Source organism: Asanoa iriomotensis, from assembly GCF_016862515.1.
In the GTDB taxonomy this organism is placed as follows: Bacteria; Actinomycetota; Actinomycetes; order Mycobacteriales; family Micromonosporaceae; genus Asanoa; species Asanoa iriomotensis.
The window spans coordinates 1-57,162 of record NZ_BONC01000047.1; the positions used below are offsets into that span (position 1 = coordinate 1).

General features: G+C 70.5%; 56 protein-coding genes (1 of these 56 only partly in view). 9 read left to right on the top strand and 47 right to left on the bottom strand.

Features of this window, described 5'->3' with window-relative positions; translation table 11 throughout:
* Positions 1-196: 196 nt before the first annotated feature.
* From Air01nite_RS27665 to Air01nite_RS27695, 7 genes are all read right to left on the bottom strand, one after another.
* A complete protein-coding gene (locus Air01nite_RS27665; protein WP_203706250.1) occupies positions 197-901 on the bottom strand; it encodes a gamma-glutamyl-gamma-aminobutyrate hydrolase family protein in 705 nt (234 codons plus the stop codon).
* Between the two features lie 63 nt (positions 902-964).
* A complete protein-coding gene (locus tag Air01nite_RS27670) occupies positions 965-1,729 on the bottom strand; it encodes a 3-oxoacyl-ACP reductase (RefSeq protein WP_203706251.1) in 765 nt (254 codons plus the stop codon).
* Positions 1,730-1,737: 8 nt separating this feature from the next.
* On the bottom strand, positions 1,738-3,090 hold the full coding sequence (locus tag Air01nite_RS27675) for an aldehyde dehydrogenase family protein (protein WP_203706252.1): 1,353 nt from the start codon (positions 3,088-3,090) through the stop codon (positions 1,738-1,740).
* 13 nt (positions 3,091-3,103) lie between these two features.
* Positions 3,104-4,471, bottom strand: coding sequence for a glutamine synthetase family protein (locus Air01nite_RS27680; protein WP_203706253.1), 1,368 nt, complete (start codon positions 4,469-4,471; stop codon positions 3,104-3,106).
* A gap of 50 nt (positions 4,472-4,521) precedes the next feature.
* A complete protein-coding gene (locus tag Air01nite_RS27685; RefSeq protein WP_203706254.1) occupies positions 4,522-5,427 on the bottom strand; it encodes a FadR/GntR family transcriptional regulator in 906 nt (301 codons plus the stop codon).
* An 83-nt stretch (positions 5,428-5,510) separates the two neighbouring features.
* Positions 5,511-7,085: an amino acid permease gene (locus tag Air01nite_RS27690; RefSeq protein WP_203706255.1), complete on the bottom strand. Its 1,575-nt coding sequence runs from the start codon at positions 7,083-7,085 to the stop codon at positions 5,511-5,513.
* A 21-nt stretch (positions 7,086-7,106) separates the two neighbouring features.
* A complete protein-coding gene (locus Air01nite_RS27695) occupies positions 7,107-8,057 on the bottom strand; it encodes a choline/ethanolamine kinase family protein (protein ID WP_203706256.1) in 951 nt (316 codons plus the stop codon).
* A 133-nt stretch (positions 8,058-8,190) separates the two neighbouring features.
* On the opposite strand from Air01nite_RS27695, the gene Air01nite_RS27700 reads away from it, so the two are divergent.
* On the top strand, positions 8,191-10,599 hold the full coding sequence (locus tag Air01nite_RS27700; protein WP_203706257.1) for a GcvT family protein: 2,409 nt from the start codon (positions 8,191-8,193) through the stop codon (positions 10,597-10,599).
* Positions 10,600-10,715: 116 nt separating this feature from the next.
* Here the strand turns inward: Air01nite_RS27700 and Air01nite_RS27705 are convergent, their stop codons facing one another.
* From Air01nite_RS27705 to Air01nite_RS27725, 5 genes are all read right to left on the bottom strand, one after another.
* Entirely contained in the window at positions 10,716-12,116 is a 1,401-nt protein-coding gene (locus Air01nite_RS27705) for an MFS transporter (protein WP_203706258.1), read from the bottom strand.
* A gap of 198 nt (positions 12,117-12,314) precedes the next feature.
* Entirely contained in the window at positions 12,315-14,453 is a 2,139-nt protein-coding gene (locus tag Air01nite_RS27710; RefSeq protein WP_203706259.1) for a putative bifunctional diguanylate cyclase/phosphodiesterase, read from the bottom strand.
* Between the two features lie 2 nt (positions 14,454-14,455).
* The gene (locus tag Air01nite_RS27715; RefSeq protein ID WP_373310479.1) at positions 14,456-15,304 is read right to left on the bottom strand and encodes an SAM-dependent methyltransferase; all 849 of its coding nucleotides are present in this window, start codon (positions 15,302-15,304) and stop codon (positions 14,456-14,458) included.
* A 59-nt stretch (positions 15,305-15,363) separates the two neighbouring features.
* Positions 15,364-15,885 (bottom strand): hypothetical protein, encoded by a 522-nt coding sequence (locus tag Air01nite_RS27720; RefSeq protein WP_203706261.1) that lies wholly within the window; start codon positions 15,883-15,885, stop codon positions 15,364-15,366.
* A gap of 103 nt (positions 15,886-15,988) precedes the next feature.
* Positions 15,989-16,828 (bottom strand): GNAT family N-acetyltransferase, encoded by an 840-nt coding sequence (locus tag Air01nite_RS27725; RefSeq protein WP_203706262.1) that lies wholly within the window; start codon positions 16,826-16,828, stop codon positions 15,989-15,991.
* Positions 16,829-16,983: 155 nt separating this feature from the next.
* On the opposite strand from Air01nite_RS27725, the gene Air01nite_RS27730 reads away from it, so the two are divergent.
* The gene (locus Air01nite_RS27730) at positions 16,984-17,607 is read left to right on the top strand and encodes a PadR family transcriptional regulator (RefSeq protein WP_203706263.1); all 624 of its coding nucleotides are present in this window, start codon (positions 16,984-16,986) and stop codon (positions 17,605-17,607) included.
* Between the two features lie 143 nt (positions 17,608-17,750).
* Here the strand turns inward: Air01nite_RS27730 and ispG are convergent, their stop codons facing one another.
* From ispG to Air01nite_RS27760, 6 genes are all read right to left on the bottom strand, one after another.
* Positions 17,751-18,923 carry a flavodoxin-dependent (E)-4-hydroxy-3-methylbut-2-enyl-diphosphate synthase gene (gene ispG / locus Air01nite_RS27735; RefSeq protein WP_203706264.1) on the bottom strand — a complete coding sequence of 391 codons (1,173 nt, stop codon included), beginning with the start codon at positions 18,921-18,923 and terminating at the stop codon, positions 17,751-17,753.
* A gap of 34 nt (positions 18,924-18,957) precedes the next feature.
* Positions 18,958-20,199 (bottom strand): M50 family metallopeptidase, encoded by a 1,242-nt coding sequence (locus Air01nite_RS27740; protein ID WP_203706265.1) that lies wholly within the window; start codon positions 20,197-20,199, stop codon positions 18,958-18,960.
* The gene (gene dxr, locus Air01nite_RS27745; RefSeq protein ID WP_203706304.1) at positions 20,199-21,410 is read right to left on the bottom strand and encodes a 1-deoxy-D-xylulose-5-phosphate reductoisomerase; all 1,212 of its coding nucleotides are present in this window, start codon (positions 21,408-21,410) and stop codon (positions 20,199-20,201) included. Before dxr ends, Air01nite_RS27740 begins: the two co-directional genes overlap by 1 nt.
* A gap of 41 nt (positions 21,411-21,451) precedes the next feature.
* Positions 21,452-21,952: a YcxB family protein gene (locus Air01nite_RS27750; protein ID WP_203706266.1), complete on the bottom strand. Its 501-nt coding sequence runs from the start codon at positions 21,950-21,952 to the stop codon at positions 21,452-21,454.
* 82 nt (positions 21,953-22,034) lie between these two features.
* Positions 22,035-22,577, bottom strand: a complete 543-nt coding sequence (locus Air01nite_RS27755) for a GNAT family N-acetyltransferase (RefSeq protein WP_203706267.1) — start codon at positions 22,575-22,577, stop codon at positions 22,035-22,037.
* A gap of 126 nt (positions 22,578-22,703) precedes the next feature.
* Positions 22,704-24,875, bottom strand: a complete 2,172-nt coding sequence (locus Air01nite_RS27760) for an MMPL family transporter (protein WP_203706268.1) — start codon at positions 24,873-24,875, stop codon at positions 22,704-22,706.
* Positions 24,876-24,975: 100 nt separating this feature from the next.
* On the opposite strand from Air01nite_RS27760, the gene Air01nite_RS27765 reads away from it, so the two are divergent.
* Positions 24,976-25,689 (top strand): TetR/AcrR family transcriptional regulator, encoded by a 714-nt coding sequence (locus Air01nite_RS27765; RefSeq protein ID WP_203706269.1) that lies wholly within the window; start codon positions 24,976-24,978, stop codon positions 25,687-25,689.
* 86 nt (positions 25,690-25,775) lie between these two features.
* Positions 25,776-26,264 carry a GyrI-like domain-containing protein gene (locus Air01nite_RS27770; RefSeq protein ID WP_203706270.1) on the top strand — a complete coding sequence of 163 codons (489 nt, stop codon included), beginning with the start codon at positions 25,776-25,778 and terminating at the stop codon, positions 26,262-26,264.
* Positions 26,265-26,279: 15 nt separating this feature from the next.
* Here Air01nite_RS27770 and Air01nite_RS27775 read toward each other — a convergent pair whose 3' ends face one another.
* The gene (locus Air01nite_RS27775; RefSeq protein ID WP_203706271.1) at positions 26,280-27,878 is read right to left on the bottom strand and encodes a Rieske 2Fe-2S domain-containing protein; all 1,599 of its coding nucleotides are present in this window, start codon (positions 27,876-27,878) and stop codon (positions 26,280-26,282) included.
* 133 nt (positions 27,879-28,011) lie between these two features.
* On the opposite strand from Air01nite_RS27775, the gene Air01nite_RS27780 reads away from it, so the two are divergent.
* On the top strand, positions 28,012-28,236 hold the full coding sequence (locus Air01nite_RS27780) for a hypothetical protein (RefSeq protein ID WP_203706272.1): 225 nt from the start codon (positions 28,012-28,014) through the stop codon (positions 28,234-28,236).
* A 542-nt stretch (positions 28,237-28,778) separates the two neighbouring features.
* On the opposite strand, the gene Air01nite_RS27785 is transcribed toward Air01nite_RS27780, so the two are convergent.
* From Air01nite_RS27785 to Air01nite_RS27835, 11 genes are all read right to left on the bottom strand, one after another.
* A complete protein-coding gene (locus Air01nite_RS27785) occupies positions 28,779-29,903 on the bottom strand; it encodes a DivIVA domain-containing protein (protein ID WP_203706273.1) in 1,125 nt (374 codons plus the stop codon).
* A 43-nt stretch (positions 29,904-29,946) separates the two neighbouring features.
* Positions 29,947-31,068: a dual-specificity RNA methyltransferase RlmN gene (gene rlmN / locus Air01nite_RS27790; RefSeq protein WP_203706305.1), complete on the bottom strand. Its 1,122-nt coding sequence runs from the start codon at positions 31,066-31,068 to the stop codon at positions 29,947-29,949.
* A 372-nt stretch (positions 31,069-31,440) separates the two neighbouring features.
* The gene (locus tag Air01nite_RS27795; protein ID WP_444541818.1) at positions 31,441-32,652 is read right to left on the bottom strand and encodes a phosphatidate cytidylyltransferase; all 1,212 of its coding nucleotides are present in this window, start codon (positions 32,650-32,652) and stop codon (positions 31,441-31,443) included.
* Between the two features lie 36 nt (positions 32,653-32,688).
* The gene (gene frr, locus Air01nite_RS27800; protein ID WP_203706275.1) at positions 32,689-33,246 is read right to left on the bottom strand and encodes a ribosome recycling factor; all 558 of its coding nucleotides are present in this window, start codon (positions 33,244-33,246) and stop codon (positions 32,689-32,691) included.
* Positions 33,247-33,279: 33 nt separating this feature from the next.
* Entirely contained in the window at positions 33,280-34,050 is a 771-nt protein-coding gene (gene pyrH, locus Air01nite_RS27805; RefSeq protein ID WP_203706276.1) for a UMP kinase, read from the bottom strand.
* Positions 34,051-34,228: 178 nt separating this feature from the next.
* Positions 34,229-35,065, bottom strand: coding sequence for a translation elongation factor Ts (tsf, locus tag Air01nite_RS27810; RefSeq protein WP_203706277.1), 837 nt, complete (start codon positions 35,063-35,065; stop codon positions 34,229-34,231).
* Positions 35,066-35,133: 68 nt separating this feature from the next.
* Complete coding sequence (gene rpsB, locus Air01nite_RS27815; RefSeq protein WP_203706278.1) at positions 35,134-35,967, bottom strand: 30S ribosomal protein S2; 834 nt, start codon at positions 35,965-35,967, stop codon at positions 35,134-35,136.
* Between the two features lie 465 nt (positions 35,968-36,432).
* Positions 36,433-36,636: a hypothetical protein gene (locus Air01nite_RS27820; RefSeq protein ID WP_203706279.1), complete on the bottom strand. Its 204-nt coding sequence runs from the start codon at positions 36,634-36,636 to the stop codon at positions 36,433-36,435.
* Positions 36,637-37,344: 708 nt separating this feature from the next.
* Positions 37,345-38,538: a DNA-processing protein DprA gene (locus tag Air01nite_RS27825; RefSeq protein ID WP_203706280.1), complete on the bottom strand. Its 1,194-nt coding sequence runs from the start codon at positions 38,536-38,538 to the stop codon at positions 37,345-37,347.
* The gene (locus tag Air01nite_RS27830; protein ID WP_203706281.1) at positions 38,531-40,063 is read right to left on the bottom strand and encodes a YifB family Mg chelatase-like AAA ATPase; all 1,533 of its coding nucleotides are present in this window, start codon (positions 40,061-40,063) and stop codon (positions 38,531-38,533) included. Before Air01nite_RS27830 ends, Air01nite_RS27825 begins: the two co-directional genes overlap by 8 nt.
* Positions 40,064-40,157: 94 nt before the next feature.
* Positions 40,158-40,517: a YraN family protein gene (locus Air01nite_RS27835; protein WP_203706282.1), complete on the bottom strand. Its 360-nt coding sequence runs from the start codon at positions 40,515-40,517 to the stop codon at positions 40,158-40,160.
* 193 nt (positions 40,518-40,710) lie between these two features.
* Between Air01nite_RS27835 and Air01nite_RS27840 the strand changes: the two genes are divergently transcribed.
* Positions 40,711-41,502 carry a hypothetical protein gene (locus Air01nite_RS27840; RefSeq protein WP_203706283.1) on the top strand — a complete coding sequence of 264 codons (792 nt, stop codon included), beginning with the start codon at positions 40,711-40,713 and terminating at the stop codon, positions 41,500-41,502.
* Positions 41,503-41,580: 78 nt separating this feature from the next.
* Positions 41,581-42,513, top strand: a complete 933-nt coding sequence (locus Air01nite_RS27845; RefSeq protein WP_203706284.1) for a tyrosine recombinase XerC — start codon at positions 41,581-41,583, stop codon at positions 42,511-42,513.
* 9 nt (positions 42,514-42,522) lie between these two features.
* Here the strand turns inward: Air01nite_RS27845 and Air01nite_RS27850 are convergent, their stop codons facing one another.
* Positions 42,523-43,020 (bottom strand): NUDIX domain-containing protein, encoded by a 498-nt coding sequence (locus tag Air01nite_RS27850; RefSeq protein WP_203706285.1) that lies wholly within the window; start codon positions 43,018-43,020, stop codon positions 42,523-42,525.
* 81 nt (positions 43,021-43,101) lie between these two features.
* Here Air01nite_RS27850 and Air01nite_RS27855 point away from each other — a divergent pair, with 81 nt between their 5' ends.
* Positions 43,102-44,286: an aminotransferase class V-fold PLP-dependent enzyme gene (locus tag Air01nite_RS27855; RefSeq protein WP_203706286.1), complete on the top strand. Its 1,185-nt coding sequence runs from the start codon at positions 43,102-43,104 to the stop codon at positions 44,284-44,286.
* Positions 44,287-44,401: 115 nt separating this feature from the next.
* On the opposite strand, the gene Air01nite_RS41990 is transcribed toward Air01nite_RS27855, so the two are convergent.
* From Air01nite_RS41990 to proS, 14 genes are all read right to left on the bottom strand, one after another.
* Positions 44,402-44,776 carry a murein hydrolase activator EnvC family protein gene (locus Air01nite_RS41990; protein ID WP_373310480.1) on the bottom strand — a complete coding sequence of 125 codons (375 nt, stop codon included), beginning with the start codon at positions 44,774-44,776 and terminating at the stop codon, positions 44,402-44,404.
* 537 nt (positions 44,777-45,313) lie between these two features.
* On the bottom strand, positions 45,314-45,637 hold the full coding sequence (locus Air01nite_RS27865; protein ID WP_007075222.1) for a DUF2469 domain-containing protein: 324 nt from the start codon (positions 45,635-45,637) through the stop codon (positions 45,314-45,316).
* Positions 45,638-46,042: 405 nt separating this feature from the next.
* Positions 46,043-46,834, bottom strand: coding sequence for a ribonuclease HII (locus tag Air01nite_RS27870; protein ID WP_203706288.1), 792 nt, complete (start codon positions 46,832-46,834; stop codon positions 46,043-46,045).
* Positions 46,835-46,840: 6 nt separating this feature from the next.
* Positions 46,841-47,299 carry an NUDIX hydrolase gene (locus Air01nite_RS27875; protein ID WP_203706289.1) on the bottom strand — a complete coding sequence of 153 codons (459 nt, stop codon included), beginning with the start codon at positions 47,297-47,299 and terminating at the stop codon, positions 46,841-46,843.
* Positions 47,300-47,601: 302 nt separating this feature from the next.
* Positions 47,602-48,258 carry a signal peptidase I gene (gene lepB / locus Air01nite_RS27880; RefSeq protein WP_203706290.1) on the bottom strand — a complete coding sequence of 219 codons (657 nt, stop codon included), beginning with the start codon at positions 48,256-48,258 and terminating at the stop codon, positions 47,602-47,604.
* Positions 48,255-49,088 (bottom strand): signal peptidase I, encoded by an 834-nt coding sequence (gene lepB / locus Air01nite_RS27885; protein ID WP_203706291.1) that lies wholly within the window; start codon positions 49,086-49,088, stop codon positions 48,255-48,257. Before lepB (Air01nite_RS27885) ends, lepB (Air01nite_RS27880) begins: the two co-directional genes overlap by 4 nt.
* Before the next feature lie 207 nt (positions 49,089-49,295).
* Positions 49,296-49,652 carry a 50S ribosomal protein L19 gene (gene rplS / locus Air01nite_RS27890; RefSeq protein WP_203706292.1) on the bottom strand — a complete coding sequence of 119 codons (357 nt, stop codon included), beginning with the start codon at positions 49,650-49,652 and terminating at the stop codon, positions 49,296-49,298.
* 285 nt (positions 49,653-49,937) lie between these two features.
* A complete protein-coding gene (gene trmD / locus Air01nite_RS27895) occupies positions 49,938-50,675 on the bottom strand; it encodes a tRNA (guanosine(37)-N1)-methyltransferase TrmD (RefSeq protein ID WP_203706293.1) in 738 nt (245 codons plus the stop codon).
* Positions 50,675-51,205, bottom strand: coding sequence for a ribosome maturation factor RimM (gene rimM, locus Air01nite_RS27900; protein ID WP_203706294.1), 531 nt, complete (start codon positions 51,203-51,205; stop codon positions 50,675-50,677). The genes trmD and rimM overlap by 1 nt, the downstream gene beginning before the upstream one ends.
* On the bottom strand, positions 51,205-51,465 hold the full coding sequence (locus Air01nite_RS27905; protein WP_176984981.1) for an RNA-binding protein: 261 nt from the start codon (positions 51,463-51,465) through the stop codon (positions 51,205-51,207). The genes rimM and Air01nite_RS27905 overlap by 1 nt, the downstream gene beginning before the upstream one ends.
* Entirely contained in the window at positions 51,440-51,910 is a 471-nt protein-coding gene (gene rpsP, locus Air01nite_RS27910; protein WP_203706295.1) for a 30S ribosomal protein S16, read from the bottom strand. The genes Air01nite_RS27905 and rpsP overlap by 26 nt, the downstream gene beginning before the upstream one ends.
* A gap of 608 nt (positions 51,911-52,518) precedes the next feature.
* Positions 52,519-53,256 (bottom strand): ribonuclease FAU-1 family protein, encoded by a 738-nt coding sequence (locus Air01nite_RS27915; RefSeq protein ID WP_239091014.1) that lies wholly within the window; start codon positions 53,254-53,256, stop codon positions 52,519-52,521.
* A gap of 123 nt (positions 53,257-53,379) precedes the next feature.
* Positions 53,380-54,030, bottom strand: coding sequence for a ribonuclease FAU-1 family protein (locus tag Air01nite_RS27920; RefSeq protein ID WP_203706296.1), 651 nt, complete (start codon positions 54,028-54,030; stop codon positions 53,380-53,382).
* On the bottom strand, positions 54,030-55,436 hold the full coding sequence (proS, locus tag Air01nite_RS27925; RefSeq protein ID WP_203706297.1) for a proline--tRNA ligase: 1,407 nt from the start codon (positions 55,434-55,436) through the stop codon (positions 54,030-54,032). Before proS ends, Air01nite_RS27920 begins: the two co-directional genes overlap by 1 nt.
* Before the next feature lie 83 nt (positions 55,437-55,519).
* Between proS and Air01nite_RS27930 the strand changes: the two genes are divergently transcribed.
* Positions 55,520-55,906 (top strand): carboxymuconolactone decarboxylase family protein, encoded by a 387-nt coding sequence (locus Air01nite_RS27930; RefSeq protein WP_203706298.1) that lies wholly within the window; start codon positions 55,520-55,522, stop codon positions 55,904-55,906.
* On the opposite strand, the gene Air01nite_RS27935 is transcribed toward Air01nite_RS27930, so the two are convergent.
* A complete protein-coding gene (locus Air01nite_RS27935; protein ID WP_239091017.1) occupies positions 55,899-56,981 on the bottom strand; it encodes an amidohydrolase family protein in 1,083 nt (360 codons plus the stop codon). The genes Air01nite_RS27930 and Air01nite_RS27935 overlap by 8 nt on opposite strands.
* Positions 56,978-57,162: the final stretch of a VOC family protein gene (locus tag Air01nite_RS27940; protein WP_203706299.1), read on the bottom strand. It continues 244 nt past the right edge of the window; the window shows 185 of its 429 coding nt (coding positions 245-429); its start codon lies beyond the right edge, outside the window; its stop codon occupies positions 56,978-56,980. The genes Air01nite_RS27935 and Air01nite_RS27940 overlap by 4 nt, the downstream gene beginning before the upstream one ends.

The window sequence follows — 57,162 nt, forward strand, 5'->3', positions numbered from 1 at the left end:
GCCCCTCTTAGGAGCCGGGTTTGTGGGTGGGCCAGGCAGGACCGACCCACACCGTCGCCAAGGGTCGACCTTGTCGGTGAGACCAGGCCAGGAACCCGACCAGGGAGCTGGCGTCCGCCGCCGGAACCCCGTTGGGTCGGGGCCGGCTATTCGGCCGGGACTGGTGTGAATGCTGGGGTGGTCTTTGGCGGGTGGGTCAAGTGCGGGCCGCGTCGACCAGGGACTCGAAGATGCGGCGTTCGCCGGCCTCTTCGGGGTGCCACTGGACGCCCAGCACGAACCGCTTCGCCGGGTCCTCGACCGCTTCGATCACGCCGTCGTCGGCCCAGGCCGTCACAGCCAGCGTGCCTGGGTCCGCTACGCCCTGGTGGTGGTAGGTGTTGACCTCCACCCGGCCGTCGCCCTCAGGGCCGTCGCCGGCCACGTCGGCGGCCAGTGAGCCCGGCTCCAGCGTGATGCCGTGCCAGCCGTAAACGCCGGGCCCGGGGCGGTGCTTGTCCGAGCCCACCACGTCCGGCAGGTGCTGGTGCAGCCGGCCGCCGCAGGTCACCGCGAGCAGCTGCATGCCACGGCAGATGCCGAGCACCGGCAGATCGCTGCGCAGCGCCGCCTTGAGCAGCAGGGACTCGCTCCGGTCGCGGTCCGGGCGGCTTTCGGTCAGCGGGCCCGGCTCCTCGCCGTACAGGTCGGGACCAAGGTCCGCGCCCCCGGCAATGATCAATGCATCGAGGGCGCGGAGGACATCGGCATCGGTGTCGTCAGGGGGCAATATCACCGCCCGCGCGCCGGCGGCGGTCACCGCGTCGACGTAGGACTTTCTGATCAAGGCCGCGTCCTGGTCGATCCAGACGCCCCAGGAAGCGGGTTCTACATAGGACGTAATTCCGACGATGGGTCGCACGTTGGTTGGGAACCTCCTCCCCGCCTAACTTTGCTACCCGACGCCCGGATCGACAAACAATCACTACAGGGGTGTGACGTATGCCCCTGTAATTCCGCCGTCGACGACAAATTGCGCCGCCGTCATGAACGACGCGTCGTCGCTGGCCAGGAAGGCCACCGCGGCCGCGATCTCCTCAGGTTTGCCGAACCGGCCCATCGGCACGTGCACCAGGCGCCGCGCGGCCCGCTCCGGGTCCTTCGCGAACAGGTCGAGCAGCAACGGTGTCGCGATCGGGCCCGGGCACAGCGCGTTGACCCGGATGCCCTCCCGCGCGAACTGGACGCCCAGCTCACGGGTCATCGCCAGGACTCCGCCCTTGCTGGCCGTATAGGCGATTTGCGAGGTTGCCGCGCCCATCAGCGCCACAAAGGACGCCGTGTTGACGATCGCGCCCTTGCCCTGGCGCCGCATGTGCGGGATCGCGTGCTTGCAGCACAGGTAGACGCTGGTGGTATTGACCCGGATGACCCGCTCCCAGGCGTCGAGTCCGGTTTCCAGGATGGAATCGTCGTCCGGCGGCGAGATTCCGGCGTTGTTGAACGCGATATCGACGCTTCCATACCTTTGAGCGACGCCGTCGAACAGCTCGCGTACGCCGCCCTCGTCGGTCACGTCACATAGGACGAACTCGCCGCCCACCTCGTCGGCCGCCTTCTTGCCGGCGTCCTCCGCGACGTCCACACAGACCACCTTGGCGCCCTCGGCGGCGAACCGGCGGGCGGTGGCCAGGCCGATGCCGCTGCCGGCACCGGTGATCACGGCCACCCGGTCTTGGAGCCTGTTCATCGGGTCTCTCAATCTGTGGCGAGGAAGACGTTCTTGACGTCGGTGAACGAGAGCAACGCGTCGGGACCCAGCTCCCGGCCCAACCCGGACTGCTTCATGCCGCCGAACGGGGTCCAGTAGCGGACCGACGAGTTGGAGTTGACCGACAGGTTGCCGGTCTCCACGGCGCGGGCGACCCGGATCGCCCGGCCGGCGTCGCGGGTCCAGATCGAGCCGGACAGCCCGTACTCGGTGTCGTTGGCCAACCGGATCGCGTCGGCCTCGTCGTCGAACGGCAGCACCGAGACGACCGGTCCGAAGATCTCCTCGCGCCAATGCCGATCCGCGGTGGAGCGGGCGAGCAGGACCGTCGGCGCGTACCAGAATCCGGGTCCTTCCGGCGCCGTGCCCGTGAACGCCACGTCGGCACCGGACACATAGGACCCCACCGAATCCCGCTGAGCGGCGGTGATCAGCGGACCCATCTCGGCGGTCTCCAGCGCCGGGTCCTGCACCCGGAAAGCCTTCACCGCGGGTTCCAGAAGCTCCAGGAAGCGGTCGTACGCGCTGCGCTGCACCAGGATCCGCGACCGCGCGCAGCAGTCCTGGCCGGCGTTGTCGAACACCGCGGACGGCGCGCTCGCGGCCGCCTTGGGCAGGTCGGCGTCGGCGAACACGATGTTGGCGCTCTTGCCGCCCAGCTCCAGCGTCACCCGCTTGACCTGGTCGGCACAGCCGCGCATGATCCCTTGCCCGACCTCGGTCGAGCCGGTGAAACACACCTTGCGCACCGCCGGGTGGGTGACGAACCGTTCACCGACCAGGGAACCGCGCCCGGGTACGACCGTCAGCACTCCCTCCGGCAGCCCCGCCTCCAGCGCCAGCTCGGCGAGCCGCAACGCGGTCAGCGGCGTCACCTCGGCCGGCTTGAGCACCACGGTGTTGCCGGCGGCGAGCGCGGGCGCGAAGCCCCAGCCGGCGATCGGCATCGGGAAGTTCCAGGGCACGATCACGCCGACCACGCCGAGCGGCTCGTGGAACGTCACGTCGAGCCCGCCGGCGACCGGGATCTGCCGGCCCATCAAGCGTTCCGGCGCGCCCGCGTAGTAGTCGAGCACGTCGCGGACGTTGCCGGCCTCCCAGCGCGCGTTGCCGATCGTGTGCCCGGAGTTGCGCACCTCGAGCTCGGCCAGCTCCTCGATGTGCGCGTCGACCGTGGCGGCGAACCGGCGCAGCAGCCGGGCCCGGTCGCCGGGCGCGACCGCCCGCCACCGCGGGAACGCCGCGGACGCGCGCTCGATGGCCGCGTCGGTGTCGTACAGGCTGCTCGCCGGCACGGTCTCGATCGGCAGCCCGGTAGCCGGGTTGACCAGCTCGGTCACGGTTGTGCTCCCCTTACAGGCGTTCGAAGCCGCGGAACAGTTCCCAGTCGGTCACGGCCGCGTCGAAGGCGGCCAGCTCGACCCGGGCCCGGTTGGCGTAGTGGTCGACGACGTCGTCGCCGAACGCGAACCGGGCGACCTTGGAGCCTTCCCACAGGTCGGCCGCCTCACGCAGCGTGGCCGGCACCCGGGGTGAGGACTCGTCGCCGTACGCGTTGCCGGTGAACTCGGCCTCCAGCGGCAGCTCCTGCTCGATGCCGTAGATGGTGCCGGCGACCAGCGCGGCGATCGCGAGGTACGGGTTGACGTCGGCGCCCGGCACCCGGTTCTCCACCCGCATGCCCTGGCCGTGCCCGACCAGCCGCAGCGCGCAGGTGCGGTTGTCGCTGCCCCAGCGCAGCGCGGTCGGTGCGAACGAGCCCGGCTGGTAGCGCTTGTAGGAGTTGATGTTCGGGGCGAACAGCACGCTGAACTCGCGCATCGTCGCCAGCATGCCGGCGAGCGCGTGCTGGCCCGTCTTGGACAGGTGGGCCGGCCCGCCGCCCAGCATCGCCGAGCGGTCGTCCGGCCCGCGCAGCGAGAAGTGGATGTGGCACGAGTTGCCCTCACGCTGGTTGGGCTTGGCCATGAAGGTGATCGACATGCCCTCCTGGGCGGCGATCTCCTTGGCGCCGTTCTTGTAGATCACGTGGTGGTCGGCGCAGGTCAGCGCGTCGGCGTAGCGGAAGGCGATCTCGTGCTGGCCGAGGTTGCACTCCCCCTTGGCGCTCTCGGGCACGAGCCCGGCGCCGGCCATCTCGTTGCGGATGCGGCGCAGCAGCGGCTCGACCCGGGCGGTGCCGAGCAGCGAGTAGTCGACGTTGTAGAGGTTGGCCGGGTTCAGGTCGCGGTAGCCGCGCTGCCAGGCGTCCTCGTAGGAGTCGCGGTAGAGGACGAACTCGAGCTCGGTGCCCGCGTACGCGGTCAGCTCGTGGCCGGCCAGCCGGTCGAGCTGCCGGCGCAGGATCTGCCGCGGGCTGGCGGCGACGTCGCCGGAGCCGTCGAGCCAGGCCAGGTCGGCCAGCAGCAGCGCGGTGCCGGGCTGCCACGGGACCCGGCGCAGCGTGGTCAGGTCGGGCACCATCGCGAAGTCGCCGTAGCCGCGCTCCCAGCTCGACATGGCGTAGCCGTCGACCGTGTTCATGTCGACGTCGACCGCGAGCAGGTAGTTGCATCCCTCGGCGCCGCCCTCGGTGACCTCGTCGAGGAAGAACCGGCCGTGCAGCCGCTTGCCCTGGAGGCGGCCCTCCATATCGGTCAGCGCGAGCGCGACGGTGTCGATCTCACCGCCGTCGACGGCCACCGCGAGCTCCTCGATCGTGAGCGCCGGTTCTCGGGTCATCCTCGCGCCTCCATCAGAAAAGGTCTACTCGCAAACCATTAAGACGTCAATCATCCGAGCAAGCCGCGCAGCAGCTCGGCGGTCGCGTCGCAGTGCTCCTCCATCGTCGCCCGCGCGGCGGCCGCGTCACCGGCAAGAATCGCGTCGACGACGCGGGTGTGTTGCCGGTCGGAATGGTCCAGGTTCCGCTTGATCACCGGGATGCTGGCGAGCAGCCGGTCGAGGGTGAGCTGCACGTCGGCGACCGCGGCCGCCAGCGACGGGCTGCCACCGGCGGCGGCGATGGCCAGGTGCAGCCGGGAGTCGGCGACCCGCCGGGTGGCCGGGTCGCGGTCGCGGGACGCGGTCAGGCACGCCACGAGCTGCTGACGGTCGACGGCGGCGAGGGTACGGGTGGCCGCCAGCCCGGCCGCCCCCGGCTCCAGCACCCGCCGGAAGTCCAGCGCGTCGTGCAGCGTGTCGCCCATCTGCCGGGCGAGCTCGGCGGCGGTGCCCCTCGGCACTGCCTTGCGTCCCTTGTCGACCTCGGTGGCCACCGGCGAGACCACGAAGGTGCCACCGGTGCGCCCGCGCCGCGACTCGAGGATGCCGGCCTCGCGCAGCGCCCGGATCGCCTCCCGCAGCGTGACCCGGCTGACCTGCAGCCGCTCGGCCAGCTCCCGCTCGGCCGGCAGGCGGTCGCCTTCGACCACCAGGCCCAGCCGGATCGCCTGAGCGAGCCGGGAAACGGTGATCTCGAAAGCGTTGCCACCGCGCACCGGCCGCCACAGCGGGACCCCGGCGACCCCACCCTGCGGGTCGGCCGGCTTGTCGTCGCCCTCCGCCCGGCGCTGCCGCGGCTTCGCGGCCACCGCGGATCCGCCACGCGCCGCAACGGCACGCCTGGGCTCGGCGGCCGGCGGGGCGGCGGCGGCGCGCGGTCGCGGGACGCGCTTGCCGGCGGCGTCGGTGGGCATCGTGCGTACCCCCAAGAAGGGATGTGGCCGCTCCCCCGCGGCCGGCGCGGCGCCGGTCGCGGGGGAGCCAAAGGCCGCAGCCGTCAGGACGCCGTCACGTCGCTGGCGGTGGCGTCCGTTTCGTCGATCGTACGGCGCGGGCCGGTGAACCAATGGCGCGCCGAGAGCATCCACCACAGCCAGACCGCGAGGAGCACGCCACCGACGGCCAGCGGCGCGTAGTTGACCGCGCTCCAGGTGAAGTCGTCGCTGAACGGGACCGCCGCGGGGGTGAACGGCATGATGAAGTAGATCGAGATCACCGCGATCTCGATGACCGCGATCCAGCCGAGCACCTTGTACTTGCGCCCGAGCGTCCACGGGCCCGGCTTGAACCGGTCGCCCATCCGCAGGCGCAGCGCGATCGGGATCAGGAAGGCCAGGTACAGGCCGATGACCGCGACCGAGACGACCGCGTAGAACGCGACCGGGATGCCGTTGTACTGGTAGAGCGCGGGCAGCGTGAGCACGCCGCCGGCGACGGTGCCGGCGATGATCGCGTACACCGGGGTGCCGTTGCGGTCGACCTTCGACCAGAGCCGCCAGCCCGGGATCGCGCGGTCACGGCTGAACGCGTACGTCATCCGGGACATCGAGGTCACGCAGCTCATGCCGCAGAAGAACTGGCCGATCGTACTGATGATGATGACGATCTTGAAGAACACCGGGGTGAGCGCCGTCTCGAAGATGGCGCCCGAGAAGCCGCCGGCGGAGTTGATCGCATCGACGTCCGTGGCCGCGAACAGGAAGGCCAGCAGCAGGATCCAGCCGCCGATCGCGGAGTAGAAGATGGACTGCCAGAGGCCGCGGGCCGCCGCGTGCGAGGCGCCGCGGGTCTCTTCCGACACGTGCGCGCAGGCGTCGAAGCCGGTGATCGTGTACTGGGTGAGCAGGAACCCGAGCGGCAGGATGAAGAACCAGAACATCAGTCCGTTGTGGTCACCGTTGCCGAAGCCAGAATTGTTGAAGCGTTCCGTGAACACGAACTGGAAGCTCTGGTGGTTGTCCGGCACGATGATCAGGATCAGCACGACCGCGGCCGCGCCGGCGACGTGCCACCAGACCGAGACGTTCTGGAGCACGTCGATGATGGCGTGGCCCCAGATGTTGATGATGCCGTGCAGGGCCAGGATGATCACGAACAGCAGGAACGCCTGGTTGAGCGTGCCGGCCCAGCCGTCGAAGAGCGCCGACAGCGTGAGGTTGAGGAACGTCGCACACCCGTAGTCGACCGACGCGGTCACCGCGACCAGGCCGACGAGGTTGAGCCAGCCGGTGAACCAGCCGTGCACCGGCTTGCCCATCTTGGCGGCCCACCAGTAGATGCCGCCGGCGGTCGGGTACGCGGAGACGAGCTCGGACATGCAGAACCCGATGATCAGGATGAAGATCGAGATGAGCGGCCAGCCCCAGGAGATGGCGATCGGGCCGCCGTTGTTCCAGGCCTGGCCGAACGTGGTGAAGCAGCCGGCCAGGATCGAGATGATGGAGAACGAGATGGCGAAGTTGGAGAACCCGCTCCACTTGCGCCGGAGTTCCTGCTTGTAACCGAGTTCCGCGAGCCGCTGGGCATCGTCGTCCAGTGGCTGCTCACCCGTGGTGGGCGACGTGGTCGTCACTGCAACACCTCCCTGAGGTGGTCATAACGGGGTTGCGGTGCGGCCCGCGGCGGCGTCGATCAGGCGACCCAGCTCGGGTGCGTCGAGATCGCGGGTCGCGCGGGCCCATTTGTCGGCCGCTTCGCGCCAGTAGTCGAAGGTCGACCCGGGCGCGCGGAGCAGGCCGTGGTGCACGGAGAACCAGAGGGTCCAGGTGATGTTGGACAGGATCAGGTGCAGGCGCACCCGCGCGACGAGCGCGGGCCCGGTCTCGGTGCCGAAGTACGCGGTCGCGAGGGCCGCCGTGCGATCGGGGTCGAAGTCGGCCTCGGCCGCTATGTCACCCAGCTCGAAGGCCGGGTCGTTGTTGCCGGACAGCTGGTAGTCGACGATGCGTACGTCGCCGGCCAGGTCGATGAAGTTCTCCGCCAGCAGGTCGTTGTGGCACGGCCTCGTCGTTTGTGGACGATGTTGCAGCGCGGTGGCGATCGCGTCCACGGTGGACTCGCGCTCGTGGTATCCGTCCGGCACCCGCAGGCCGTGCCGGGCGCAGATGTCGAGCAGCTCGCGCCGTTTCGTCAGGATGTCGAAGTCGTTGCCGAACCTCGGGCCCGCGTGCAGCCTGCGGCACGCGGCGGCGATCCGGTCGACGGCGGCGGGGTTCCGCACGTCGTCGGCGTGCAGGGTCCGTCCCGGCAGGAACTCCAGGATCAGCGCCGGCACGTCCGGCAGCACCTCGATCACCCGGGCGCCGGCGCCGCTTTCCGCCGCCGCGATGGTGTTGGCGATCTCCTGCTCCGGCGGGATGCCGAGGCCCGCCGCCGAGACCGCCGGGTCGAGCACCCGCAGCAGGTAGCTGCGCCCGCCGGCGTCGACCCGCCAAATATGGTGGGAAAGTCCGCCGGCGATCGGGCTGGTCCGCGCCGGCCGGCCCGCGAACAACGAGACGCGTCGCAGCACCTCGTCCGCGTCCGGCCGTTCCGCCATCCGCATGCCCGCCTCCGCAAGCTCATCCCTAGGCGGGAGTGTTGACCTGCGTGATCACCGGGGTCAATACTCACGAGGGTAAAAGTTCACTGACTGGTCGGCCGATTTGGTCAGACCTTTGGAGTGGTAGAAGTCCCCTGTGCGGACCGATGCGCGCGTAGTGATCATCGGCGGCGGGGTAGCCGGCTGCAGCATCGCCTACCACCTCGCCCGCCTGGGCTGGACCGATGTGCTGCTCGTCGAGCAGCACGACTTGACCGAGGGCACGACCTGGCACTCCGCGGGTTTCGTCGGCCAACTGCGGTCGACGATCAGCCAGACCCGCATGATCATGTACTCGTCGGGTCTCTATGCCGAGCTCGCCGCCCAGACCGGCCTCGATCCCGGCTGGCGAGGCGTCGGCGGTATTCGGCTGGCGACCACGCCCGCGCGGGAGGAAGAGCTGCTGCGGCAGGCGTCGGCGGCGACGACGTACGGGCTGGAGATGGAGTTGCTCTCCCCCGCCGCGCTGATCAACCGGCTCCCGATGCTCGACGTCTCGGACGTGCGGTCGGCGGGTTGGCTGCCGGGCGACGGATATCTGCGGCCCGAGTCGTTGGCCGGTGCGCTCGCGGCGGGCGCCCGTTCGTTGGGTGTCTCGATCGCGACCGGGGTCGAGGTGACCGGCATCGAGGTCGACGGCGGCCGGGTGCGGGCGGTCGTGACGTCCCACGGCCGCGTGGCGACCGAGATCGTGGTCGACGCGGCGGGCGCGGCCGCCGGCCATGTCGCGGCGCTGGCCGGGGTCGCGGTGCCGGTCGTGCCGATCAAGCACCAGTACGTGGTGAGCTCACCGCTCGCCGTCGACGACGTGCCGTCGCTGCCGACGGTGCGGGACCCGGACCACATCGTCTACTTCCGCGGTGCGGACGATCCCGGTGGTGGCCTGCTGATCGGCGGCTACATCCGGACTCCGTCGGTGTGCTGGCCCGCCGAGGGTCCGCCGCTGGCGTCGCCGCGTGCGCTGTTCCCGCCTGAGCTGGACCTGTTCGCCGAGTCGTGGGCGGCAGGGCAGCACCGGGTGCCCGAGTTGCGCACGGCGTCGATCGCCCGGGTGGTCAACGGCACGGAGGCGTTCACCCCGGACGGCGAGTTCCTGCTCGGCGAGACCGCGGTGGCCGGCTTCTGGGTGGCAGCCGGCTTCTGCGTGCACGGCCTGGCGGCCGCCGGCGGGGTCGGCAAGGTGATGGCCGAGTGGATCGTCGACGGCCAGCCTGAGTACGACGTGTCGCACATGGACATCCGCCGCTTCGGCGCGCACGCGTCCAGTCGGTCCTGGGCGACGGCGAAGGCCTTGGACGCGTACTCCCGCTACTACGACGTGGTCTACCCACACACCGAGTGGACGGCGGGCCGGCCGCTGCGCCGCTCGGCGATCTGGCCGCGGACGGCCGACGCGGCGCTGGGCGAGAAGGCGGGCTGGGAGCGGGTCAACTGGTTCCCGCCGTGGCCCGCGGACCCGGCGGCGGTCCGGCCCGGCGGCTGGGCCGGCCGCACCTGGTCACCCGCGATCGCAGCCGAGTGCCAGGCCACCGCGAACGCGGCGGGCCTGTTCGACCAGTCGTCGTTCGCGAAGCTGGACGTCCGCGGCCCGGGCGCGGCGCAGTTCCTGCAATGGATGTGCGCGAACGACGTCGACCGGCCGGTCCTCGGCGTGGCCTACACCCAACTGCTGAACGCCCGCGCGGGCATCGAGGCCGACCTCACGGTGACCCGCCTGGCGGCCGACCATTTCCGCGTCGTCACGAGCACCGCGTCGGGTGTCCGCGACGCCGCGTGGCTGCGCCGGCACGCCCCCGACGACGTCCGGATCGACGACGTGACGGGTGCGTACGGCTGCCTGTGCCTGTGGGGCCCGGCCGCCCGCGAGATCGTGGCGCCGCTGGTCGACGGAGATCTGGACACCCGCTTCATGCGGGCGAGCCGGGTCACCCTGGGCGCGGTGCCGGTCCTGGCGCAGCGGGTGACGTTCGTGGGCGAGTTCGGCTGGGAGCTCTACGCCAGCACGGAGTACCTGCTGACCCTGTGGGACCTGCTGGTCGAGGCCGGCGGACCGCACGGGTTGCGGCCGGCCGGCTACCGCGCGATCGAGTCGATGCGGTTGGAGAAGGGCTACCGGGTGTGGGGCTCGGACATCACCCCGGAGACGACACCGCACGAGGCCGGGCTGTCGTTCGCGGTGCGCGGGGACAAGGATTTCCTGGGCAGCGAGGCACTCCGGTCGGCGACCGTGACGCGGCGCCTGCGCTGCCTGGTGCTGGACGACCCGACGCAGGTGTGCCTTGGCACGGAGCCGGTTCGCATAGCCGGCGAACCGGTGGGCCGGGTGACGTCGGGCGGCTACGGCCACCGGGTCGAGGCCTCGATCGCCTATGCCTATCTGCCTTCTACTGTGGACGACGGCGAGCGGGTGGAGGTGGGCATGTTCGGCAAGTGGCAGCCGGCCACGGTGACCCGGGAGCCCTTGTACGACCCGGAGAACCATCGCATCCGCGGTTTGTGCGCCTGAGCCCGCTTCCTCTCGGTTTGGCTGGCTCGCAGCGCCGCGACCGCATCACGTGGCACTGCCGGCGCAGCGAACGGAGCCACCGCAGCCGCACCATCCGGCGCGGCCCGTAGGGCGCGTCAACCCGGCCGGGACGGTGCCTCGCTCGGGTCGTCCCGGTCCCGCCGTTCCGACACCGCGACCGCACTGTCCGCCACCGCGGCCGCCGCCACCGCGGGCGTTTCTCCTGGACCAGCCAGGGCCGCCTCCGCGCGGGCAGCCGGGACATCCCCGCTGCCGGGCGGCGGCGTCTCCTCCGCGTCCGGGATTGGCTCGCCGGCTAGTCGGCGCAGGGGTGACAGCCAGGCCACCAGCACCCCGATGCTGGTCATCGCCGCGGAGGCGATGATGGCCGCCCGCGGCGACGTCGCGTCGGAGACCAGGCCGCCCATCAACGCCCCGGCCGGCCACCCCAGGCCGAACGACAGCATCCGGCCCGCGGTGTTGACCCGGCTCTGCAAGCGGTCGGGTGTCACCCGCTGCCGCAGCGTGATCGCGTTGAGGATGACCACCGAATAGACCACGGCCCAGAGCGCGAGCAGCGCCGCCGCCGCCACCCAACTCGTGGACAACCCGCAGGCCAACCCGAACAGCGCCGACAACGGCAGGAACCACAGCGTCACCCGGGGCTCACCGATCCGGCGCGCCAAGCGCGGGAAGGCGATCGCCGCCACGATCCCGCCCGCGCCCCACACTCCATAGAGGACGCCCAGCCGCACGTCGTTGGTCGGCCGCACACCCAGCGTCTGGTCGAGCCACGGCACGAACTGCCCCATGAAGGCGCCGCCGGTCATCGACTGCAGGCAGCCGACGATCGTCTGCGTGCGGACGATCGGCTGGCGGCTCAGGAACACCACACCCTCGCGGATGTCGCGGAGCAGGCTGACCCGCGGGCCGGCGGCGCCGACCTGCAGCGGTGTGGTGATCGCCCGGACCAGCAGCGCGGAGACCATGAACGACAGCGCGTCGACCAGCAGCAGCGGCGCCGGCGCGCTCAGCGTGAGCAGCACCCCGGCCGCGCCCGGCACGATCAGCTCCAGCACCGTGCTGCCGCCGTGCACCGCGGAGTTGGCCGCCGCGATGCGGCCACGGCCCACCAGCGCAGGCAGGGCACCGAAGTTGGCCGCGTCGAAGAAGACGAAGAAGAGGTGGGTCAGGAACGCGGCGACCAGCACGTGCGGCGCGGTCAGCCCGCCGAGGAAGTAGGCCACCGGGACCGAGCCGAGCACCAGCGCGTTGACCACGTCGGCCGTGACCATCACCAGCCGCCGGTCGAGCCGGTCGGCCAACGCGCCCGCGAACAGCCCGAAGCACAGGTAGGGCACGCCCTCGGCGACCACGACCAGCGCCGTCCAGAGGCTGGACCCGGTCACGGAGTAGATGAGCACCGGCAGCGCGACGTAGGTGACCAGCGAACCCGTGACGGACACCATGCGAGCCAGCCAGTAGCGGCGGAAGTCGGTGTCGGCGAGGAGAGTCACCGGCACATCATGCCGGGAGGCACCGACAAATACGTTGCCGCGTCGATCGCGCGTACCCCATCATTGTTTTCAGGTCAAGAGGGGCCCCGAAGACTCCGCGCACTCGGCAAGCGCGATCGCACCGGCGCGATTAACCTCTCTCATCGCTCCGGCGCGAGGCGGCGGGCGGGCGCGCGATCACACGCGCGCCTGCCCGCGTCAGCCCGTCGCCCGCAGCAACTCGGTGATCGCCGAGGGCGCTGCCGGCGTGCCGAAATGCCGACCCTGCCCGCTGTCACACCCCAGCGCCGTCAACCGTTCCACCTGCTCCGGCGTCTCCACCGACTCGGCGGTGACGGACAGGCCGAGGGCGTGCGCCAGCCGCACCAGCGCGTCGACGATCCGCTCGGCGACGACAGCGGCCGGATCGTGCGAACGCATGCCGTCGACGAACGGCCCGGCCAGTTTCAGCGTGTGGATGGGCAACTGCCGGAGGTACGCCAGGTTCGAATAGCCGGTGCCGAAATCGTCGATCGCCAGGCGTACGCCCGTGTTGGCCAACTTCCGCAGCGCCCGCACCGGCTCGCCACCGGTGGCCATCACCGCGCTCTCGGTCAGCTCGAGCTGGAGCAGGTCGGGCGGCAACCCGCTGGCCTCCAACGCGCCGGCCACCTGGTCGACGATCTCCGGATCGCTGACCTGGCGCGCCGACAGGTTGACGCTGACCGTCATCCGGGCCTGCGGGAACTCCGTGTGCCACTTGCCGGCCTCGACGCACGCGCGCTCCAGCACCCACTGGCCCAGCCGCACGATCAGCCCGGTCTCCTCGGCCAGCCCGATGAACTGGTCGGGCGCGAGCAGCCCGAGCGTCGGATGCTGCCAGCGGACCAGCGCTTCCACGGCCCGGACCTCGCCGGTGCCGAACGAGACGATCGGCTGGTATTCCACGACGAACTCGTCGCGGCCGAGCGCGGAGGGCAACGCCGTCGCCAGCGCCGTGCTGGTCGCCTCGCGGGCCGCCCGGTCCGGGTCGTAGCGGGCCCACCGGCCGCGTCCGCCCTCGGCCTTGGCCCAGTAGAGGGTGGTGTCGGCCGCCTTCATCAGGTCGGTGGCGGTGCCCTCGGAGACGAGTCTGTCCACAATGCCCACGCTGGCGGAGACGGCGAGCTGATGGGCTCCGATGTAGACAGGATCGGCGACCGCCCGCAGCGCCGACTCGGCCACCTCGACCGCGGTGCCGTCCTCGTCGACGTCGGCGACCAGGATGACGAACTCGTCGCCGCCCATGCGCGCGACCATGCTGCCGGTGTCGGCGACCGCCTCGGCGAGCCGGCGGGCGACGACGATGAGCAGCTTGTCGCCGACGTCGTGACCAAGGGTGTCGTTGATGGCCTTGAAACCATCGAGGTCGAGGAAACAGACACCGACCCGCCGGTCGGGTGCCGCGTCGCGGAGCACGGCTTCGAGGCGCTCGAAGAACAGCGTGCGGTTGGGCAGCCCGGTCAGCGGGTCGTGCAGGGCCTGGAAACGCAAGCGCTGCTGCAGCGCGTACCGCTCGGTGATGTCCTGGACCATCGCCACCGTGAAGCGGGGTCGCCCGTCGTCGTGGCGGATCAGGCTGACCGCGAGATCGGTCCAGAGCTCGCTGCCGTCCTTGCGGAAATAGCGCTTCTCCAGGCGTACGCGGTCGCGCCTGCCTTCGATCAGCTCCTTGTAGAGCTGCCACATGCCGGGGTCGTCCTCGGCGTAGAACAGGTCGGCGACGTTGATGGCGAGCATCTCGTCGCGCGTGTAGCCGAGCATCGCGGTGAACGACTGGTTGACGTCGATGATGTGGCCCGACAGGTCGGCGATGCCGATGCCGATGGCCGCGCCGCTGAAGACCGCGCGGAAGCGGGCCTCGCTGTCGCGCAGCGCCTGTTCGGCCTCGTTGCGCGCCTCCCACGCCGAGCGGCTGATCCGCTCCTGCTGTGCGAACGTGCGGTCGCGCAGGGCCGTCGCGAAGGTCTCGGCCAGCGCGGCCTGCGACTCGCTGATCCGCGCGGCCAGGTCGGGCCGGTCGAGGCCGGGCACGACGTCGTCGACGAGGTGATCGGCCAGTGCCCGCAGCGACCAGTTGAGCGTGCCGGGGTCGGTGAGGTTGGCGTCGACCAGCGCGCGGCCGACCTCGCGGGCCGGCTCGGCGCTGAACTCGTCGGCACGCAACGCCTCCGCGAGGCGCACCACGTGTCGGGTGAGCAGGGTTTCGACCTCGTCCGACGACATGGGTACGAACGCCCGCCGCGCGATGGCACGCGTCCATCGCGCGGCGTAGCGCTGCGCTCCCGAGGTGCTGATCTCCGCGGCGGAGAGTGCCATTGCTAGCCCGCGACCGGCTTTCGGCCGACTCCGCCGAAGGCGCCGAACCGTTCGGGGTGGTCGTCGACGTCGTCGGGCGAGTCGGGCCGCCACAGTGGCATGTGGACGACGCCGGGCTCGAGCAGCTCGAACTCGCCGAAGAACCCGGTGACTTGGGCCTTGGAGCGCAGCGTGATCTCGGTCGCCGTGCGGGCCGAGAGCTTCTGCGCGTCGAGCATCTCCTGCGGCTGATCCTCGTATGTGGAGTGTGAGATGACCAGGTAGCTGCCGGGTGCCACCGCGTCGCGCAGCACGGCCATCAGGCGGTCGGGGTCGTCGTCATCGGGTACGAAGTGGACGACGCCGGCGAGCAGCACCCCCACCGGTTTGGCGAAGTCGATGAGACCGGTCTCCCGCGCCTCGGCGACGATGTGCTCGGGGTCGCGGACGTCGGCCTGGATGACGGCCGTGCGCGTGTTGCCCTCCAAAATGGAGCGACTGTGCGCGACCGCGACGGGGTCGATGTCGACGTAGACGATCCGGGCCTCGGGGTTGATGCCCTGTGCCACCTCGTGGACGTTGCCGACCGTGGGGATGCCCGAACCGATGTCGAGATATTGGTCGACGCCGAGGCGGGTCAACTCCGCCACCGCGCGCCGCAGGAACGACCGGCCCGCGCGCATCGTGTCGGCGAGGTTCGGTGTCATCGCCGCGATCTGTTCGGCGAGCTGTCGGTCGATCTCGAAGTTGTGTGCACCGCCCAGGAAGTAGTCGTAGACCCGGGCGGCGCTGGGCCGGCTGAGATCGACCTCCGTCGGTAGCGCCCTCGACTGTTCCATCGTCCGCCTTCGTTCGATGTCGCTGGGGCTCATGGTCGCGCCCGAGCATACTTCTTCCACGTGGCGGTGCGGGGCGACCCGCGTCGTACCACCTATTTTGCTCCCTCGCCGCCGGCCATCGCGGGCTCCTTGGCGGGGCCGGATGTGGCGGCCGACGACGGGAGTTGCTCGAAGAGCATGCCGGCCTGGTGTGCGAGCGCGCCGACCACCGCGGGCACGACGGGCATGATCCAGTCGGCCACGATGCCGTGGTGCGGCAGGTTCATGATGAGGACGGCCGCGGCCGCACCACCGAACCCGTGCACGAGACCGCGCCAGGCGGCCCGCCCGGTCTGCGCGACGGCGGCGATGCGCGCGGCGCGCCCGGTGAGGTTGGGGAAGCTGGTGATGGCCCGCGCGTCCCGGCGGCCGAAGTTGACGCCTGTGACGCCGGCGGTGACCGACGTGCCGCCGACGACGGCGGGCAGGAGGTCCTGTGCCATCAGGTAGAGCACGAGGAACGTGGCGACGCCGATCGCGACGGCGATGCCGGCCCGCTTCCACTCGCGCTTGTCGCCGGGGTACCAGTAGTACTTGGTGATGCCCTCGGCGACCTTCTTCTCGATCCTGCCCACCGGGGCCCCCTGACGCTTAGTGTTTCTTCCGTCACTTAGCGTAGGTTATTGGCGGAATCCGGCATTCGCGCATTAGCTGACGAATCCCATACTTTGGGAGTCTTTAGAACAGCACCGTGGCGAACTCGCCGACAGGGCGGAAGCCGCAGCGGTCGTACGCGCGGCGGGCCGGCTCGTTGTAGTCGTTGACGTAGAGGCTGACCGTCGGCGCCACCCGGCGCAGCGCGTCGCGCATCACGGCGGCCAGGGCGGGGGCGGCGAGTCCCTTGCCGCGCCAGCTCGGCGCGACCCACACGCCCTGGATCTGCGCGGTGTGCTTGGTGACGACCGCCAGCTCCGCCTTGAAGATCACTTCGCCGTCGACCATCCGGGCGTACGCGCGGCGGGCCCGGACCAGATCGGCGACGCGCCGCCGGTAGCCGACGCCGCCGTCGTCGAGCAGGGGCGAGACGCCGACCTCCTCGGTGTACATCGCGACCGCGGCCGGGAAGAGATCGTCGGTCTCCTCGGTGCGGACGACCCGGACGGCCTCGTCGAAGGCCACGTCGGGCACCGCGTCGGCCATCAGCAGCGGCTGGTGCGGGCGGACCTCGCGGGCCGGACCCCAGTGAGCGGAGAGCCGGTCCCAGAGACCGAGGACGGCGTCGGCGCGACCGACGATCGACGAACAGGTGCGGTCCTCGGCGGCGAGGCGTTCGGCGAAGGCGGCGACGGCGGACGGCCCGGCGTGCACGGGTGTCAGGTGGCCGCCGAGCCAGCAGAGGGCCTCGACGTGGCGGCGCGAACCGTAGCCGAAGACCCGTCCGTCGGCGCGCCACCAGGCGAGCCCGCGGGCGGCGACGCGCTCGGCCACCTGGGCGGCGCCGTAGGGGTCGGTGTCCAGAAGGCGCTCGACGGCACCGCGCTCGGTCTCACCGAGCTGCCGGACGGGCACCATCAACACGCCCTCAAGCGTGCCAGATCAGGGTGCGGACGGCTTCCCCCGGTTTTCCGGGGTCTTTCGCGATCTCTTGCCTACGTGACGCAGGTCACTGCGTGTTGTCGCCGATGCATTGCCGATATATCGTCAACGTATCGACAACAGATCGGAGAAGAGTCATGAGGTTCCAACGAGAGAACTTTCATCGCGGCGGCCATCACCATGGCCATGAGGCACGGGCCCGGGGCCACGGCTTCCCCGGAGGCGACTTCGGCGGGTTTGGCTGGGGCGGCTTCGGCGGGGGGTTCCCCGGTGGCGGTCCCGGCGGCCCACGCGGCCGAGGCCGGGGCGGACGCCGGGCAAACGTCCGCGCGGCCCTGCTAGCGCTGCTCACCGAGCGACCGATGCACGGCTACGAGATGATCCAGGAACTCGAGCAGCGCACGGGCGGCATGTGGCGTCCGAGCCCGGGCTCGGTCTACCCCACCCTCCAACTGCTGGAGGACGAGGGCCTGATCGTCAGCACGAGCGAGGGCGGCCGGAAGAGCTTCGCCCTGACGGAGGCCGGCCAGGCCGAGGCGACCGAGGCTGCCGCGCAGGCGCCGTGGAGCGCATTCGAGGCCGCCGGCACCGTGAACAGCTGGCACGACATCCGCGAGGCGGCGATGGGGACCATGAACGCCCTGCGCCAGGTGCTTCGCAACGGCACGGACGACCAGCGCACCCGCGCGGCGGAGGTACTCGACGAGGCGCGGCGCAAGCTGTACGCGATCCTCGCCGAAGAGCCCGGCACGACCCGGTGACCCAAAGGCTGAGGGCTCCACGAACCAATTCGGTTCGTGGAGCCCTTCCGCTGTGCCGGCCCTGCTAGAACCTCACGGTTCGCGGGGCCTTTCCGCTCTGCCGGCGCGGACCTCGCCGATCTGGCTGTTGCTGGTCGCCCGTCTTAGTGGACCGTGACCGTCGGGCCGACCGCCAACTCGCGTAGCTCCTCGGGCAGGTCGGCGCCCATCTCCTCGGCCAGGCGGACCGCCTCGCCGATCAGGGTCTCGACGATCTGGGCCTCCGGCACGGTCTTGATGACCTGGCCCTTGACGAAGATCTGGCCCTTGCCGTTGCCGGACGCGACGCCGAGGTCGGCCTCGCGCGCCTCGCCCGGGCCGTTGACGACGCAGCCCATGACGGCCACCCGCAGCGGCACCGGCAGGCCCTCGAGCCCGGCGGTGACCTCCTCGGCCAGCTTGTAGACGTCGACCTGGGCGCGCCCGCAGGACGGGCAGGAGACGATCTCCAGGCCGCGCTCACGCAGGCCCAGCGACTCGAGGATCTGCTGGCCGACCTTGACCTCTTCGACGGGCGGCGCGGACAGCGACACCCGGATGGTGTCGCCGATGCCCTCGGCGAGCAGGGCACCGAACGCGACCGCCGACTTGATCGTGCCCTGGAACGCCGGGCCGGCCTCGGTGACGCCCAGGTGCAGCGGGTAGTCACACTGCTCGGCGAGCTGCCGGTAGGCGCGGATCATCACGACCGGGTCGTTGTGCTTCACCGAGATCTTGATGTCGCGGAAGCCGTGCTCCTCGAACAGCGAGCACTCCCACAGGGCCGACTCGACCAGGGCCTCCGCCGTCGCCTTGCCGTACTTCTGGAGCAACCGCTTGTCGAGCGAACCGGCGTTGACGCCGATCCGGATCGGCACGCCGGCGTCCGACGCGGCGGCGGCGATCTCCTTGACCTTGTCGTCGAACTGGCGGATGTTGCCCGGGTTGACCCGGACGGCCGCGCAACCGGCGTCGATCGCCGCGAACACATAGCGCGGCTGGAAGTGGATGTCGGCGATGACCGGGATCTGCGACTTCTTGGCGATCGCGGGCAGGGCCTCGACGTCGTCCTGCGACGGCACGGCCACCCGGACGATCTGGCACCCCGACGCCGTGAGCTCGGCGATCTGCTGCAGCGTCGCGTTGATGTCGGCGGTCAGCGTGGTGGTCATCGACTGGACCGACACCGGCGCACCACCACCGACCGGCACCGAGCCGACGTGGATCTGGCGGCTCTGCCGCCGCGGTGCCAGCGGCGGGGGAGGAACGGCCGGCATACCGAGACTGATCGCGGTCACGGGAACACTCACCTCGGAACGGGTTGTGCGGCTGTTAGAAGAGCGTGATGGGGTTGATGATGTCAGCAGTGATCGTCAGCAGCGTAAAAGCCCCACCGATCAGGATAACCGCGTACGTAACGGGCATCAGTTTGAAGTAGTCGACGTGCCCTGGATCGGGTCGCCCGAGCCGCGCGGCGAACCACGACCGGATCCGCTCGAACCAGGCGATCGCGATGTGCCCACCGTCAAGGGGTAGCAGCGGCAACAGGTTGAACACGCCAATGAAGAAGTTCAACGAGACGAACAACAGGACAACGACTTCCCACGCGCTGTGCTCGACCGCCTCGCCACCGAGCCGGCTGGCACCGACGACGCTGATCGGCGTGTCGGCGTCACGGGGCGCGCCGGTGATGGCGTCCCAGAGCGCCGGGACCTTCTGCGGGATTCGCTGGAGCGCCTGCACCGTGTTGACCGCGAGGTCGCCGGTGTAACTGGCGGTCGCGGGGAACGCCTCGATCGGGTTGTGCTTGAGCATCACCGGCACGCCGGGCGGCGGGACCGGGCCGGCGACGCCGAGGGCGCTCACCGCGGCCACCGGGCCGTCGGGCTCGCCGACCGGGGGGCGCTGCACGGTCGCGAGATTGACGTTGAGCTGCTGCGGGCTGTTGTCACGCTCGTAGTTGATCGTCGCCTGCGAGCCCGGCGGGAGCTTGCGGATCTCGTTGACGAGGTCGGTGTAGGTCGCCACCGGCACACCGTTGACCGCGGTGATCTTGTCGTCGTCGCGTAGGCCCGCCTGCTTGGCCGGGCCGGCCGGGTCACCGGGGATGCAGTCGCGGTTGTCTGCGGTCGCGCCGACGATCACGCAGTCGGTGACCTTGACGTAGGCGGGCTGCGGGCCGGCGAGCGCGGGGTTCGGCAGGCCCATGAAGATGGCCGCGAACCAGAGCGCGACGACCGCCAGCAGGAAGTGGGTGATCGAACCGGCGCTCATCACGACGGTGCGCTTCCAGAGCGGGAACCGCCACATGGCCCGCGGCTCGTCGGCCGGGTCGACGTCGTCGTCCTGCGGCGTCATGCCGACGATCTTGCAGAAGCCGCCCAGGGGGATGGCCTTGACGCCGTATTCGGTCTCGCCGCGCTTGAACGACCACAGGGTCGGGCCGAAGCCGACGAAGTATTTGGTGACCTTCATGCCGAAGCGCTTGGCCGTGAGCATGTGCCCGGCTTCGTGCAGGCTGACCGATATCAGAATCACAAGGGCGAAGCCCACTACCCCGGCCAGATACAGCATCAGGCTCCCCTCACCGCTGACCCGATCAGTTCCCGCGCCTGCCCCCGGGCCCAGGTCTCCGCGGCGAGCACGTCATCGACGTTACCTGGTTCGCCGAAATCGGGCGCCGCGGCCAGAACCTGCTCCACGGTGTCCACTATGCCGAGGAACGGCAAGCGCCCTTGGGTGAACGCCGCCACACACTCTTCGTTGGCGGCGTTGTAGATCGCCGGCCGGCACCGCCCGGCCTGGCCGGCCGCCTTGGCCAGCGCGACCGCCGGGAACGCGGCGTCGTCGAGCGGCTCGAACGTCCAGGTGTGTGCGGTGGTCCAGTCGACCGGCGACGCCGCGTCGGCCACCCGGTCGGGCCAGCCGAGGCCGAGCGAGATCGGTAGCCGCATGTCGGGCGGGCTCGCCTGGGCGATCGTCGACCCGTCGAAGAACTCCACCATGGAGTGGATCACTGACTGTGGGTGCACGACGACGTCGATCCGGTCGTACGCGATGTCGAAGAGCTCATGCGCCTCGATCACCTCGAGCCCCTTGTTGACCATGGTGGCCGAGTTGATCGTGACCACCGGGCCCATGGTCCAGGTGGGGTGGGCCAGCGCTTCGTCGGGCGTGACCGCCGCCAGCTCGTCGCGCCGCCGCCCGCGGAACGGGCCCCCGCTGGCGGTGACCACCAGTTTGCGCACCTCGCGCTCGGCGCCGGAGCGCAGGCACTGGGCAAGCGCGGAGTGCTCGGAGTCGACCGGGACGAGCTGGCCGGGGCGCGTCACGGCCGCCTTGACCAGGCTCCCGCCGGCGATCAGGGACTCTTTGTTGGCGAGGGCGAGGGTGCGGCCGGCGCGCAGGGCGGCCAGCGTCGGTGCGAGGCCGAGCGAGCCCACCACGCCGTTGAGCACCAGGTCGGCCGGCCATTCCGCCAGCTCGGCCATGGCGCTGGGGCCGGCCAGGATCTTGGGAATGCGGAAGTCGCCGGTCGCGTAGCCCTTCTTGGCCGCCTCGGCGTAGAAGGCGAGCTGTAGGTCCTGCGCCGCGGACGCTTTCGCCACGCCCACCGCCTCGACACCCAGCTCCAGCGCCTGCGCGGCGAGCAGCGCGACGTTGCCACCACCGGCGCCGAGCGCCACGACCCGGAACCGGTCGGGGTTGCGGCGCACGATGTCGACCGCCTGGGTGCCGATCGACCCGGTGCTGCCGAGCAGGACGATCTCCCGCGGCGCGGTCATGCCGGGTCTGCGGTGTGCTTGGGTCACTGGGCCATTCTCCCCTATCGGGGGTCGGGGTCCGAAGTTGTCCACAGGCGGGTCCGGTTCTCCAGGAGATCTTCCAGGTCGGCGCGCTCGGCGGGCGAGAGCCCGTCGATCGGAATCGGGAAGTACTGGTTCCTGCTCACCCAGAGCAGCAGCAGGTCGTCGGTGAGCGCCGTGCGCTCGATGGCCGGCCAGCGCAGCTTCGACTCGCCGTGCTCGGCGCGCGTGAGGATCCCGTCCTCGTCGATCTCGTACTCGATGGTCATCGCGGCGTATTTGCGCTGCTGCCGGCGCACGGACGCGACCACGCCGGTCGGGTAGGCGAGGCAGAACAGGCCGAGCGCGATGATCGCCAGGTCGAGCACCGGGTCGCCCGGCAGAATGGCCAGGCTGACCACGCCGAGAGCGACGACCACGGACCCCACGGCGTAGAAGCAGCGGAACAACCACCGCGAAACGTACCGGACTGCCGCAATCGGCCGCCGCCGATCGGGGGCGGCAACGATGACGATGCGCATCGAAGCAGGGTAGAGCCGGTGCGGGCGGCGCTGTCGCCCGGTGGCATCAGTTCACTGGCGCGGACGTACGGCGCGCCCGCTTTCAGCTCTGCGGTGCGACGAGGCGGTAGGTGTCGAGCTCGATGCCGCCGTACCAGTCGCGCCGCTTGCCGATCGGCTCCATGCCCAGCCTGGTGGCGACCGCGACCGAAGGCGTGTTGCCCTCCCGGATAACCGCGTAGATCTCCCCCAGACCGGCGGCGAACACCCGCTCGATCGCGGCGCGCGCGGCCTCGGTCGCGTAGCCGTGACCCCAGGAGTCCGGGTGCAGGTGCCACCCGACCTCGATGTTCTTGGTCGGCTGCTGGTCGACACCCGGCAGCGGCACGACGAGCACCGACCCGGCCGTCTGGCCCGTATCCCGCACGTCGACCGCCCAGATGCCGTGCAGCCCGTCCGCGGAGGCGCGACCGCGCCACCGCTGAATCGCGCCAAGCGCCTCGTCGGCGGACTCGATGACCCGCGGCTGAGCGCCCAGCCACCGTGCGACCTCCCAGCGCGACAACATGTCGTAGACCCGCGCGACGTCGGCGTCGCTCTCGGTCCACTGCCGAACAACCAGGCGATCCGTCTCGAAGACCGTCATGTCCACGGATGCTAGGGAACATCGGGTGCCCTTCCGCGCAAGGCGAGGGCACGGTCAAGGGCCAACAAGAGGGTGACCCCGTGCAGGCGCAGGCGGTCGCGCTCGTGGCGGCTCGCAGATCAGGAGTCACCCGCTGCTGCTGGCCAGAGACTCCTCCTTGGCCGGCGCCGCAGGATGAGGATCCAGCTCGCGGATGCCGAACCGGCGGTAGACCGCGCCCAGCGGACCCGGAGCCCACCAGTTCCAGCGGCCCAGTAGTCGCATCGTCGCCGGCACCAGCAGCAACCGGACCAGGGTCGCGTCGACGATGATGGCCACGATCATGCCGACGCCGATCAGCTTGATGAAGGCGATCCCGCCGCTCGCGAAGCCGGCCACCACCACGGTCAGCAGCAGCGCGGCCGCAGTGATGATCCGGCCCGTGAATTGGAGGCCCGAGGCCACCGACGCCGTGTTGTCGCCCGTGCGATCCCATTCTTCGCGGACCCGGGACAGCAGGAACACCTCGTAGTCGGTGGCGAGTCCGAACAGGACGGCCAGCATCAGGATCGGGTTGCTCGGCTCGATGAAGCCCGTCGGCGTGAAGCCCAGGAAGTCGGACAGGTGCCCGTCCTGGAAGACCCAGACGACCACGCCGAACGAGGCGCCGATCGACACCAGGTTCATCAGGACGGCCTTGATCGGCAGGACGATCGAACCGAACGCCAGGAAGAGCAGGAGCAGCGTCGCCGAGGCCATGATGAGCGCCATCCAGGGCAGATGGGCTATCAGGCTGTCGACCAGGTCGATGTCGGCCGCCGTGCGGCCGCCGACCAGGACGTCGACGCCGGGAGTCGCCGGTAGGTCGCGGATCGCGTGCACCACTCCCTGCGCCGCGTCACCGCTCGGCTCCCCCTGGTAGGTGACGGTGACCAGCGACGACGTGCCCTGGGAGGCGGTCACCTGCGCGCCGGTCACGTCGGGCAGCCTGGTGATGGTCGACGCCAGCGCTTGGGCCTCGGCCTGACCGCCGCCCGAGACCAGCACCTCGATCGGCCCGACGGTGCCGCCCGCGAAGTCGGAGCTGATCGCGTCGGAGACCACGCGCGGCTCGGCACCCGGTGGCAACACCCGCTCGTCGAACCCGCCGAAGCTGATCCGCAGCACCGGCGACGCGAGCACGGCGAGGATGACGATCACGCCGGCCGCGTACACAATGGGTCGGCGCATCACGCTCCTCGCGATCCGCGCCCAAGCGCCGTCGCCGCTCGCGCGCTCCCGGCCGCGCCGCCACGGCAACGGCACGCGTAGCGAGTTGATCCGGTGGCCGAGCACCGCGAGCAGGGCGGGCAGCGCGGTGAGGGCGGCCAGCATCGCCACCAGCACGGCCGCGAGACCACCGAAGCCCATCGAACGCAGGAACGCCTGCGGGAAGATCAGCAGGCTCGCCAGCGCGAGCGCGATCGTCAAACCCGAGACCAGCACCGTGCGGCCCGCGGTGGCCATCGTGCGCGCGATCGCCGCGGGCGTCTCATGCCCACCCGCCAGCTCCTCGCGGAACCGGCTCACGATGAACAGCGCATAGTCGACCGCCATGCCGAGCCCGATCAACGTGATGATGTTGATCGCGAAGACCGACACGTCGGTGACCATGTTGAGCAGCCGCACCACGACCAGCGACCCGAGGATGGCGATGCCGCCGATCATCAAAGGGGTCGCGGCCGCCGCCAGTCCGCCGAAGATCAGGATCAGGAGGACGAGCAGGACCGGCAGCGAGAACGTCTCGGCGCGTGCCAGGTCGGCGCTGGTCTGCTCGTTGGCCTCGTGGAGGAACGGGATCGTGCCGCCGGTCTGCGTGGTGACGCCAGGCGCGGTCAACGCCGGCTCGATCTCCTCGAACGCCGCGGTCTTGGCATCCGGTTCCGTCGCCTTGAGCTGGACCATCGCGTAGGTCGCGTGGCGGTCGGTCGAGACCAGCGCCGGCGACTGGGTGTCGTAGAAGCTGGTCACGCTCGCGACCTCGGGCAACGCGCGGATCTTGGCCAGCGTCGCCGTCACCGGATCGCGGAAGCCGGGGTCGTCGACGGCCGCCGATTCGGCCGAGTAGAGCACCAGCACATCGATATCGCGGTTGCCCAACTCGGCCATGGTGCGCTCACGGAACTGGGACGACTCGGCCTTGGGATCGTCGAACCCGCCGCCGGTCAACGCGCCGAACACCCCGGTGCCCCAGGCCGCGCCGACCACGACCAGCGCCGCCGCGGCAGCCAGCACCAGCCAGCGGAACCGGACCACGGCCCGCCCCCACCACGCGAACATGGATCCCCCCAGTGATCTGTGCAAAACTACAAACAGCGTTAGGAGAATGAACGCCGTTAACTATTGCAACGGCGTTCTCGACAGTCAAGGGGGTTCGCGATTGAGCGCGCCGACACGGCGTGAACGTCTGCGCACCTCGACGCTCAGCGAGATCAAGGACGAGGCCCGGCGGCTGCTGGTCATCGGTGGTCCGGACGCGATCTCCCTGCGCGCGATCGCCCGCGAGATGGGCATGACCGCACCCGCCATCTACCGTTATTTCGAGAGTCTCGACGCGTTGGTCGAGGCCCTCGCCGGTGACCTGTACATCGAGATGTCCGAAATCGTGGCGGCCGCCAAACACGGTGCGGGCGACGACCCGGTGGCCCAGATCAAGGCGATGGCCAGGGCATTCCGCGACTGGTCCGTGGCACACCCGGCCGAGTTCGCCCTCATCCTCGGCAGCCCGCAGCCGGGCATCGTCGCGTTCCAGGAAAGCTGCGACGAGGCGGATCATCCGGGCGTCGAGTTCGGCCGCCCGTTCATGGAGACGATCAACGCGCTCTGGCTCCGCGAGCGCTACCCCACCCCGCCGCGGTCGCTGATGGAGGAGCGCCTCGCCGCCCACCTGGAGCCCCTGCGCGCCAGCCATGGCGAAGAGGTGCCGATCGAGGTCGCGTGGGCATTCCTCAGTGGCTGGTCACGGCTCTACGGGCTGGTGTCCATGGAGGTCTTCCACCACCTGCGGTGGGCGGTGTCCGACCCGGGCGCGCTCTTCGAGATGGAGTTGCACGCCTACGTCGACCAGTTCACGGGCCACAGCGACAAATCCTGAGCCTCCACGCGTACGCACGACCGGTTTCTGTCGTAGCCCGCGCCCATAATGGTCCGGTCGATGCAGCCACGAGGGAAGGACCGGCCGTGACCAGCGAGCCCAGCGTGACCGACCGTCCGGCGCAGGACTACGTCGCCATCAAGCGCACGGTGACGATGAGTTCCATCGCCGACATCGCCGACCGCTTCCCCGACGTGTTCGCTTTCCTAGCCGAGCGCGGCGTCGCCCCGGCCGGCGCGCCGTTCCTCAAATACAACGTCATCGACATGGAGGGCGAGCTGGAGATCGAGGCGGGCGTCCCGGTCAGGATGCCGGTCGGCGGCAGCGGCGAGATCTTCCCAGCCGTCCTGCCCGCGGGCCGCTACCTCACGGTCACCCACGTCGGGCACCCCGACGGCCTGCTCGACGTGACCGGCAACTTCCTCGGCTGGGCACACGAGCGCGACCTGGAGTTCGACCACCACGACTCCCCCTCGGGCGACGTGTGGCACTGCCGCCTGGAGATCTACCACTCCAACCCGGCCGAGGTCGCCATCGACAAATGGGAGACGGAGCTAGCCTTCCTACTCCGCTGAAACCGGCGCGAGGGATCAGGCGGTAGGCGCGGCGGCTTCGGGCTTCTCGCCTTCGGTGCTCGGTGCGGGGTCGCCGGCCCGGCGCGCGCGGATCTGGTGTCCGACACCCGTCAGGCAGCGCCCGCTCGGCAGGTCGAAGCGCCACCCGTGCAGCTGGCACTGCAGGGTGTCCCCGTCGATGATGCCGAAGCGACTCAGGTCGGCCTTGAGGTGCGGGCAGCGTCGCTGCACCACCCAGTCGCCGATCGTGATGTCTTCAGCGTCGGTGGTGCGCTGGTGCTCGTCGTACCAGCCCTCCGCGTACTGCAACCGCTCCTCGGACAGGCACTTGAAGAACGCGTAGACGAACTCGTTGTACTGGCCGATCCGGGCCGCCGAGAAGCGGCAGGAGAGGAACAGCGAGTTGACCCAGTCGACCTCGTCGATGAAAAGGAGGTGTTCGACCAATGCCCGCTCGGTGCGGAACCGGTAGCGGACCTTCTCGTCCGCGTACCGCCGGACCTCCTTGCCCGGGAAGTCCACGACGATCGACTCGACCGAGTCACCGTCGTAGCCGACCAGGTCGAAGCGGACCGGACCCCCCACGCCCTTGGCCAGGTAGATCGACTCTTCGAGGAGCGGCTCGATCCGCCGCTTCATCTCCTTGAGGACGTCGATCTCGGGGTGCCGCCACGACGCCTTCTCGGCCTCGATGATCGGCCGCTTGCGCTCGCGCATCTCCTCGAGGTGGGCGGCCTTGTTGGCGAAGAACTCGTCGACGTCGGTCGGGTGGGTCGTCTCGATCGACGTCGCGGTGATCTCCGTGACGCTGCCGGGCAGGAGCACGACGCCGTTGTTCCCGCCGACCTTGGCGTACTCCTTCATGAAGACCGACTGGTCCGGGAAGATGTTGCCCTCGTCGCCGAAGATGTCGTTGAACTTCCACAACTCGTCGTCGAGGAAGCACGGCGGCCCGGCGATCGGGAAGACGTGCGACGCCTTCAGGTCGTCGATGTAGCGCCAGGTCCGGTCGAACTGCCGCTCGCGCTTCTGCTTGCCGAACGCGGTCTTGGCGGCCTGGGGCAGCTCGTAGACCATCGGGTACCAGATCGCGCCCGAGAACTGCAGCATGTGCGCGTGCACGTGGCCGAGCGCCTCGAACGTCGCGAGGTCGGTCGGCCGCGCGTCGTTCTGGTTGAGCAGTCGCACCCCGTCGTACTCGACCCACAGAGAGGAGTCACCGATCGGCCCGTCCGTCGGCGACGTCAACGCCTGGATCATGACCTTCAGACCGCCGTCGAGCTCGATGACCTCCTCCGACACGGTCTTGATGAAGTCGGTGAAGCCCAGCTCACGCAGCTCGTCCTCGAGCTCGCTGGTCGGGTACTCCGGCAACAGCACCCGCGCCTTCTTCGACACGAACCGCTTGAGGTGCTTGGCGTCGAAGTGGTCGCGGTGCAGGTGGCTCAGGTAGAGATAGTCGACCTGCCCGAGCGTCTCCCAGTCGAGCTGCGAGTTGTCGGGGAAGGGAAACCACGAGGCGAAGTACGCGGGGTTGACCCAGGGGTCACACAGGATGCTCCCCGCCGGGGTGTCGATCCGCATGCTGGCGTGTCCCGTCCCGGTCACTCGCACGGCAGCAAACCCCCAAGATCAAAAGCGCGTCAGGTACGGCGAAAACGCTACCCGACGAACCGGGGTGCCCGATCCCCGACGCCACGGGTCTGCCACACTGATCTCCGCATACGTCCGAGGGAGGAGCCACGAGGTGGCAGAGCACGAGCCGGTCATCGCCCCCGACCAGAGGAAACCTGGCCACCGCAGGTCCGGCCGGATCGGTGCCATCGTTGTCGCCATCTCGCTGGTGCTGATGCAGTTCTGCAACAACGAGGTCACCGGCGTCGAGCGCATCTGGCTCAACGGCATCGCCGGGGTCCTGATCCTCGCGGTCATCGGCGACGAGGTCCTCCGCCGCAACGGCCTCCGCTCCTGACCAACCCGGACCCGCGCCGGCTGCGGCACGACCGCAACGTCTAACAGCAGTCCAAGCTTTCCCGGGTCCGTCGGGGGCACGACCGTCGCTCCCGCCGGACGCCGCTCGCTCCGCGTCGCTGCCAGGTCCGCGCCACACAACCAGGACCCTGCTCATCACGGCGACCGCGCCGAGCACACCGACGCCGGGATGCGTTCATCGCCTCACCAGCACTGGCCGGGCCCGGCTGCTGGTCGCTCGGACCAGCGCCGGGCCGGAGCCCGCGCCTGCCGCAGCGCGCGCATTCCCCGCCCGCCGCCAACGCGACAGCGGGCGCCGACCTGCATGCGTCAGCACGCCGCACCTAACCGCGAGAACGGCGGAACGTCGTCCGCTAGCCAGGAACAGCGCGAGCAGGACGCGCCAGAAAACATCTGTGGTCGACCCGCACCTGGCGTCTGTCGCCGGCGGACGACATCGTGGACCTCCGCCAGCACGCCGAGACCGCCCAAACCAAAACGTCCCGCCCGCCAGGAACGGCGGGCGGGACGCACAAGAGAACGTCAGCGGCGGCGGACGATGTCGCGGACCTCGTGCAACGCCTGCTCCACCTCGGCCTCGAAGTAGCCACCCGGCACAAGACCGAACTGGCCGGCGTCGAAGTCGGCGTCCGTCGTCGGGATCGGGCCGCGGCCCGTCATCCCGGTCAGCACGTCCTCGAAGAACCGGTCGACCTGCATCGGGTCGTAGCCGCTCCCGAACCGTCGCACCTGGAACGACCGCCGCATCTGGTCGACGCGCGCCAGGTCACTGCCGGGCGGGCCCATCAGCGGCGGGCCGCCCATGCCGGGACCACCCCCGGGCGCACCGCCCATGGTCAAGCCAGGACCGCCGCCCATGCCGGGACCGGGACCCATCGCCGGGCCGCCGCCACCCATGCCCGGACCGCCGGGACCACCGCCCGGGTGCCCGGGAGCACCGCCGCGGCCCAGGTCGCCGCGCTCGGGCATGCGGATCTCCGCCGTCATGTCCATCCGGCCGCGCCGGCCGGGCGGAGGCTGCTCCGGCCCGTCGTAGTCGTCGTCCGGCCCGAACCCGCCACGGGACGGGCCGCCACCGCCCATCGTCGGGGGGCCGCCGGGGCCGTCGTACCCGCGCGGTGGTGGGCCTTCGAACCCACTGCCGTAAGGCGGCGGCGGGCCGGGACGCGCGTAGGGGTCGTTGGGCACGGGTCGGGTCGGCAGCGGTCCGCCGCCACCCATCGCCGCGGGGCGTCGCTCCGGCGGGCCGAAGGCACCCGGCGGCGGCGCCGCGATCGGCGGGCCCATGCGGTCCGGGGGACCCATCCGGTCCGGCGGGCCGCCCATGCCAGGACCACCGAGCGGGCCGGGCGGGCCCATCCGCTCCGGCAGGCCCATCCGGTCGGGCCCGCTGAAGCGCCCGTTGCGCTCCTCGAGCTCGCCGACCTGGCGCTCGACGCGGTCCAGGTGCAGGTCGACCTGCCACTCGTCGTACCCGCCGAACCGGACCCGGAAGACGACGTCGTGGACCTCCTGCGAGCCGACCGGCGCGCCGATCGGCTCGCCGGACAGGGTCGCCTCGACGCGGTCGAGGAAGGCGTCGACCTCGTCGACCTTGTAGCCGCGACGCAACGCCCGGCGGCGGAATCGTTGACCCTGGCTCGCCACTATGTCTCCTGGTTAGTTCGCTCGGCCGCGGCCCCGAACGCGGTCATGTCGTCACCTCGGCCGCGGCGAGCTGCCCGCACGCGCCGTCAATCTCGCGACCTCTGGTGTCACGCACCGTAGTCGACACGCCCGCCGCGCGCAGCCTCCGGACGAACTCGCGCTCGACGGGCTTGGCGCTGGCGTCCCACCGGCTGCCCGGAGTCGGGTTCAGCGGGATCAGGTTGACGTGCGCCAGCCGCCCGGCCAGCAGGCGTCCGAGCAGATCCGCTCGCCAGGGCTGGTCGTTCACGTCCTTGATCATGGCGTATTCGACGGAAACACGGCGCCCCGTGCGATCCGCGTAGTGCCACGCGGCATCGAGCACCTCGGCCACCTTCCACCGTTGGTTGACCGGCACCAGTTCATCGCGCAGATCATCATCGGGCGCGTGCAGCGACAGCGCAAGAGTCACCTGGAGGTCTTCGTCGGCCAGCTTGCGCATCGCCGGCACCAGCCCCACGGTCGAGACCGTGATGTGCCGCTGCGACAGCCCGAGACCCTCGGGAGCCGGCGACGTCAACCGCCGCACGGCGGCCAGCACCCGGTTGTAGTTGGCCAGCGGCTCGCCCATCCCCATGAACACGACGTGCGACAGCCGCGGCGGCGAGCCGGCGACCGCACCCGACGCGGCGACGCCGGCGAGATAGACAGCCTGGTCGACGATCTCGGCGGTCGACAGGTTGCGGGTCAACCCGGCCTGACCCGTCGCACAGAACGGACACGCCATGCCGCAGCCGGCTTGACTGGAGATGCAGACGGTGACCCGATCGGGATATCCCATCAGCACGCTCTCGACGAGCGAACCGTCGTGCAGCCGCCACAACGCCTTGCGGGTGGCGCCGTCGTCGCAGGCCATCTCGCGTACCGGCGTCAACAGCCGCGGCAACAGGTCATCCGCGATCTTCGCGCGACTGGCCGCCGGCAGGTCGGTCATCGCGTCGGGGTCACGCACCAGCCGGCCGAAGTAATGCGTCGACAGTTGCCGCGCACGAAACTTGGGCTCACCGAGAGCGACCAAAGCCTCCTCGCGGCCCGCAACGTCAAGATCGGCAAGGTGTCGCGGCGGCATGGCCGGCCGCCGCCCGGCGGATGCGGCGTCCAACTGAACAATGGGCAAGCTCGTCATGGCGGCTCCAGTCTCCCACGACTGTTCGATCACCTTCACCTGCCCAGGTGTCGGAACAAAAACAGGGAGATCAAATGTCAATTCATTGACGCACGTCCGTCGTGGGCACGACCGCTCGCTCCCGCGCGCACCGCTCGCTCCGCTTCGCTGCCGGGTCCGCGCACCAAACGCTTTCTTTATCCGAATTCGCGCTGAATCTGGATAGGCGCGGGCCGCCGCTACACGGAGAGCGACCATCTCATCGACCACATTCGACATGGGGCACTGCGGTCGCGCGTACCCGAAACGTCGCTTTACCCACTCAGTCGCCGCGGCCGACGAGCAATGACCTAACTCACGCGCCGAAGCAAGGCGAGACGGGTCCGCCGTCGATCAGCGGACGGGCGCGAAGATCGACAGCAACAGGTAGGCCGTCGGCACCGCGAACAGGATCGAGTCGAGCCGGTCCATCAGGCCGCCGTGGCCTGGAAGCAGGTGGCTCATGTCCTTGACGCCCAGGTCGCGCTTGAGCATCGACTCGAAGAGGTCGCCGAGGACCGCGGCCACGCTGAGGGCCGCGCCGATCAGGGCGCCCCACCAGAAGTCGACGTTGAGCAGGAAGTAGCAGCTGATCGCCGAGCCGACCGCGGCCGCGACCAGTGAGCCGCCGAAACCTTCCCACGACTTCTTCGGGCTGATGGTGGGCGCCATGGGATGGCGCCCGAGGAAGACCCCGGCCGCGTAACCGCCCGTGTCGGAGAGCACGACCCCGATCAGCACGACCAGGACGCGGTCGGCGCCGTCCGGTGGGACGGCCAGTAGCGCGGCGAACCCGGCCAGGAACGGCACGTAGACCGCGATCAGGGTCGACGCGGTCAGGTCCCGTTTGAAGTCCTTCGGGCCGTCGGCCAGCCGCCAGACGGTCGCGGCGAGCAGGGTCGCCGCCAGGCCGAGGAGCAGGGCGTCCGCGCCGGCGTACCAGGCCAGGCAGATCATCAGCACCCCGCCGGCGATCAGCGGGATCGTCGGCGGTTGGGCCCGGACCGCACGCATGGCCCGGCTGACCTCCCAGATGCCGACCGCCACCGCCAGTGCGAGGACGCCGAGGAAGGCGAGCTTGTAGGTGTAGAGCGAGACGAGCAGGACCGCGCCGAGCGTGACGCCGACGCCGATCGCGGCCGGGAGGTTGCGGCCGGCGCGGCTGGTCTTCTGCGTGGTCGGGGGTCGGCCCGGGCCCGCCCGGCGCTTGCCGGGGCCGGGGCGGCGCGGCGGTGCCGGGTCCGGGTCGTCGTCGCGCGGCCGCCGGTCGGCGCGCGGCGAGACGACGGGAAGTTGGGTGGTGTCGGCGAAGCCGTTGGTGTCACCGCCGTAGGGCGGTTCGGTCTCCGGCACGGGCTGAGTGGGGCCGGCCCAGCCCGGAACGTCGAGGTTCGTATGGAAACCGGGCTCGTAATCATCGGGCGCGGCACCGGAGTGCCGCGCCCGATGCGGATCAACGCTCGAATAAGGGTCAGAGTAGGACATCAGCCCACAACCGGGCCCGCCGTTGAACGCCACATGTCGTCGAGCCCCCCTTCGCCTATCGATCTCCTGACCAGGAGGAATCGTGCCGAGCCTACTGCACCTCCGGCGACCTCCCGCTCAGACCTCGAGCAGCTCGATCTCCTTGTGCTTCAAGAGTTCGTCGATCTGTGTGACGTACCGGTGGGTCAGGTCGTCGAGGTCCTTCTCGGCCCGTCGACCCTCGTCTTCCCCGGTCTCGCCGTCTTTCACCAGCCGGTCGAGCTCTTCCTTGGCCTTGCGCCGCCTGTTGCGTATCGCGACCCTGGCCTCCTCAGCCTTGTGCCGGGCCACCTTGATCATGTCGCGACGCCGCTCCTCGGTCATCTGGGGCAGCACGATGCGCAGCTGGTTGCCCTCGTTGTTGGGGTTGACCCCGAGGTCCGAGTCGCGGATCGCCTTCTCCATGGCGCCGAGCTGCGAGTTGTCGTACGGCTTGATGATCGCCATCCGCGGCTCCGGCGTGCCGACGGACGCCATCTGGGTCAGCGGCGTCGGGGTGCCGTAGTAATCGATGATGATCTTGGAGAACATCGCCGCGTTGGCCCGACCGGTGCGGATAGCGGCGAACTCCTCCTTGGCGTGGTTCACCGCGCCATCCATCTTCTCCTCGGCCTCGAGGAGTGTGTCGTCGATCACCGGGTCCGTCGCCTCCTTCTGGGGATGTGGCTCTCAGTTGGCTGTGATCAGTGTGCCGATGCGCTCGCCGGCGACGGCCCTCATGATCGTGTCGTCGCCCTCGGCGCCGAACACCAGCATCGGCAAGCCGTTCTCCTCGCAGAGGCTGAACGCGGCCGCGTCTGCGACCCGCAGCCCGCGCCGGAGCACCTCGGCGAACGTGACCGAGTCGAACTTGCTGGCCGTCGGGTCGGTGCGCGGATCGGCGGTGTAGACCCCGTCGACCCCGTTCTTGCTCATCAACACGACGTCGGCACGGATCTCCAGCGCACGCTGGGCGGCGACGGTGTCGGTCGAGAAGTAGGGCATCCCGGCACCCGCGCCGAAGATCACCACACGCCCCTTCTCCAGGTGGCGGATGGCGCGCAGCGGGATGTAGGGCTCGGCGACCTGGGCCATGGTGATCGCGCTCTGTACGCGGGTCTCGATGCCCTCCTTCTCCAGGAAGTCCTGGAGGGCCAGGCAGTTCATGACCGTGCCGAGCATGCCCATGTAGTCGGCGCGGGCGCGGTCCATGCCGCGCTTCTGAAGTTCCGCGCCGCGGAAGAAATTGCCACCGCCGACGACGACGGCGACCTGGACGCCGCGACGGACCACGGACGCGATCTGGCGGGCGACGGCCTGCACCACATCGGGGTCGACGCCGACCATGCCGCCGCCGAAGACCTCACCCGACAACTTGAGTACGACCCGGCGGGGCCTGCCCGGAGGTGGTGCGGTGGGGTCCTCGACCGCCCACGCCGACTCGCCTGCCACGTCCGTCATCCGACCGCCTCTCGTCGCCTGCCGCACCGGATTGCGTCCGGTGCTCCCCGCACCCCGTTTCGGGGTGCGTCGCTTCGGCACCCGGTCGGTGCCGACTGGAGCGTATTGCCCGCGCAGCCCACCGGCATTCGGGCCGGTGGTGCGCCCCCGCCCGGTCGGACGGGGGCGCGCAGCCGGCTCAGGCCTGGCCGACCTCGAAGCGGACGAACCGCGTCAGGTCGATGCCGGCCTCGTTGACGACCTGCTTGACGGTCTTCTTGTTGTCGGCGACCGACGCCTGCTCCAGGAGCACGAAGTCCTTGAAGAACGCGTTGGTGCGCCCGTCGACGATCTTCGACAGGGCAGCCTCGGGCTTGCCCTCCTCGCGAGCGGTCTGCTCGGCGATCCGACGCTCGGACTCCACGACGTCGGCCGGCACCTCGTCGCGGGTGAGGTACTTGGGCCGCATCGCGGCGATCTGCATCGCCACACCGCGCGCGTCGGCGTCGGCGGCCTCGTCGCTCTTGCCGCCGTACTGGACCAGAACGCCAACGGCCGGCGGCAGGTCCTGGCTCTTGCGGTGCAGGTAGACGGCCACCTCGCCGGCGGTGTCGAGCACCGCGAAGCGGTTGAGCACGAGCTTCTCGCCGATCTTGGCCGAGGCTTCCTGGATGGTGTCCGCGACGGTACGGCCGTCGGCCAGCTTGCTGGCCAGCAGCGCCTCGACGTCGGTGACACCCGACTGCTCGGCGTGCTCGACAAGCTGCTGCGCGAGGGCGATGAAGTCGGCGTTCTTCGCGACGAAGTCGGTCTCGCAGTTGAGCTCGAGCAGCGCCCGACCGGAGTGCGCGACCAGACCGTTGGCGGCGGTGCGCCCGGCACGCTTGCCGACGTCCTTGGCACCCTTGATCCGGAGGACCTCGACGGCCTTGTCGAAATCGCCGTCGGCCTCGGTCAGCGCCTTCTTGCTGTCCATCATGCCGGCGCCGGTGAGATCGCGGAGCTTCTTGACGTCCGCGGCGGTGAAGTCAGCCATGACTCTCTCTTTTGATGGTTAGTGGGGTCGTGGCCGGGCCCGCCCGGTAGGGCGGGCCCGGAACCAGCTCATTCCGCGGAAACGGTCGCCGACTCGTCGGACTTCTTGTCGGCACCCTCGAGGAGCTCGCGCTCCCACTCGGCCAGCGGCTCGTCGGCGGCCACCACGCCCGGCTCCGGCTTCTCGTCGGCGCCACCACGCTGGCCACGGCCCGACCGCGCGATCAGCCCGTCGGCAACGGCGGCCGCGACGACCTTGGTCAGCAGCTCGGCGGACCGGATCGCGTCGTCGTTGCCCGGGATCGGGAAGTCGACCTCGTCGGGGTCGCAGTTGGTGTCAAGCACCGCGATGACCGGAATGCCCAGCTTGCGGGCCTCGTCAACCGCGATGTGCTCCTTCTTGGTGTCGACGACCCAGATGGCCGCCGGGACCTTCTGCATGTCGCGCAGGCCGCCCAGGGTGCGGGTCAGCTTGATCTTCTCGCGCGAGAGCTGCAGGGTCTCCTTCTTGGTGTAGCCGGCCGCGGTGCCGCTGAGGTCGCCGAGGGCCTCGAGCTCCTTCATGCGCTGCAGCCGCTTGTAGACCGTCTGGAAGTTGGTGAGCATGCCACCCAGCCAACGGTGGTTGACGTAGGGCATGCCGACCCGCGACGCCTGCTCGGCGATCGCTTCCTGCGCCTGCTTCTTCGTGCCGACGAACAGCACGCTGCCACCTTCGGCAACGGTGTTGCGGATGAAGTCGTACGCCTTCTCGATGTAGTCCAGCGTCTGACGCAGGTCGATGATGTAAATACCGTTACGCTCGGTGAAGATGAAGCGCTTCATCTTCGGGTTCCAGCGCCGGGTCTGGTGCCCGAAATGGACACCGCTCTCCAGCAGCTGGCGCATGGTCACAACGGCCATGGTGGGGCGCTCCTCGTGTTGTCCCTGGTTGTCACGCCGGCCGGGCGGCCGAGCGTCCTGGCGCCCGGTCGCCGGCCATGGTGGGCCCAATCAAGATCAGGACCAGGGGACCGTCGCTCACCTCGAGCCACAAGGACGCGAACGCGAGAAGGGCGCGCGAGGTCGACCGCCCTGCGGCGGTCGCCAAAAGCCAAGTGTACGCCGTCTGCCCCCACACCCTTTCCCCGCCTCTGCGGGTGCTCCGAGGGGCCAACCAGCGCCGTCGCGGAGAGTACGCGACCGGTTGTCGGACACCGCCGCCCCGACCGACCAAGATCTAGACCGCGACCCTCCCGGACCGCTTCTTCAAGCTCGGCATACCCACAGACCCCAGAAGCGCGATGGGCATCACCGCGACAGCCCATCCCACCGCTCGGTCAGGTCCGTCGATACATGGCACGCCCGCCGCGCTGCCGGGATTCGCACTTATGGCGGTGGAATCGGGTCATGGACGTCCGCGAGCTCGCGGTCCATGCGAGCGAGCTTCGTGGCCACCCTGAGCTGGAGGCCGACACGCCGCGTCGCGGCGAAGGCCTCGCGGAGGCGCTGGCGTTCAGACCTCCGCCGGGCCGCCGCGTCGCGGGCGGCCCGCAGCCGCTCATTCATCTCGTCCTCGGTCAGGAAGGACATCCCGACCCTCCCCTTTGATCCGTTTGTCCGAGGTAGTCACGCTCATCCGGTCCGCAGGGCCTAGCCACGCACACCAGCTCGATCACATCGACGATCACCGCACGCGCCACCAGGAGTCGCGTGACGATTGCGCGTGGCTCGTCCCGGCGACGACCGATCGGGCTCGCAACGCATCGGGCCGCCGCAGTCCGCTCGCGACCTCCGGGCAACCCCTCCAGACCAGCACCATGGCAGGGAGCGCGCTCATCAGACCCACCCGCACAGACCTGGCCCGCCGCGTCGCCAAAGGCGCTGGCCGGTCGCCCGGCGGCGTCGAGCGCCGGCCGGTCCAGGCCAGCGGCAATTGGCACGTCCGCGCCGGCGGCGATCATGGCCGACCGTCCAGGTCCAATACAGGCACCGAGAGCAGACCCGTCCGCCCTGGTCGCCAGATGGTCCAGACCGGTGGTGGCGCCGACGTCGACCCACGTAGACCACCCGCACCACCGAAAGCCGGTACACCCTCACCGCCGACATCGCTCACCGCCCGGTCCAAACCAGCAGCACCACCGACACCCAGCACGCCAACACCCACGACGGCGCCGACAGCCCGGTCCAGACGAGCGGCGCAGCCGAAGGCTGGCGAGGCCGCTTCGGCGGCGGGCATGGATGGACCGTCCCGGCCGGTGGCGACGGTCAGGGCTGACCTGTCGACGCCGTTGGTGGTGGTCATGGCGGGTCGTTTTCCGGTAGGCGCCGTGGTTGTGGCGCGAGCGCGTAGCCGCCCTCACGGCGGACGACGAATCCCAGTGTTTCGAGCAGCGTGAGCTTGCGCAGGGCGGTGCGGATGTCGACCCCCGCCCGGCTCGCCGCCGCGTCCGGGGAGATCGTGCCCCGGCGCGGTAGGGATTCCAGCAAGAACGTGGCCTGGTCGTCGAGCTGGTCCCGCGGGTGTTGCGGACCCATCAAGGGCGGTGCCAGGTCGGCGCCGATCCGGCCGACCTCCTCCAGCACGTGCGAGACGTTGGCCACCAACCGCGCCGGCTCGTGCAGGCGCAGGATCTCGTGGCAACCCACCGACATCGCCGAGGTGACCGGGCCCGGGACGACCATCGCCGGCCGGCGCATGGCGATCGCTCGGCGGATCGTCTGGGTTGCGCCGCTGCGGGCCGCCGCCTCGACCAGGATCGTGCCGCGGGTGGCAGCCGCGATCACCCGGTTGCGGATCAGGAAACGTGGCCGCAGTGGGTCGGCTCCCGGTGGCCACTCCGTGATCAGCAGGCCGGTCTCGGCGATGCGGTCGAAGAGCGCCGTGTTGGCGACCGGATAAGCGCGTTCGATGCCGCACGCCAGCACCGCGATCGTCAGCCCGCCCGCGGCCAGCGCTCCCCGGTGGGCCGCCGCGTCGATGCCGAAGGCGCCACCCGACACCACCGTCCACTCCCGCTCCGCCAGGCCGTAGGCCAGGTCGGTGGCGACGTGCTCCCCGTATTGAGTCGACGCCCGCGACCCCACGATCGCCACCGATCGGTCGAACGCGTCGGACAGCGGCCACTCGCCGCGCACCCACATGCACAGCGGCGGCGCCAGCTCACGGTCGACCCGGCGGTCGCTGACCGAGAGCTGGACCACTTCGAGCGCGGCCAGCCCGGGCGGCCACTCGGCGTCCTCGGGAACCACCAACCGCGCTCCGAGCCGGGCGGCCGTGGCCAGTGCCGCCTCGGCCGCCGGGCGCGGATCGCCCGCAGCAAGCCGGGCCGCGACCGCGTCGCGGGCCGTCTCGTCCGGGATCTCGCCCGACAGGGCCAGCGCCAGTGCCGCCCGCGGCCCATGCCGTGCGACCAGGCGGTGCACCGCGCGCGTGCCGGGCTCCGCCAGCAGCGTCAACGCCACCCGAGCCAGCTGGATCTCGGTGTCAGCCATCGCGCCGCCGCCCACCGCCTGTGCGCAGGGCCAGGGCTTCCTGGACGTCCTCGCTGTCTGGCCGGTCGCGGCCGTCGAGATCAGCGATGGACCAGGACAGGCGTAAAACCCTGTCGAAACCCCGTGCCGACAGCGACCCGCTGTCGAGCCGCCGCCGAAGCTGCAGAGTGTCGTTCGCAGGCAGCCGCCAGGGCGGTTGGCGCAGAGCCGGGCCGGGCACCTCGGCGTTGACCCGCCACCGCGCGGCCGACCACCGCGCCGAAGCCGCCGCCCGGGCCTGGGCCACCCGCTGCGCCACCGCGGCCGACGATTCGCCGACGCTCGTCGAGACGAACAGGTCGGCCGCCGTGACCGGCATCAGCTCGATCTGCACGTCGATGCGGTCGAGCAGCGGGCCGGACAGCCGGCCCATATAGCGGCGCCGAGCCAGCGGTGTGCACTCGCACCCCGCGTCGCCCTGTGGCTTCGCGCAAGGGCACGGGTTAGCGGCCACCACGAACTGGACCCGCGCGGGGTATTCGGTGGTGCCGCCCGTGCGGCTCAACAGCACCCGCCCGGACTCCAGCGGCTGGCGCAACGCTTCGAGGGCTCTGGTCGCGAACTCGGGAGCTTCGTCGAGAAACAACACGCCGCGATGGGCCAGCGACACCGCGCCGGGACGGGCGAGGCCCGAGCCGCCGCCGACCAGCGCGGCCAACGTCGCCGAGTGGTGTGGGGCCTGGAACGGTGGGCGGCGGACCAGCCGGCCGCCGACCGGCAACAGACCGGCCACCGAGTGCAGGGCCGTCACCTCGAGTGCCGCTTCGTCGTCGAGCGGCGGCAGCACCGACGGCAGCCGTTCGGCCAGCATCGTCTTGCCCGCGCCGGGCGGGCCGAACATCGCCACGTGGTGCCCGCCGGCCGCGGCCACCTCGATCGCTCGCCGGCCCAGCGCCTGACCGGCGACGTCGGCTAGATCCGGCATCGCCGGCTCCGGAGGCGGTCGGTCGGCCGGTGGGTCGAGCAGTGGGCCACCGGCACGGATGAACGCGACCAGCCGGTGCAGCGTCTCGACCGCCTTGACCGTGACGCCCGGCACGACGGCGGCCTCGGCGGCGTTGGCCAGCGGCACGACCGCGCGGTGCACGCCCGCACGCAAAGCGGCCGCGACCATCGGCAGGACACCGCGGACCGGTCGCACGCTGCCGTCGAGACCCAGCTCACCGAGCAGCACGACACCGTCGAGGGCGGCCAGCGGTAGCTCACCGGCCGCCCCCAACAGCGCCGCCGCTATGCCCATGTCGAAGGCAGAGCCGTATTTGGGCAGGGTCGCGGGCAGCAGGTTGACGGTGATGCGCCGGTTGGGCCAGCTTTCACCGGAGTTGACGACCGCCGCCCGCACCCGGTCGCGGGCTTCGTTGAGAGCCGTGTCCGGCAAGCCGGACATCACCACGGCGGGCAGCCCGGCGGACAGGTCGGCTTCGACCTCGACAAGATGTCCGCTGACACCGACCAGACCGACTGACAGCACCTTCGCGTAGCTCACGGTGAAGACGTTGACGCAAACGGTAGGGCCGCGCACGGGCGCCTGTGGACAACCCGAAGGCTGTGGACAACGGAGCGCGCACGGCGATCATGTGCTAGAACGCGCCACGGATATGGTCGATGTCGACGGTGCCCGGCCGCCGGATCAGGACCGCGATCACGTCGAACCGGATCTCGCGCGGATGCACGCTGTTGAGCGCCAGCCACCGCGCACCGAGCCGGCGCAGCCGCCGCGCCTTGGCCGCCACCACCGCCTCGGCCGGCAGCCCGAAGCCCAACCCCCGGCGCGTCTTGACCTCGCAGAAGACGAGCGTGTCGCCGTCCCACGCGATGATGTCGATCTCACCTAGCGGGCACCGCCAGTTGCGGGCCACCACCCGGAAGTTCGCGTCCGACAGATGCTGGGCCGCCCGCCGCTCACCCCAGGCGCCGACCGCTTGTCGTACCACCGTCATGTGCCGACGATGCCGGCCGCCGAGGGCGCGCCGGAAGCCGGGCGCTCTTCCCCTGTGGACAACGACGACCTGTGGAAAGTTCAGGCTCAACCGCCCGAAAGCATGGTATCGGGATCGGAATCACAGCGACTTAAACCCGCAATTCGGAAGCTCGGCTGGCCGCCTCGCAGGCCGGTCGAATACCGTGCGGCTCGTGGACGGACGACGCGGATACCCCGACGACGAGCAGCAGCGGTGGAACGACGACGATCGCGGCTTCGGCGAGGGAAGCTGGCGGGACGGCGGCTACCGCGCACCCGAGCCTCGCGATTCCGGTCCCGACCGCGGCGCCGAGCCGTCCTTCAACGGGTTCACGACCGGCGGCGACCGGGAGCAGCGTTGGAGCGACGAACAGGCCGAGCAGCCGTCGTGGAACAGCTCCGCCCGCCCGTTGCCGGCCGACGCGAGGAGGCGCCAGAACGACGAGCCACCGCAGCGGGCGTACGCGGGCCCGGCCACCGGCGAACTCCCCCGCACCGGTCCGGCGGAGGCCCGACCGCCGATCGGCGAACCGGTCCCCCCGCCGCTGCCCATGCCGGACGCGATGCCCGACGGCGCGGCCGGCCTCAACGCCCCGACCGGCCTGATGCCGCCGATCGCTCCGCGCGACGACATGCGCCGGCCGGGCGGCGCACCTGCCGGCGAAGGGGTCTACCGCACCCGCCGCCCGGCGCTCGCGCTGCTCTACGGCGTACTCACCGCTGTTTTCGAGATCGGCGCCCTGCGGATCTTCTTCGACTCGATGTTCTCCGGCGATCTGGTCATCTCGGGCATCGTCTCCGGCATGCTGCTGATCGCCGGCCTGCCGCTGCTCGCGGCCGGCCTCTACAGCGCCACGACCGGCGCCGTCCGCCCCGAAGGTCCGGGTGGCTGGCTCCGTCCGCCGGCCGTGTACCTGGTCGTCGGGCTGGGCCTCCTGCTCGCCGCCGGCTTCGCGGCGGGCTGACCCGGCGGCCGGCCCAGCGGCCAACACCCGGCGCGGCGGCTTGACGCGGGCCACCCACGGCGGTGACCGTCGCGGGTGATGGGCCGATCGACGCAGGCGCTGCACGAGGCGCTTCCGCACGCGATGCGCGAAGCGGTCGACGAGTTCGCCCGCCACCTGTCACACGTCGAAAACCGATCGACACACACGGTACGCGCGTACGTCGGCGACGTCGTCTCGCTGCTCGACCACGCCGCCCGGATGGGCTGTGCGGCGCCGGGCGACCTGGACATCGCGGTGCTGCGCAGCTGGCTGGCCCGGCTGCGTACGCTCGGCGGCGCCCGCACCTCACTGGCCCGCCGGGCCGCGGCCGCGCGGACGTTCAGCGCGTGGGCGCACCGCGGCGGCCTGCTCGACGTCGACGTGGGCGCCAAGCTCGCCACGCCGAAGGCCAACCGCGACCTGCCCGCCGTGCTGCGCGCGGAGCAGGCGACCGAGCTGGTGCTGGCACCGGGTGAAGAGGCCGCGCCGACCCTGCTGCGTGACCGAGCGGTGCTGGAGCTCCTCTACGCGACCGGGATCCGGGTGAGCGAGCTGTGCGGCCTGGACCGCGCCGATGTCGACGGCGGCCGGCGGGTCGTCCGGGTGGTCGGCAAGGGCGACAAGGAACGCTCCGTCCCTTATGGACTGCCGGCGCAGGAGGCGCTGGACGACTGGTTGCGCCTGGGTCGGTCATCGCTGGCCGGCGCGACCAGCGGCGACGCCCTGTTCCTCGGCGCGCGCGGCGGCCGGTTGCAGCCCACGGTGGTGCGGCGGCTGGTCAGTGGGTACGCGCAGGCGGCCGGCCTGCCGCACATGACGCCGCACGGGCTGCGCCATTCCGCCGCCACCCACCTGTTGGAAGGCGGCGCCGACCTGCGCGCGGTGCAGGAACTGCTCGGCCACGCGTCACTGGCGACGACGCAGATCTACACCCACGTCTCGATGGAGCGGCTGCGGGCGGCCTACCGCCAGGCACATCCGCGCGCCTGACGCGGCGGGTCAGGCCGTGACGCGCTCCGACAGGTAGCGCGTCAGCACCCGGGCATGCAGATCGAAGGCCATGTCGGTGGTGTCGCGGGCGACCGCCCAACCGGCGACCTCCGCGTTGGGCGCCGAGACCGGCAGGTCGGCCGCCGACCTGGCCCGGAGCAGGCCGAAGATGAGCACGGTGCCGTCCGGGGCGCTGTGCACGTCGAAGAGGGTGACGTCGGACTCCGCCGCCACGATCCCGGTCTCCTCGCCCAACTCGCGCACCACGGCCCGCTGCCACGACTCGCCGTGGTCGACGAACCCGCCCGGCAGCGCCAGCAGCCCGACCCGCGGCGGAACGGCCCGGCGGATGACCAGCACACCGTCGTCGACGGGCAGCACCGCGACGGCGACCGGCACCGGGTTGCGGTAGGTGGTCTCGCCGCACGCCGCGCACACCCTCGGCCAGGCCTGATCGGGCGCGTACGCGGCGCCGCAGAACGAGCAGTGCGAGTCCCGGGACGACATGGGCGCAGCCTATGCCCGCGGCGGCATCCAGCCGCCCCACGACTCGATCGACTCGTACGATCATTCCTATGAGGTCCGTCCGTGGCTGAACCCGCGCCGCCCACCCCCCTTCCTGGTGCCCGGCTGCTGTTCTCCCTGGACCCGAGCGTCGCCCACCTCAACCACGGCTCGTTCGGCGCCGTGCCGGTCAACGTGCAGCGCGTCCAACAGCGGCTGCGCGACGAGGTCGAGAACAACCCGCTGCGCTTCTTCGACCGCGGCTTCTTCGACCGGGTCGCGCACACCCGCCGGCACCTCGCCACGTTCCTCGGCGCCGACCCGGACCGCACGGCACTCGTCGGCAACGCGACCAGCGGCATCGCGATCGCCCTGCAGTCGATCGGGCTCGGCCCCGGCGACGAGGTCCTGACGACCAGCCACGGGTACGGGTCGATCTCGTACTCCGTCGAGCGCGAGTGCGCCCGCACCGGCGCGACCGCCGGCCTGATCACCCTGCCGATGCGGGCGAGCGAGACCGACGTCGTCGCGCGGATCCGCGCCGCGTTGGACAAAGGCCGGACCAAGCTGCTGATCGTCGACCAGATCACCTCGGCGACCGCCTACCAGCTTCCCGTCGCGACCATCGCCACCGTCGCGGCCCGGCTGGGCGTGGCGGTCCTCGTGGACGGCGCCCACGCGCCCGGGATGCTTCCCGTCGAGGTCGACCGGATCGGCGCCGACTTCTGGGTGGGCAACTTCCACAAATGGGCGTACGCGCCACGCGGCACCGCCCTCCTGGCCGTCGCCGAACGCTGGGTCGACCGGATCCAGCCGCTGGTCGTGTCGTGGCAGCAGCCGAAGGGCTTCCCCGACAACGTGGAGTTCCAGGCGACGCTGGACTACACGCCGTGGCTGGCCGCGCCGGCCGGGCTGTTCACGCTGCGCAGCCTGGGCATCGACCAGGTGCGGGCGCACAACGCCGCCCTCGCCGCGTACGGCCAGCGGGTGATCGGCACGGCCCTCGGCCTCTCGGCGGACGAACTGCCCGACCCGGGCGGCCCTGACGTGGCCATGCGCCTCATCCCCCTGCCGGCCGGCATCGCGACCACCCAAACCGAGGCGGTGGCCCTCCGCGAGCGGATCTCCGACGAGCTCAAGACCGAGGTCAACCTCAACGCCTGGAACGGCCGTGGCTGGCTGCGCGTCTGCGGCCAGATCTACAACCGCGCCGACGAGTACGAACGCTTCGCCGAACGCCTCCCCTCCCTCCTGCGTCGATCGGCTTAGGGCGTATCTCGTGGATCAGGATGGTGCGCCGGCAAGGTCCAGGCGGCGTCCGGCCGCCGGAGGCCGGTCGTCGTCCAGGCCCGGCGGCGCGCCACCATGATCCACGAGACACGCCCTAAAGCGGCAGTAGTCGGACCCGGAAGCCGAGCAGCAGCAGTGGGTTGAGATAGACGTCCTCCCGCCGCAGGCCCCAGTGCAGGCAGGCGGTGACGGGGCAGCCCGCGTGACCGGCCTCGACCGTGCCGATCGGATCGCCCGTGGCGACCCGGTCGCCGCGCCGAACGGCGGCGGTCACGGGCTCGTAGGTCGTGCGCAGACCGTTGGCGTGCTGGATGCTGACCACCGTCCGGCCGGCGACGGGCCCGGCGAAGACGACCTCCCCCGGGCCGGCCGCCCAGACGGTCGCGCCGGGCTCCGAGGCCAGGTCGACACCGCGATGACCCGGCAGCCAGGGTCTGGCCGGAGCATCGAACGGCCGCGTGACCCGCAACGGCGGCGCGACCGGCAGATCGAACCCCGTCCGCGGCGCAACGGGACCGACGAGAAGCGTCGGCTCCGGTGGCCGACCATCAACCGCCGATCCGGCGAAAGCGCCACCAACCGCCGCGAGCCTCGAACGCGGTCCATCCGACCGCGAGTCCGCGACACTTCCACCGAAATCGACAAGGTCGGAGCGCCGATCGCCGACGATCGCGGCCTGCCTGGCCAGATCAGCCGGGCGGCCAAGTGCCAGGACCTCGACCACCCGGGCCGGGCTCGCGCGGATTGCCGCGCCTTGGTGGAGGCCGCGGGCCGCGGCCTTGCCTAACGGCGGACCCCAGCCCGATCTCGCGGACGGGACACCCGGCACCAGGACCGCCGCCGAGACGACCACGACAACGGCCGCGACGGTCAACAATGCGTTACGGAGCGCGTACCAATGCATGCATGGCAGTCTCGTCGCGGCCGGGAGGAGCGGCAACGCGGTGGGCGGCGGCCTGTGGATTGTGGATAACGCCCGCGCGGGCGCCGGATGTGGTAGGCGGCGTCAGCCGCCGAAGCCCGAGTCGGCAGGGAGCGAGATGTCCGGCTTTTCGAGCTCTTCGACGTTGACGTCCTTGAAGGTCATGACCCGGACATTCTTCACGAAGCGCGCAGGCCTGTACATATCCCAAACCCAGGCGTCGTGCATCTCGACCTCGAAATAGACCTCGCCGTCCGAGTTGCGCACGTGCAGGTCGACCTGGTTGGCCAGGTAGAAGCGGCGTTCGGTCTCGACGACGTAGGAGAACTGGCGGACGATGTCGCGGTACTCCCGGTAGAGCTGCAGCTCCATCTCGGTCTCGTATTTCTCGAGATCCTCTGCGCTCATCGCTCTCCGCCCTTCATGGCACCATCTTCCCCCACCGGCGTCGGCGGCCGAAGCCGCTCGCCGGACGCCACGCCGACGGTACCCCCTGGGGGCTCGGCGCGCCCTACCGGATCCGCGCGGGCTGAAACGTCACCCGAAGGGCCGCCATCAGAGGGCCCAAAACGGCAAGATCGGCGTCGTCGGAAGCGCCCTAATCAAGATCAGAAGCGCCCGAATCAAGATCGGAACAGACCCCTCGATCCAGATCGGACCGAACGCCCGGACAGTCCGGATCGCGACCATCCGAACCGAGATATGCGTCGGGTTCCGGACTCCAGCACCGAACCCGATCTCGACCCCAGACCTGCCAAGATCCAATTCCGGAGTGACCGAAGCCACGATTTCAAGGCCATGATCAGGTACGCGTCAGGAAGCGCCACCCGTCGGGCCGAGACCCATGAGATCGAGATCCAGCTCTTCGCCCGGAGACAGGTCGGGCACGACCTCACCGGCCAGCGTGGACGGATCCGTCAGCACGCGTGGCCGCCGGCTCCGCGGTGGACGCGAGTCGCGACCCGACGCGTTGGCCACGTTGATGTACGAGAACCGATGCTCCACACACGGCCCGTGCTCTGTCAGCGCCGCGTTGTGCTCCGGCGTCACGTACCCCTTGTGCTCCGAAAAGCCGTAGTCCGGGAACTGCCCGTCCAGCTCGACCATGATCCGATCCCGGGTGACCTTGGCGAGCACGCTGGCCGCGGCCACGCACGCCGCTACCCGGTCGCCCTTCCAGACCGCGAGCCCGGGCACGCCCATGCCGTCGAGCGGGAATCCGTCGGTCAGCACGTACTCCGGACCCACCGGCAACGACGCCAGCGCGCGGCGCATCGCCTGCAGGTTGCAGACGTGCAGGCCACGGGCGTCGACCTCGGCCGCGGGGATGATCACCACGGAGTACGCGAGGGCACGCTTCACCACCTGCGCGTAGATCCGTTCCCGGGCCAACGGCGTCAGCAGCTTCGAATCCGCCAGGCCCTCGATCTCGCCGCGCTTGCCCTCGGGCAGCACCGCGGCCGCGGCCACCAAGGGCCCGGCGCACGCACCCCGGCCGGCCTCGTCGGCCCCGGCCACATGCCGGAACCCGCGCCGCTGCAACGCCCGCTCGAGGGCGTAGAGGCCGCCCTCGCGGCGCACCACGGTGCGCGGTGGTGTCAGCACAGCGGATCAGTCCTTCCCCAGCACCCGGCGCAGCACGGTGGTCAACTCGTCGGGGTAGTACCGCTCCTTCGTACGCTCCAACTCAGGAATCGACCACCATCGGTGCGCGATGATCGAGTCTTTCTCGATCTGGTCGAAGCCGGTCGTGTCGACGGACCACGACGGCACGCGCAGGAGGAAGAACTCCTGCTCCTGGCGGTACCAGACGCCGTCGAACGGGAACTCGGTCGTCTCCTGGTACACCGGTTCACCAAGATCCGCTGAGGGCCGGACGAGGCCGGTCTCCTCGGCCAACTCCCGCACGGCACCGCCGACCGCCGACTCACCGGCCGACAACCCACCGCCGGGAGTGAACCAGTAGCGGTGATCCGGCCGCCCAGGATCGACACCGTGAAACAGCAACACCCGATCCGCGTCGTCGACCAGCAACACCCGCGCGGCCCGGCGCGGCTGAAACTCCGTCACCGAGCCAGCTTAGGCGCCGACCCCGAGCCCGCCTCACCCAGCCAAGCCAAGGAGCCCAGCCACCAAGAGCCGGGCCTCGACCAACGAACACAGCCACCAAGGACCGGCCTCGACCGACCAGCCCAGCCCAGCCACCGAGAGCCGGCCCCTGATCGACGAGCCCAGCCACCGAAGGCCGAGCCTCGCCCAACGAAAAAGCCACGAGAACCAGGCCTCGACAAACGACCAATGCCACGAGAGCCGGGCCCGACCGACGAACATGGCCACCAAGGGCCAGAGGCCTCCGACCGAGGGGGAACCGCTCAGCCCACGGCCGCCGGCGCCGGCACTCCGTTGAACGTCTCCGGAACCGACAACCACTTCGCCCGCCCAACAGGCCAGAACACCACGAACGCCCGGCCGACAACCGAATCCTCGGTGATCGTCGAGATCAGCGGATCCCCGTTGCTCTGCTTCCAGTGCTCCAGCGAGTCCCCCGACGCCGCACGATGGTCACCCATCACCCACAACCGCCCCTTGGGCACGGTGAAGTCGAAGGGCTGATCGGCGGCGGGGTCGCTGATGCCGTTCTCGTTGAACAGGTACGGCTCGTCCAACGGATGCCCGTTGACCTCCAGCCGCTTCTGCGCGTCGCAGCACTCGACCCGGTCACCGCCGACGGCGATGACGCGCTTGATGAAGTCTTCGTCGACGAGGCCGCTGCGCCACTCGGACGGCGCCTGGAACACGATGATCTCGCCGCGCTCGGGCGACCGGAAGTCGTACACAATCTTGTTGACCAGCACCCGGTCGTTGACGTCGAGAGTGTGCTCCATCGACGGCGACGGGATGTAGAAGGTCTGCAGCAGGAACGCCCGCACCAGGACGGCCACGAGGATCGCGACGCCGAGCAGGATCGGCAGTTCTTTCCAGAACGACGAGCTCTTCTTCGGCTTCTGGGGGAGCTGTTCCTCAATCACGGACGGAGCCTACGTTGCCGGTCTGGGAGTCCGCGTCGGGAACGCGCCAGAAAAAGGACGGACGCGAAGATTGGCATCGTGACGACAATGTCTCCCTTTCCTGGCAATGGGGACCCTTGCGATGGTAGCGGCGCACCGCTACCTCCACCCGCGCCGCCACTCGTCGGTGGTGGGATGCCGTCGAACGTGTCCGGCACCGACAAATTCTTCCACCGGTCCTGCGGCCAGACGATCACGAAGGCGCGACCGACCACGTTGTCGACCGGGATCGGACCCTGGCAGCGGGCGTCCTGCGAGACACCGCGGTGGTCGCCCATCACGAACAGCTCACCGGGCGGCACGACCACCTCAGCGAACTGGCGCGACCGGCACTCGCCGGCCGCCGGCGCCACGTCGAGCGGCGAGTTGTCGTAGATGTACGGCTCGTCGAGGCCCTTGCCGTTGACCATCACGCGACCCTGGTCGTCGCAGCAGCTGACCCGGTCGCCACCGACGGCGATCACCCGCTTGATGAAGTCCTTGGCACCAGGGCGGCTGACGCCGATGAGGTCGCCGAACGTACGCCCGATCTTGTTGAAAAGGCCCGGGTCACCGCCGTCAACCGGCTGCGGCGCCCAGGCCTCCGGACCGCGGAACACGACGACTTCGCCGCGTTTCGGATCGCGTACGTCATAAACGATTTTGTTGACCAGCACCCGGTCGCCGACGAGCAGCGTGTTCTCCATGGACCCGGACGGGATGAAGAACGCCTGCAGCAGGAAGCTGCGGATCAGCACGGCGAGGCAGAACGCCACGATCAGCAGCAGTGGCAGCTCTTGCCAGAGAGGCATCTGCACGCGGCGCCGGGGAAACCGGCGCCGGCGTTCCTGGCCAATCTCGCCTCGGTCCACGACGCGCCTCTCCCCAGGTCAGCCAAGCGCCCGCACGCGGACGCCACCGTCTGTCGACGGCATTACCGCCCGAGGCGATTCCCGATCGAGAGGCCTCGTGGGGGCTAGCGTAACCGCACGAGGCCATCGCAACGTGAGTGGCGAGTGTCAGCTGGGCTGCTTCTCGCGCTTCTCCTTGATCTTGGCCTTCTTGCCGCGCAGCTCGCGGAGGTAGTAGAGCTTGGCCCGCCGCACGTCGCCGCGGGTCACGACCTCGATCCGGTCGATCGCCGGGGAGTTGACCGGGTAGGTCCGCTCCACACCGACGCCGAAGCTCATCTTGCGGACGGTGAAGGTCTCACGCAGGCCACCACCCTGCCGGCGGATGACCACGCCCTGGAAGATCTGCACACGGGACCGGTTGCCTTCGACGACTCGCGCGTGCACCTTGACGGTGTCACCGCCACGGAAGTCGGGAATGTCGGTCCGCTGCGACTGGGCGTCGAGGGCGTCCAGGGTGTTCATCGCTCATCCTTCGGCTATCACGGCACGCCGAGCGGCGTGCGACGGGTGATTCTGGTCCCCCACCACTCCAGGAGACCCTCGCAGCCGCCCACGGGCGCGGCCGACTGCGGCAAGCAACCTCACTACTTTGCCATACCACCGACGACGATCGGAAATTGCCCTTCGAACCCTGAGGAACCCCGAGGATCCTGTCCCGGGCCCGCGGTGGGCACGACCGTCGCTCCCGCCGGACACCGCTCCGCTTCGCTGCGCTGCCAGGTCCGCGGTGGGTTGCGGCAACCCCGGTCAGCTCTCCAGTTCGTCGAGCACCGCGCGGTCGGCCTTGTCCAGGTCGGGCGCGTTGGGGCCGGTGAGCATGTCAGGGCGCCGCAGTGCGGTGCGGCGCAGGGACTCGTCGCGGCGCCAGCGGGCGATGCGGCCGTGGTCGCCCGAGCGCAGGATGTCCGGGACCGCCAGGTCCCGCCACACCGGCGGCTTCGTGTAGACCGGCGCCTCCAGCAGCCCGGCCGCGTGCGACTCCTCGGCCAGCGAGTCGGCGTTGCCCAGCACGCCCGGCAGCAGCCGAACCACCGCCTCCATGATCACGAGAACCGCGACCTCGCCGCCGAAGAGCACGTAGTCGCCGAGCGAGACCTCCGTCACCGGCATCCGGGCCGCCGCGTGGTCGATCACCCGCTGGTCGATGCCCTCGTACCGCCCGCACGCGAAGATCAGATGTTCCGACGAAGCCAGCGCGTGCGCGGTCGCCTGCGTGAACGGCGCTCCGACCGGTGTCGGCACCACCAACCGCGACGACGGTGTGGCCAACGCGTCCAGCGCCTGACCCCAGGGTTCGGGCCGCATCACCATGCCGGGACCGCCGCCATAGGGCGTGTCATCCACAGTTCGGTGCACATCGGACGTCCAGGTCCGCAGATCGTGCACGTCCACGGAGAGGAGTCCGGTCCCCCGCGCCTTGCCGATCAGCGACAACGACAGCGGCGACAGGTACTCGGGAAAGATCGTGACGACGTCGACCCGCATCACAGGTCCAGCAACCCCACCGGTGCGTCGACGACGACCTTGCCACCGGCCACGTCGACCGACGGCACGAGGGCCTTCACGAAGGGCACGAGCGCCGTGCCGCCACCGGGCCGCGCCAGCACCAGCAGGTCCGAGGCCGGCGCGTGGTCGATCCGGGCGACGGTGCCGAGCACCTCGCCGCCCGGGCTCACCGCGGACAGGCCGACCAACTCGTGGTCGAGGAACTCGTCCGGATCGTCCGGAGATTCCACATCGTCGGAGTCCACGCAGAGCAGCACATTGCGCAGGTTCTCGACGAGGTCGCGGTCGTAGTAGCCGTCGAAGAGCACCAACGGACGACCCTGGTGCCAGCGCACGTCCTCGATGGTCAGCGTCGCGGGCACGACACCGGCCGCGGACGCCGCCGCCGGGTCGGTGATCAACACCGACCCGGCGGCGAACCGCTGCTCTGGCTCGTCGGTCCGGACCTCCACGGTGACCTCACCGCGAATGCCGTGTGGCCGGCCGATCCGGCCGACGACAAGGAGCATCAGTACGCGTCGACGATGTCGACCCGGACGCCCCGGCCGCCGATCGAACCGATGACCTGGCGCAGCGCCTTGGCGGTGCGCCCGCCTCGACCGATCACCGTGCCCAGGTCTTCCGGGTTGACGCGCACTTCGAGCCGCTTGCCGCGACGCGAGTCGACCAGCCGGACGCGCACGTCGTCAGGATGGTCGACGATGCCCTTGACAAGGTGCTCCAGCGCGGGCCGGAGTGCCACGTCAGGCCTGCTCGCCGGAGTCCGCAACCGCCTGCTCCTCGGACTTGGGTGCCTCGGCCGCCTCGGCCTTCGGCTCCGCGGCCTTCGCCGCCTTCTTCGCTGCCTTGGTCGGCGCCGGCGCCTCGCTCAGCCCGGCCGCGGCACGCGCCTCGGCCTCGTAGGCCTCCCGCCGATCGACGCGCGCGGCGGCGACCTTCAGCGGCTCGGGGGCCGGCAGGTTCTTGAACTTCTGCCAGTCACCGGTGCGCTCGAGGATCCGCTGCACCGCCTCGCTCGGCTGGGCACCGACGGAGAGCCAGTACTGCACCCGGTCGGACTTGACCTCGATCAGCGACGGCTCTTCCTTGGGGTGGTAGATGCCGACGTACTCGATCGCCCGTCCGTCACGCTTGGTGCGCGAGTCGGCGATGACGATGCGGTATTGCGGGTTGCGGATCTTCCCCATCCGCAGGAGCCGGATCTTTACGGCCACAGTCTGTTCGCTCCTGTTGCGATACGTGGGTGATCGGTCGGCGACGCAGTGGGGTTGCGCCGAAGATCGTTCATGGACTGGCGTCGCACCCGGGGTAGAGGGCGCCGGGCGCGCGCCGGATACCAGCAGACCATTCTGCCAGACGGTCCGCGCCCGCATACGGCGGGTCAGGACATCGGACGCGTCGCGGTCAAGAGCCGGCGTTCCCGGGCCCGCCGTGGGCACGACCGCCGCTCCCGCCGGACACCGCTCCGCTGCGCTGCGCTGCCAGGCCCGCGGTGGGTTGCGGCAACCCCAAAAGCCATCAAACCACCCAAGGCCAGCCCCAACGGGCGGCAGTTCACCCGGGACCCGCCGGGAAGCGTCGGGCCGGAGACCGAGCCAGGCGCCGCCCAACCGGAGGCCATCAACCACCCAAGGCCGGCCGCAACCAGGCGGCCGATCGTCGGGAACCCGCCAGGACGCATCAGGCCGGAGACCGAGCCAGGCGCCGCCAAACGCGAAAGCCATCAAACCGCCCAAGACCGGTCCCAAACAGGCGCCCGCCCGGAACCCGCCAGGACGCGTCAGGCCGAAGATCAAACCAGACGCCGCCTAACGCGAAGCCATCAAACCGCCCGAGGACGGTCCCAGCCCGGCGGTCGGTCGCCGGGAACCCGCCAGGACGCGTCCGGCTGAAGGTCAAACCAGGCGCCGTCGAACGGGAACTTGCCGTTCTCGACCAGTTCCACGACGGCCTCACCATTGGCGCGGATCTGAGCCGCCCCGGCCGCGTCCCAGTAGTCGGCGTTGCCGGTCTTCGCGGCGAGCTCGTCCTCGTCCTTCCAGCGCCAGCTGCGATCAGGCGCGACCAGGATGTCCAGGGCGTGGTCGGCGGTGTCGATCCCGGCCAGCCCATCGTCGTCCCAGCGGCGGTAAGGATCTTCGAGATTGACGTACCACCCGGTGAACTCACCCGTGTGCTCGTCGTGGAAGAGCCAGATCGACCAGGGAGCCCCGTCAGCCGGGTGATACATGAGCAACGGCCCACCGATCCACGGCTGCGCCGTCAACTCCATCGGCCCAAGCTCGTCGAGCGTGCCGTCATGGTGCGTGCGCCCGTCAGCGGTCATCAACCGCCAGAACGTAATGCCTGCGGGCTGCCAGAGCAGCAGCCCCTGCGCGTCGTCCGAAACCACCACCGCCGGGCTGATGAAGCTTATCCGCCCCCCACGCCAACACCGCCGCATCACCAACCGCCCGGAAGCAAACGCCATGATCCGCACCCTATTGCCGGACCTCCACCCCGTCAGCCCCGCCGCACGATCCAGGACCTGGCGGATCGTTGCGCCTGCCGCCGTCTCCACCGCCGAACCGCGGACCTGGCAGCGGAGCGAAGCGGAGCGGTGTCCGGCGGGAGCGACGGTCGCGCCCACCGCGGACCCGGGACCGCGCCTCGTGTTCCGGCACGACGCCCCGCGGAACCGGTGTCAGCGAACGACCACCGGCCGGTCCCAGCCCGCGGGCAGAGCCGTCGGTGTCTCCCACGACGGGTCCGGTTGGAAGTCGGTCCACGTGCCGTCGAACGGGAACTCGGCCGCCTCGATCTGCTTGACCACCCGCCAGCCTTCGGCGCGGACCGCGGCCTCGTCGCCCACCCAGTAGTGGTCCGGAAAGGCGAGCCGCTCCGTGAACTCGTCCTCGTCCTTCCAGCGCCACGTCCGGTCCGGGTCGACCACGATGTCGAGGTCCTGGTCGACCACGTCGAGCCCGGCCAGGGCGCCGTCGGACCAGCGGAGGGCGCGTTCTTCCAGGTTCACGTACCAGCCCGCGAAACGGCCGTCCGCCTCCCGGAACCACCAGACCGAGTGATCCTCACCGACCGGGTGGAACTTGAGCACCCCGTTGCCGCGCCAAATGTGCTGTTTGACCCCGTACGACAGGGTGATCCACTCCGTGAACGGCATCGCGCGCATGCCGCGGCCGTCCGCCGAGACCTCCGACGCCACCGCCGAGCCCGGTGCGAGCCAGACCAGCAGGCCGCGCTCGTCGTCGCTGACCACGCGGGTCGGGCGCACCCAGCCGAGGCGGTCGTGGCGGGCGTTGCGGTGGACGATCAGGCTGCCGGGCTCGAAGCCCATCAGTAGGAGCGGCCGAGGATGGCGACCAGGTCCGGCTCGTCCTGCGAGTCCGGCACCGAGCCGTCGGCGCGGACCAGGCAGCGGACCGTGACGCCCTGGCCGTTGGCCTCGGCCTCGCCGTCGACGCCGACCGCCGACCACGGCACGCGGGCCCAGCCGGTCGCGGTCGCCGCGATCGCGTCGGCCAGCGTCGACACCTCGACGGTGTGCGACTGGCGGAATGCCAGCGCCTCGTCGTAGAGCTTCTGCTGGTCCTCGTCGAGGGCGGCGAGCACGCGACCCACCACGTCGGCCACCGGCACCGCGGTCTTGCTGCCGTCGAACCGGCGCACCACGACGGCGTTGCCCGCGGCCAGGTCGCGAGGGCCGACCTCGATCCGCACCGGGTAGCCCTTGAGCTCCGCGTCCACCGCACGGCGGCCGAACGCGGTGTCGACCCGGTCGTCGAGCCCGACCCGCACGCCGGCGTCCCGCAGCGCGTCGCGCAGCTTCGTCGCCGCCGCCGCCACGCCGTCGCCGTCCTTGACGACCATCACGTACGCCTGGATCGGCGCCAGTCGCGGCGGCACCCGCAGGCCGTTGTCGTCGCCGTGGCTCATGATCAGACCACCCAGCATGCGGGTGGACGTGCCCCAGGACGTGGTCCAGGCGTGTTCGACGCCGCCGCTCGCCGCGGAGTAGGTGATGTCGAAGGCCTTCGCGAAGTTCTGGCCGAGCTCGTGCGAGGTGCCCATCTGCAGCGCCTTGCCGTCGCCCATCATGCCTTCGAGGGTGTACGTGCTGGTCGCGCCGGCGAAGCGCTCGCGGTTGGTCTTGCGCCCGACCACCACCGGGATGCCGAGGACGCCGACCATGAAGTCCTCGTACACCTCGTGCAGGATCTTGCGCGCGTAGTTGCGCGCGTCCTCCTCCGTGGCGTGCGCGGTGTGGCCCTCCTGCCAGAGGAACTCGCTGGTCCGCAGGAACACGCGCGGGCGCAGCTCCCAGCGCACGACGTTGGCCCACTGGTTGAGGAGCAGGGGCAGGTCGCGGTACGAGTCGACCCACTTGGCCATGAACTCGCCGATGACGGTCTCCGACGTGGGCCGGACCACCACCGGCTCGGCGAGCTGCTTGCCGCCACCGTGGGTGACGACGGCGAGCTCGGGCGAGAAGCCCTCGACGTGGTCGGCCTCACGCTTGAGGTAGCTCTCGGGGATGAACAGCGGGAAGTACGCGTTCTCGGCGCCCGCGATCTTGATGCGCGCGTCCATCTCGGCCTGCATGCGCTCCCAGATCGAGTACCCGGCCGGTCGGATCACCATCGTGCCCCGCACCGGGCCGTTGTCGGCGAGTTGCGCCTTGGCGATCAGATCCTGGTACCAGCGGGGAAAGTCCTCCGCACGGGGAGTAAGAACGCGAGCCATAACCGGGAATCCTAGCGAGGCTGTGTTTGATCACCGCGCCGGATCGGCTGTCCCGTTGGGATCTCCGACCTAGGCTGAGGCTGATGAGCACTCCTGAGTCACATCGCGACGCGCTGGACACCGCGGAACGCCTGCTCGGCCAGCCGCTGGTGCTGCCGCTGGGTCCGGGCGGGCCGGCGGTGGGCGCCGACTTCCGGCGGTTGGCCACCGAGCACACGTTCGGGGACTCCTGGAGCCGGCCGGGCCTCGACGACCGGTCGCGGGCGCTGATCTCGGTGACCATCGCGGCGACGCTGGGCACGCAGGAGCCGCTGCGGGGGCAGTTGCGGATCGCGCTGCGGGCGGGGGTGACCAACGCGGAGATCGTGGAGTTGTTCATCCATCTGGAGGCGTACGCGGGCGCGGCGCGCGCGTTCGAGTCGTACCAGACGGCCCTGGCGGTCTTCGCCGAACGCCAGGACGCTATCTGATGACGCGGCCCTTCAGGACGATCCGGCTCGGCGCGCGGACGACGCGCAGGTCCGCGCGGGGATCCGCCTCGTAGACCACCAGATCGGCCAGGCCGCCCTCGATCAGGCCGGGGAAGCCCAGCCACTCGCGGGCCGCCCAGGAGGCCGCGGCCAGGACGTCGACCGCCGACATGCCGGCCCGCTCGTGCAGCATCAGCATCTCGTCGGCGCAGACCCCGTGCGGGATGGCGCCACCCGCGTCGGTGCCGACGCGGATCGGCACACCCGCCTCGTAGGCCGCGCGGACCACCTCCGGGAAGGCGGCGTGCAGGGCGCGCATGTGTGTCGCGTACCCGGGAAACTTGCCCTCCGCCCGCTCGGCGATGTCGTCGAAGGTCTCGATGTTGATCATCGTGGGCACGAGGACGGTGCCGCGCCGGGCCATCTCGTCGATGTCGTCCAGGGACAGGCCGGTGCCGTGCTCGACCGAGTCGACGCCCGCCCGGATCAATGTGGACACGGCGGTCTCGCTGAACGTGTGCACCGCCACCCGGGCGCCCGCGGCGTGCGCGGCGTCGATCGCGGCGGCGAGCACGTCGGGCTCGAACGTCGGGCCGAGATCGGCGAGCGACCGGTCGAGCCAGTCGCCGACCAGCTTCACCCAGCCGTTGCCGGCCCGCGCCTGCTCGGCGGCGGCGATCGGAAGCTCCTCGGGGGAGCATTCGATCGGGATGCCGCGCAGGTGCGTCTTGGGCGCGGCCAGGTGCCGGCCCGCCCGCGACAGCCGCGGCGCGTCGGGATGGTCGTCGAGGTCCGGGTAAGGGAACGGCGATCCCGCGTCCCGGATCGCCAGGGTGCCGGCGTCGCGGTCGATCACGGCGGCGGCCAGCGCCTGCTCGACGGTCGTGACCGGCCCGCCGCCGGCCGCGATGCCGATATGGCAGTGCGCGTCGACCAGGCCGGGCAGCACGTAGCCGCCCTCGCTGATCGTCTCGGCACCGGCCACCGGCTCGAACGTCACCCGGTCGCCGACCAGCCAGATGTCGCGGGTGGTGTCGTCGGGCAACACCACACCGCGGACGTGCAGCGGAGTCAGCTCACGCACAGCTCGTTGCCTTCCGGATCGGCCAGCGTCACCCAGGTGTGCGGCCCTTGCCGCCCGTCGTGCAGGTAGGTGGCGCCGTTGCCCAGCAGCCGCTGCACGACGGCGTCGCGGTCGTCGCCGGCGCGCAGGTCGAGATGCACCCGGTTCTTCACCGTCTTGGCCTCAGGCACCT

Bases quoted from the DNA above. Each gene is read 5' to 3' on its own strand.
- Air01nite_RS27670 (WP_203706251.1), bottom strand. From the start codon at position 1,729: ATGAACAGGCTCCAAGACCGGGTGGCCGTGATCACCGGTGCCGGCAGC.
- Air01nite_RS27680 (WP_203706253.1), bottom strand. From the start codon at position 4,471: ATGACCCGAGAACCGGCGCTCACGATCGAGGAGCTCGCGGTGGCCGTC.
- Air01nite_RS27685 (WP_203706254.1), bottom strand. From the start codon at position 5,427: ATGCCCACCGACGCCGCCGGCAAGCGCGTCCCGCGACCGCGCGCCGCC.
- Air01nite_RS27695 (WP_203706256.1), bottom strand. From the start codon at position 8,057: ATGCGGATGGCGGAACGGCCGGACGCGGACGAGGTGCTGCGACGCGTC.
- Air01nite_RS27710 (WP_203706259.1), bottom strand. From the start codon at position 14,453: ATGGCACTCTCCGCCGCGGAGATCAGCACCTCGGGAGCGCAGCGCTAC.
- Air01nite_RS27715 (WP_373310479.1), bottom strand. From the start codon at position 15,304: ATGAGCCCCAGCGACATCGAACGAAGGCGGACGATGGAACAGTCGAGG.
- Air01nite_RS27730 (WP_203706263.1), top strand. From the start codon at position 16,984: ATGAGGTTCCAACGAGAGAACTTTCATCGCGGCGGCCATCACCATGGC.
- Air01nite_RS27740 (WP_203706265.1), bottom strand. From the start codon at position 20,199: ATGCTGTATCTGGCCGGGGTAGTGGGCTTCGCCCTTGTGATTCTGATA.
- dxr (WP_203706304.1), bottom strand. From the start codon at position 21,410: ATGACCGCGCCGCGGGAGATCGTCCTGCTCGGCAGCACCGGGTCGATC.
- Air01nite_RS27750 (WP_203706266.1), bottom strand. From the start codon at position 21,952: ATGCGCATCGTCATCGTTGCCGCCCCCGATCGGCGGCGGCCGATTGCG.
- Air01nite_RS27755 (WP_203706267.1), bottom strand. From the start codon at position 22,577: ATGACGGTCTTCGAGACGGATCGCCTGGTTGTTCGGCAGTGGACCGAG.
- Air01nite_RS27760 (WP_203706268.1), bottom strand. From the start codon at position 24,875: ATGTTCGCGTGGTGGGGGCGGGCCGTGGTCCGGTTCCGCTGGCTGGTG.
- rlmN (WP_203706305.1), bottom strand. From the start codon at position 31,068: ATGACGAGCTTGCCCATTGTTCAGTTGGACGCCGCATCCGCCGGGCGG.
- pyrH (WP_203706276.1), bottom strand. From the start codon at position 34,050: ATGACGGACGTGGCAGGCGAGTCGGCGTGGGCGGTCGAGGACCCCACC.
- tsf (WP_203706277.1), bottom strand. From the start codon at position 35,065: ATGGCTGACTTCACCGCCGCGGACGTCAAGAAGCTCCGCGATCTCACC.
- rpsB (WP_203706278.1), bottom strand. From the start codon at position 35,967: ATGGCCGTTGTGACCATGCGCCAGCTGCTGGAGAGCGGTGTCCATTTC.
- Air01nite_RS27820 (WP_203706279.1), bottom strand. From the start codon at position 36,636: ATGTCCTTCCTGACCGAGGACGAGATGAATGAGCGGCTGCGGGCCGCC.
- Air01nite_RS27825 (WP_203706280.1), bottom strand. From the start codon at position 38,538: ATGGCTGACACCGAGATCCAGCTGGCTCGGGTGGCGTTGACGCTGCTG.
- Air01nite_RS27835 (WP_203706282.1), bottom strand. From the start codon at position 40,517: ATGACGGTGGTACGACAAGCGGTCGGCGCCTGGGGTGAGCGGCGGGCG.
- Air01nite_RS27845 (WP_203706284.1), top strand. From the start codon at position 41,581: ATGGGCCGATCGACGCAGGCGCTGCACGAGGCGCTTCCGCACGCGATG.
- Air01nite_RS27850 (WP_203706285.1), bottom strand. From the start codon at position 43,020: ATGTCGTCCCGGGACTCGCACTGCTCGTTCTGCGGCGCCGCGTACGCG.
- Air01nite_RS27865 (WP_007075222.1), bottom strand. From the start codon at position 45,637: ATGAGCGCAGAGGATCTCGAGAAATACGAGACCGAGATGGAGCTGCAG.
- lepB (WP_203706291.1), bottom strand. From the start codon at position 49,088: ATGCCTCTCTGGCAAGAGCTGCCACTGCTGCTGATCGTGGCGTTCTGC.
- rplS (WP_203706292.1), bottom strand. From the start codon at position 49,652: ATGAACACCCTGGACGCCCTCGACGCCCAGTCGCAGCGGACCGACATT.
- trmD (WP_203706293.1), bottom strand. From the start codon at position 50,675: ATGCGGGTCGACGTCGTCACGATCTTTCCCGAGTACCTGTCGCCGCTG.
- rimM (WP_203706294.1), bottom strand. From the start codon at position 51,205: ATGCTCCTTGTCGTCGGCCGGATCGGCCGGCCACACGGCATTCGCGGT.
- Air01nite_RS27920 (WP_203706296.1), bottom strand. From the start codon at position 54,030: ATGGGCTTCGAGCCCGGCAGCCTGATCGTCCACCGCAACGCCCGCCAC.
- proS (WP_203706297.1), bottom strand. From the start codon at position 55,436: ATGGCTCGCGTTCTTACTCCCCGTGCGGAGGACTTTCCCCGCTGGTAC.
- Air01nite_RS27930 (WP_203706298.1), top strand. From the start codon at position 55,520: ATGAGCACTCCTGAGTCACATCGCGACGCGCTGGACACCGCGGAACGC.